Source organism: Gemmatimonadaceae bacterium (genome assembly GCA_020846935.1).
Classification (GTDB): Bacteria; Gemmatimonadota; Gemmatimonadetes; order Gemmatimonadales; family Gemmatimonadaceae; genus RBC101.
Map to the genome: position 1 here is coordinate 115,343 of JADLCY010000005.1, position 57,671 is coordinate 173,013.

The 57,671-nt window shown below is 68.8% G+C and carries 54 protein-coding genes and 2 tRNA genes (2 of these 56 running past the window's edge); 28 read left to right on the forward strand and 28 right to left on the reverse strand.

Going from position 1 to position 57,671, the window contains the following annotated elements; translation table 11 throughout:
• On the forward strand, positions 1-2,450 hold the 3' portion of the coding sequence (locus IT361_07235) for a TonB-dependent receptor (protein MCC6317475.1). It extends 28 nt beyond the left edge of the window; 2,450 of the gene's 2,478 nt are visible here — the last part of the coding sequence; its start codon lies off the left edge, out of view; its stop codon occupies positions 2,448-2,450.
• Positions 2,451-2,559: 109 nt separating this feature from the next.
• On the opposite strand, the gene IT361_07240 is transcribed toward IT361_07235, so the two are convergent.
• The 6 genes from IT361_07240 to IT361_07265 form a co-directional block, all read right to left on the reverse strand.
• Positions 2,560-2,910, reverse strand: coding sequence for a hypothetical protein (locus IT361_07240; protein ID MCC6317476.1), 351 nt, complete (start codon positions 2,908-2,910; stop codon positions 2,560-2,562).
• A gap of 2 nt (positions 2,911-2,912) precedes the next feature.
• Entirely contained in the window at positions 2,913-3,863 is a 951-nt protein-coding gene (locus IT361_07245; GenBank protein ID MCC6317477.1) for a ChaN family lipoprotein, read from the reverse strand.
• Between the two features lie 135 nt (positions 3,864-3,998).
• On the reverse strand, positions 3,999-5,444 hold the full coding sequence (locus IT361_07250) for an aldo/keto reductase (protein MCC6317478.1): 1,446 nt from the start codon (positions 5,442-5,444) through the stop codon (positions 3,999-4,001).
• A gap of 30 nt (positions 5,445-5,474) precedes the next feature.
• Positions 5,475-6,116 carry an HAD-IA family hydrolase gene (locus IT361_07255; GenBank protein ID MCC6317479.1) on the reverse strand — a complete coding sequence of 214 codons (642 nt, stop codon included), beginning with the start codon at positions 6,114-6,116 and terminating at the stop codon, positions 5,475-5,477.
• An 8-nt stretch (positions 6,117-6,124) separates the two neighbouring features.
• Positions 6,125-8,410, reverse strand: a complete 2,286-nt coding sequence (locus IT361_07260) for a DEAD/DEAH box helicase (protein MCC6317480.1) — start codon at positions 8,408-8,410, stop codon at positions 6,125-6,127.
• Positions 8,395-11,565, reverse strand: coding sequence for an N-6 DNA methylase (locus IT361_07265; protein ID MCC6317481.1), 3,171 nt, complete (start codon positions 11,563-11,565; stop codon positions 8,395-8,397). The genes IT361_07260 and IT361_07265 overlap by 16 nt, the downstream gene beginning before the upstream one ends.
• Positions 11,566-12,220: 655 nt before the next feature.
• Here IT361_07265 and IT361_07270 point away from each other — a divergent pair.
• The gene (locus tag IT361_07270; GenBank protein ID MCC6317482.1) at positions 12,221-12,787 is read left to right on the forward strand and encodes a hypothetical protein; all 567 of its coding nucleotides are present in this window, start codon (positions 12,221-12,223) and stop codon (positions 12,785-12,787) included.
• 57 nt (positions 12,788-12,844) lie between these two features.
• Here IT361_07270 and IT361_07275 read toward each other — a convergent pair whose 3' ends face one another.
• From IT361_07275 to IT361_07300, 6 genes are all read right to left on the reverse strand, one after another.
• Complete coding sequence (locus IT361_07275; GenBank protein ID MCC6317483.1) at positions 12,845-13,024, reverse strand: hypothetical protein; 180 nt, start codon at positions 13,022-13,024, stop codon at positions 12,845-12,847.
• A complete protein-coding gene (locus IT361_07280; protein MCC6317484.1) occupies positions 12,993-13,211 on the reverse strand; it encodes a BrnT family toxin in 219 nt (72 codons plus the stop codon). Before IT361_07280 ends, IT361_07275 begins: the two co-directional genes overlap by 32 nt.
• Positions 13,212-13,232: 21 nt before the next feature.
• Positions 13,233-13,769, reverse strand: a complete 537-nt coding sequence (locus IT361_07285) for a hypothetical protein (GenBank protein ID MCC6317485.1) — start codon at positions 13,767-13,769, stop codon at positions 13,233-13,235.
• Positions 13,766-14,350: a HupE/UreJ family protein gene (locus IT361_07290; GenBank protein ID MCC6317486.1), complete on the reverse strand. Its 585-nt coding sequence runs from the start codon at positions 14,348-14,350 to the stop codon at positions 13,766-13,768. The genes IT361_07285 and IT361_07290 overlap by 4 nt, the downstream gene beginning before the upstream one ends.
• Position 14,351: 1 nt before the next feature.
• Positions 14,352-15,566, reverse strand: coding sequence for a tetratricopeptide repeat protein (locus tag IT361_07295; protein ID MCC6317487.1), 1,215 nt, complete (start codon positions 15,564-15,566; stop codon positions 14,352-14,354).
• A gap of 223 nt (positions 15,567-15,789) precedes the next feature.
• A complete protein-coding gene (locus IT361_07300) occupies positions 15,790-17,052 on the reverse strand; it encodes a dicarboxylate/amino acid:cation symporter (protein ID MCC6317488.1) in 1,263 nt (420 codons plus the stop codon).
• A 69-nt stretch (positions 17,053-17,121) separates the two neighbouring features.
• Between IT361_07300 and IT361_07305 the strand changes: the two genes are divergently transcribed.
• The 7 genes from IT361_07305 to IT361_07335 all read left to right on the forward strand — a co-directional run bounded on the left by IT361_07305 (position 17,122) and on the right by IT361_07335 (position 23,419).
• Positions 17,122-17,478, forward strand: a complete 357-nt coding sequence (locus IT361_07305) for a sulfurtransferase (GenBank protein MCC6317489.1) — start codon at positions 17,122-17,124, stop codon at positions 17,476-17,478.
• Positions 17,479-17,590: 112 nt separating this feature from the next.
• The gene (locus IT361_07310) at positions 17,591-18,067 is read left to right on the forward strand and encodes a CoA pyrophosphatase (protein MCC6317490.1); all 477 of its coding nucleotides are present in this window, start codon (positions 17,591-17,593) and stop codon (positions 18,065-18,067) included.
• A 54-nt stretch (positions 18,068-18,121) separates the two neighbouring features.
• A complete protein-coding gene (locus IT361_07315; GenBank protein MCC6317491.1) occupies positions 18,122-19,624 on the forward strand; it encodes a serine hydrolase in 1,503 nt (500 codons plus the stop codon).
• A 14-nt stretch (positions 19,625-19,638) separates the two neighbouring features.
• Entirely contained in the window at positions 19,639-20,604 is a 966-nt protein-coding gene (locus tag IT361_07320) for a polysaccharide deacetylase (GenBank protein MCC6317492.1), read from the forward strand.
• A gap of 279 nt (positions 20,605-20,883) precedes the next feature.
• Complete coding sequence (locus tag IT361_07325; protein ID MCC6317493.1) at positions 20,884-22,251, forward strand: Nramp family divalent metal transporter; 1,368 nt, start codon at positions 20,884-20,886, stop codon at positions 22,249-22,251.
• Positions 22,251-22,688 (forward strand): universal stress protein, encoded by a 438-nt coding sequence (locus IT361_07330; protein MCC6317494.1) that lies wholly within the window; start codon positions 22,251-22,253, stop codon positions 22,686-22,688. The genes IT361_07325 and IT361_07330 overlap by 1 nt, the downstream gene beginning before the upstream one ends.
• A complete protein-coding gene (locus tag IT361_07335; GenBank protein MCC6317495.1) occupies positions 22,688-23,419 on the forward strand; it encodes a metal-dependent transcriptional regulator in 732 nt (243 codons plus the stop codon). Before IT361_07330 ends, IT361_07335 begins: the two co-directional genes overlap by 1 nt.
• A gap of 156 nt (positions 23,420-23,575) precedes the next feature.
• Here the strand turns inward: IT361_07335 and IT361_07340 are convergent, their stop codons facing one another.
• From IT361_07340 to IT361_07355, 4 genes are read right to left on the reverse strand one after another with little or no spacing between them, the layout of a single operon-like run.
• Positions 23,576-23,914, reverse strand: coding sequence for a hypothetical protein (locus IT361_07340; protein ID MCC6317496.1), 339 nt, complete (start codon positions 23,912-23,914; stop codon positions 23,576-23,578).
• Between the two features lie 11 nt (positions 23,915-23,925).
• Positions 23,926-25,545, reverse strand: a complete 1,620-nt coding sequence (locus IT361_07345) for an alpha/beta fold hydrolase (protein ID MCC6317497.1) — start codon at positions 25,543-25,545, stop codon at positions 23,926-23,928.
• Positions 25,546-25,549: 4 nt separating this feature from the next.
• The gene (locus IT361_07350) at positions 25,550-25,729 is read right to left on the reverse strand and encodes an Arc family DNA-binding protein (protein MCC6317498.1); all 180 of its coding nucleotides are present in this window, start codon (positions 25,727-25,729) and stop codon (positions 25,550-25,552) included.
• A gap of 6 nt (positions 25,730-25,735) precedes the next feature.
• Positions 25,736-26,605 (reverse strand): SPFH domain-containing protein, encoded by an 870-nt coding sequence (locus IT361_07355; protein ID MCC6317499.1) that lies wholly within the window; start codon positions 26,603-26,605, stop codon positions 25,736-25,738.
• Between the two features lie 325 nt (positions 26,606-26,930).
• Between IT361_07355 and IT361_07360 the strand changes: the two genes are divergently transcribed.
• Together IT361_07360 and IT361_07365 are read left to right on the forward strand one after the other, a co-directional pair.
• Positions 26,931-27,770: a DUF72 domain-containing protein gene (locus IT361_07360; protein MCC6317500.1), complete on the forward strand. Its 840-nt coding sequence runs from the start codon at positions 26,931-26,933 to the stop codon at positions 27,768-27,770.
• A 402-nt stretch (positions 27,771-28,172) separates the two neighbouring features.
• Positions 28,173-28,886 (forward strand): SURF1 family protein, encoded by a 714-nt coding sequence (locus IT361_07365; protein ID MCC6317501.1) that lies wholly within the window; start codon positions 28,173-28,175, stop codon positions 28,884-28,886.
• 103 nt (positions 28,887-28,989) lie between these two features.
• Here IT361_07365 and IT361_07370 read toward each other — a convergent pair whose 3' ends face one another.
• Entirely contained in the window at positions 28,990-29,898 is a 909-nt protein-coding gene (locus IT361_07370; GenBank protein ID MCC6317502.1) for a DMT family transporter, read from the reverse strand.
• Entirely contained in the window at positions 29,895-31,274 is a 1,380-nt protein-coding gene (gene mgtE / locus IT361_07375; GenBank protein MCC6317503.1) for a magnesium transporter, read from the reverse strand. Before mgtE ends, IT361_07370 begins: the two co-directional genes overlap by 4 nt.
• Positions 31,275-31,647: 373 nt before the next feature.
• Between mgtE and IT361_07380 the strand changes: the two genes are divergently transcribed.
• On the forward strand, positions 31,648-34,194 hold the full coding sequence (locus IT361_07380; protein ID MCC6317504.1) for a carbohydrate binding family 9 domain-containing protein: 2,547 nt from the start codon (positions 31,648-31,650) through the stop codon (positions 34,192-34,194).
• A gap of 52 nt (positions 34,195-34,246) precedes the next feature.
• On the opposite strand, the gene IT361_07385 is transcribed toward IT361_07380, so the two are convergent.
• The gene (locus tag IT361_07385) at positions 34,247-34,510 is read right to left on the reverse strand and encodes a copper chaperone (GenBank protein ID MCC6317505.1); all 264 of its coding nucleotides are present in this window, start codon (positions 34,508-34,510) and stop codon (positions 34,247-34,249) included.
• Positions 34,511-34,576: 66 nt separating this feature from the next.
• On the opposite strand from IT361_07385, the gene IT361_07390 reads away from it, so the two are divergent.
• From IT361_07390 to IT361_07415, 6 genes are all read left to right on the forward strand, one after another.
• The gene (locus IT361_07390) at positions 34,577-35,464 is read left to right on the forward strand and encodes an NAD(P)-dependent oxidoreductase (GenBank protein MCC6317506.1); all 888 of its coding nucleotides are present in this window, start codon (positions 34,577-34,579) and stop codon (positions 35,462-35,464) included.
• Positions 35,465-35,681: 217 nt separating this feature from the next.
• Positions 35,682-36,893: a cysteine desulfurase-like protein gene (locus IT361_07395; protein ID MCC6317507.1), complete on the forward strand. Its 1,212-nt coding sequence runs from the start codon at positions 35,682-35,684 to the stop codon at positions 36,891-36,893.
• Between the two features lie 43 nt (positions 36,894-36,936).
• On the forward strand, positions 36,937-38,139 hold the full coding sequence (locus tag IT361_07400; GenBank protein MCC6317508.1) for a hypothetical protein: 1,203 nt from the start codon (positions 36,937-36,939) through the stop codon (positions 38,137-38,139).
• Complete coding sequence (locus IT361_07405; GenBank protein MCC6317509.1) at positions 38,091-38,561, forward strand: acyl-CoA thioesterase; 471 nt, start codon at positions 38,091-38,093, stop codon at positions 38,559-38,561. The genes IT361_07400 and IT361_07405 overlap by 49 nt, the downstream gene beginning before the upstream one ends.
• A 94-nt stretch (positions 38,562-38,655) precedes the next feature.
• Positions 38,656-39,072, forward strand: coding sequence for a DUF2203 domain-containing protein (locus IT361_07410; protein MCC6317510.1), 417 nt, complete (start codon positions 38,656-38,658; stop codon positions 39,070-39,072).
• Between the two features lie 5 nt (positions 39,073-39,077).
• On the forward strand, positions 39,078-39,365 hold the full coding sequence (locus tag IT361_07415; protein MCC6317511.1) for a hypothetical protein: 288 nt from the start codon (positions 39,078-39,080) through the stop codon (positions 39,363-39,365).
• Here the strand turns inward: IT361_07415 and rnz are convergent.
• Positions 39,362-40,306, reverse strand: coding sequence for a ribonuclease Z (gene rnz, locus IT361_07420; GenBank protein ID MCC6317512.1), 945 nt, complete (start codon positions 40,304-40,306; stop codon positions 39,362-39,364). The genes IT361_07415 and rnz overlap by 4 nt on opposite strands.
• Before the next feature lie 364 nt (positions 40,307-40,670).
• Here rnz and IT361_07425 point away from each other — a divergent pair, with 364 nt between their 5' ends.
• The gene (locus IT361_07425; protein MCC6317513.1) at positions 40,671-41,039 is read left to right on the forward strand and encodes a stress-induced protein; all 369 of its coding nucleotides are present in this window, start codon (positions 40,671-40,673) and stop codon (positions 41,037-41,039) included.
• A gap of 454 nt (positions 41,040-41,493) precedes the next feature.
• Positions 41,494-41,566, forward strand: a tRNA-Ala gene (locus tag IT361_07430).
• A 161-nt stretch (positions 41,567-41,727) separates the two neighbouring features.
• On the opposite strand, the gene IT361_07435 is transcribed toward IT361_07430, so the two are convergent.
• Positions 41,728-43,026 (reverse strand): hypothetical protein, encoded by a 1,299-nt coding sequence (locus IT361_07435; protein ID MCC6317514.1) that lies wholly within the window; start codon positions 43,024-43,026, stop codon positions 41,728-41,730.
• 110 nt (positions 43,027-43,136) lie between these two features.
• Here IT361_07435 and IT361_07440 point away from each other — a divergent pair.
• Positions 43,137-43,209: transfer RNA gene (locus IT361_07440), tRNA-Gln, on the forward strand.
• A gap of 206 nt (positions 43,210-43,415) precedes the next feature.
• On the forward strand, positions 43,416-45,794 hold the full coding sequence (locus IT361_07445; GenBank protein ID MCC6317515.1) for an EAL domain-containing protein: 2,379 nt from the start codon (positions 43,416-43,418) through the stop codon (positions 45,792-45,794).
• 121 nt (positions 45,795-45,915) lie between these two features.
• Here the strand turns inward: IT361_07445 and asd are convergent, their stop codons facing one another.
• Positions 45,916-47,079, reverse strand: a complete 1,164-nt coding sequence (asd, locus tag IT361_07450; protein MCC6317516.1) for an aspartate-semialdehyde dehydrogenase — start codon at positions 47,077-47,079, stop codon at positions 45,916-45,918.
• A gap of 105 nt (positions 47,080-47,184) precedes the next feature.
• Between asd and IT361_07455 the strand changes: the two genes are divergently transcribed.
• Entirely contained in the window at positions 47,185-47,733 is a 549-nt protein-coding gene (locus IT361_07455; protein ID MCC6317517.1) for a hypothetical protein, read from the forward strand.
• A gap of 95 nt (positions 47,734-47,828) precedes the next feature.
• On the opposite strand, the gene IT361_07460 is transcribed toward IT361_07455, so the two are convergent.
• Both IT361_07460 and IT361_07465 read right to left on the reverse strand, forming a co-directional pair.
• The gene (locus tag IT361_07460; protein ID MCC6317518.1) at positions 47,829-48,104 is read right to left on the reverse strand and encodes a DUF2277 domain-containing protein; all 276 of its coding nucleotides are present in this window, start codon (positions 48,102-48,104) and stop codon (positions 47,829-47,831) included.
• On the reverse strand, positions 48,070-48,246 hold the full coding sequence (locus tag IT361_07465) for a hypothetical protein (GenBank protein MCC6317519.1): 177 nt from the start codon (positions 48,244-48,246) through the stop codon (positions 48,070-48,072). The genes IT361_07460 and IT361_07465 overlap by 35 nt, the downstream gene beginning before the upstream one ends.
• Positions 48,247-48,283: 37 nt before the next feature.
• Here IT361_07465 and IT361_07470 point away from each other — a divergent pair, with 37 nt between their 5' ends.
• On the forward strand, positions 48,284-49,237 hold the full coding sequence (locus IT361_07470; GenBank protein MCC6317520.1) for an extracellular solute-binding protein: 954 nt from the start codon (positions 48,284-48,286) through the stop codon (positions 49,235-49,237).
• Here the strand turns inward: IT361_07470 and solA are convergent.
• Positions 49,227-50,330 (reverse strand): N-methyl-L-tryptophan oxidase, encoded by a 1,104-nt coding sequence (solA, locus tag IT361_07475; GenBank protein MCC6317521.1) that lies wholly within the window; start codon positions 50,328-50,330, stop codon positions 49,227-49,229. The genes IT361_07470 and solA overlap by 11 nt on opposite strands.
• 309 nt (positions 50,331-50,639) lie before the next feature.
• Here solA and IT361_07480 point away from each other — a divergent pair, with 309 nt between their 5' ends.
• Positions 50,640-52,499 (forward strand): EAL domain-containing protein, encoded by a 1,860-nt coding sequence (locus IT361_07480; GenBank protein ID MCC6317522.1) that lies wholly within the window; start codon positions 50,640-50,642, stop codon positions 52,497-52,499.
• Positions 52,500-52,617: 118 nt separating this feature from the next.
• Here IT361_07480 and IT361_07485 read toward each other — a convergent pair whose 3' ends face one another.
• From IT361_07485 to IT361_07495, 3 genes are all read right to left on the reverse strand, one after another.
• A complete protein-coding gene (locus IT361_07485; GenBank protein ID MCC6317523.1) occupies positions 52,618-52,914 on the reverse strand; it encodes a type II toxin-antitoxin system RelE/ParE family toxin in 297 nt (98 codons plus the stop codon).
• The gene (locus tag IT361_07490; GenBank protein ID MCC6317524.1) at positions 52,911-53,126 is read right to left on the reverse strand and encodes an addiction module protein; all 216 of its coding nucleotides are present in this window, start codon (positions 53,124-53,126) and stop codon (positions 52,911-52,913) included. The genes IT361_07485 and IT361_07490 overlap by 4 nt, the downstream gene beginning before the upstream one ends.
• Positions 53,127-53,304: 178 nt before the next feature.
• Positions 53,305-55,020, reverse strand: coding sequence for a hypothetical protein (locus IT361_07495; protein MCC6317525.1), 1,716 nt, complete (start codon positions 55,018-55,020; stop codon positions 53,305-53,307).
• A 124-nt stretch (positions 55,021-55,144) separates the two neighbouring features.
• On the opposite strand from IT361_07495, the gene IT361_07500 reads away from it, so the two are divergent.
• The 3 genes from IT361_07500 to IT361_07510 all read left to right on the forward strand — a co-directional run.
• Positions 55,145-56,815, forward strand: a complete 1,671-nt coding sequence (locus IT361_07500; protein ID MCC6317526.1) for an amidase — start codon at positions 55,145-55,147, stop codon at positions 56,813-56,815.
• A 100-nt stretch (positions 56,816-56,915) separates the two neighbouring features.
• Complete coding sequence (locus IT361_07505; protein ID MCC6317527.1) at positions 56,916-57,344, forward strand: hypothetical protein; 429 nt, start codon at positions 56,916-56,918, stop codon at positions 57,342-57,344.
• A 33-nt stretch (positions 57,345-57,377) separates the two neighbouring features.
• Positions 57,378-57,671, forward strand: partial view of an SDR family oxidoreductase gene (locus IT361_07510; protein MCC6317528.1) — the start only. It continues 681 nt past the right edge of the window; the window shows 294 of its 975 coding nt (coding positions 1-294); the start codon lies at positions 57,378-57,380; its stop codon lies beyond the right edge, outside the window.

Consider the following 57,671-nt stretch of genomic DNA (forward strand, 5'->3'; position numbering starts at 1 on the left):
CGTTGCTGTCTGCGCCCCTTGTTTCTGCGGGGGCGCAGTCGTCGTGCCTGAGGGTTCCGTCGTCGTCGTCCGCCAGCTGGCCATCGCCGCTCGACCGGCAGGTGGTAGTTGGTGACGGCCCGGTCAGCATACAGGTGGCCATCGAGCGCGCGGGCGCAGCCGCTCGTGTGCACTTCACCTACCAGGCCGACCTCCTTCCGCGCGATCGCACCGTGTGCGCGGGAACGGCGCGGGTTCAGCTTGGCGACGCGCTGACGCAGTGGCTCGACGGCAGTCGACTCAAACCCGTCATTGCCGGTACGGATCGCGTGGTGCTCGCCCTGGTGCGGCCGGCAATGACCGCGGAACCGGCAGCGGCCGCGCTGGCGACGGCGCAGCTGGCGCCGGTCGTCGTTGTGGAGCAGCCAGTCAGCGGCGCGCCCACCGAAAACGCGACGATTTCTCGATCGGTCGTGGTGAGCGATCAACTCGAGGCCACGGGATCGCCCACGGTGGCGCAGGCGCTGAGTGGCGCCGTCCCCGGTCTGTGGATGTGGAGCACGACGCCCACGGCGATCGGCGGCGGGATGGCCTCGTTGCGCGGCGCGAGCTCGTTCGGCGCGAACTATCCCAAGGTCTACGTCGACGGGATCGAGGTGGCGAACCCGGTCTTTCTTGCGCAGCTCGCGACCGATCAGGTCGCGCACGTCGAGGTGATTCGCGGGCCACAGGGCGCCGCGCTCTACGGCGCGGGTGCGATCGGTGGCGTCATCAACATCACCACGCGCGTCGCGGCCGGCCTGCGCGACGGCCGCCGTGTGTGGCTCCGCAGCACGGCGGGTATTGCCGAGAGCCGCTATTCACCCCTCGGCGCGTTCGTGCAGGACCACGCGCTCGGGGCGCAGTTCGGCGACGCCGCGCGCTCGCTGGGACTTGGACTTTCGACGTCCACCATTGGCGCGTTCATTCCCGGCGCCTTTTCGCGTCAGGTGCAGGCCTCGCTTGGGGCCGCGTTCACCGGGTCCACAAGTCGGCTGCAGCTTACCGCCCGGGTCGTCGGCCAGCGGGCCGGCAATGCCGCGAGCCCGCTCCTCCCGGACATCCTGCCCGTCATGAGCGTGGCGCCGGGGTCGAACGGAAACGGCAACGGGAGCACCACCTCAACGGGGCCCACGGCGTCGGCTCCGCCCGTCGCTGACTCGGCGGCGGCGCAGGACGTGACGCAATACACCGTGGGCGGCACGTGGACGGTGCAGGCGGAGCGATGGACGCACGCGCTCGTGGCCGGTGTCGACGGCTATCGCCTCGACAACGTCGCGCTCGTACCCGGCATGCTGCGCACCCCCGGAGACTCGGCGCTCCTCGCGGCGTCAGGCGGCGCGGATCGGCTCAGTGCTCGCTGGTCCGCCGTGACCCAACTCGGCGATGAGCGCCGGATCGCGTCACGCGTGGCCATCGGAGCCGATCACTCGGCGCTGCGCGATGCGTCGTTAGGCAGTGCAGGCGATCGATCGCTGGGAGCGCTGGCGCCGGTGTGGCGCAGTACCTCCGGAGCGAGTGCACACGCCGATGTTTCGCTGGGCCGCGTCGTGACCCTCGCCGGCGGGCTGCGCCTCGAACGCAATGCGGGCTTCACCATCCTGAGTGGCGTCGCGGCGCTTCCGTCACTCGGCGCGGCCGTCCGGCGACAGGTCGGACCGGCGGCCATCACGCTCCGCACCGCGTACGGCAAGGCGATATCACCGGCGCGTGCCGCGCTCCGGCCCACGCCCTGGGGCGGTCGCGCGCCGGCCATCCTCTCGCTCGAGCCTGAAGAACAAGCGGGCATCGAATACGGCGCCGATGTGAGCGTCGGTTCACGCGTCTCAGCGCACATTACACGCTATGACCAGCGTGCGACCAACCTGGTGCAGCCGGTGGCCGCCATGAGTTCGGCGAGCGGGCGCCTGGTCTATCAGTGGCAGAACGTCGGCGCGATCACCAACACCGGATGGGAGGTCGAGAGCCGAGTGACGCTTGGAGCGCTCGCGCTCGACGGCGCCCTCGGGCTCACCGACAGTCGTGTGCAGCGCGTCGCCAGCGGCTATTCCGGCGACCTGCGTGCTGGCGATCGCGTCCTGCAGGTGCCGACACGCACCGTCAGCCTCACCGCGTCGTGGCTCGGGCGCGGGTGGTCGGGGTCCGGTGCCATCGCGCGCGCGTCAGACTGGGTGAACTACGACTGGCTCGCGCTTTCGGGTGATCTCTCTCGAACGCCTTCCTCCATGCCCGGCGGCGATGCGCTGCGTTCGTACTGGCGGCGCTACCGCGGCGTGACGCGCCTGCGCGCCGCGTTCACGCGCGAGATCACGGCATCGCTCGGCGCCGTCTTTGCCGGGGAGAACCTGCTCAACGTGCAGACCGGGGAACCCGACAACGTGACGATCGTCCCCGGGCGCACACTCAGGGCCGGACTTCGGGCGAGATTCTAGCCGCGGGCGTCGTGCCGAATCGCGATGGCCTGAGCGCTTCGCGAACAGCTGCCGATTGTTGGTCAGCACGGACGGCGACGCGATCGTCAGGATCGACAGGTTCGTCGGACTAGGATATCCAGATGCCCAGCATCGGCGTGAGGAGCGAGAGCGCGATCGCGAACACGCTGCCCGTGCCCGCGACGATCGCCATGCCCTGCACGACCCGGCGCCATGCTCGCTCACTCCCACTGCGTTCGAGGACGATCCACGCCCCGAATGACGCGATCGCCACGCCGCCGAGCGCGACGCGCCACCACGAGGGTGCAAACGTGAGGACTGCCGCCGCGATGACCGCTCCGGCCCCGCACGCGATCGCCGCCTGCGCGTCGGAAAGCAGGAGCGACAAGCGGTGCAACTGCGCGCCGAGTGTGGGTTCTTCGGTCGGCAGAATGGGTCCGGCATGTCCCTGTTGGACCATCGCTACCTCCCGGTGGCCGGAGCCGCCAGTCGCCGCGTGAACACGATGTAGTCGCCGCGCCGGCGATGCGCGGCGAGATCCACCTGGTCGAGCGATGCGACGGGGATGGCGCTCACCACCACCGTCCGCGCCGCGGGCGCGCGACGGCGTAGCCGCGCGGCGGTACCGAGACCATAGTCCGAGTGGAACGCGCCGTCGTAATGCACCACGATAGCGCCGCGGCCGGCGCGCGCCAGTGCGTCCGCCACCGCTTCACCCATCGCTTCGTCCTTCACGCACTGCGCTTCATAGAAGCGCACCGTCATGGCGCGCATGGCCTCGGTGTCGGGCGCGTCGGCCGGGCCACCGCTGCCGTGGCCACGCATCTGCTCGGCAAACCGCGTGAAATACTCGTCGTCACGCGGGCACTGGTGGTCGCGCGCGATCCAGCGACGATCGGCGGTGGGGATGGTGTCAAGCGCGGTGAGTCCCGCCCGGCTCACCACGGCCGCGATCCGGCGCGGCACGTTCGACGCCACGACAGGCCAGCCGCGCACCCGGGCCAGCTCAACCATGCCGCGATAGTCGGTCGCGTATCGCTCCCAGGGGCGCGCGATGCTCAGGAACGCCGATTCGTCCGTGCGGCCGGCGAGGTAGTCGTCGAGCGGGCCCTGCACGTCGCGCTCGAACATCTCGAGCGACAACACCAGGTTGGGTCGCACCGCGCCAATGGCTGCGAGCAGCGCAAGTTCGGCCGCGTGCGTGACCGGGTCGTCGTGCTGTTCGCCAAAGAACACGACGTCGGCGGCGGCCACCTCACGGGCAAAGGCATCGAACGCCATCGGCCGGCCGGTTGCCGAACTGTAGACCCTCAGCACGGGCGACGGGTCGCTGGCGGAAGACGGCTGCGCCAGCGGGCGACAACCGATGGCGAGCAGGACGGCAGCGAGGAGGGCAAATCGGTGGTGTATCATCGAGAGTCGGGAACCGGAGCGAGACACCAGATCCACCTCGACTTCTCCTGGATACAGGCGGCCGATCGGAGGGTTCGAGGCACGGAACGCGGGTGTGCTGCAAGGTCGCCCCCGGCGCGGCCGCGTGCCAGTCGGCTACGATCCGACGATCGCCTCGGCTTCCATTTCCACGAGGTATTCGTCTCCCACGAGGTCGGCCCGCACGAGCGTGTTGGCCGGCTGGATCGTGCGAAAGCGCTCGCCGTGTGCGCGGGCGACCGCTTCCCAGTCCTCCAGACGCCGCACGTATACGCGCGTGCGCACCACGTCGGCGAGCCGTCCGCCAAGCGACTGGATGGCGCCCTCGATCCGGTCGATGATCGCATGCGCCTGGGCCGCGGGGTCGGTGCCGCCGACCACACCGTCGCGGTGCGTAGCGGTCGTGCCGGAGACCCGAATCGTCGACCCGGTGCGCACCGCGCGACTGAATCCGGCCAGGGCTTCCCATGACGTGCCGCTAAGCGCGATCTGCCGGTCGTCGCGCCGCTGCACGGGATACGGGGGCGGGAACGCATCGAGGTGGTGACTCAGATCCCCGCTGGCGGTGAGGTAAGGTGGCTTGCGATACTCATCGCCGCAGTCGCCGGGGATCGTGCGGAGGTCCGCGAGCACCCTGGCGATCTCGCACCGCGCCTCGGCGTCGATCTCGAAGGCGAACAGGCGCGCGTTGTCGCGGATGTGCTCGGCCTCACCCAGTCGCGCGCCCACGATGATGCCGCCGACTGCCGGCTGGTCGAGCATGTACCGGCAGGCGAGGTTGGCGATGGATACACCGAGTCGTGTCGCGTGGGCGTGGAGCACGCCGAGGAGCCGCTGCAGCGCGTCCCAGCCGCCGGCTTCGCCCACGTAGCGGCGGTACTTCATTTGGGACCACGTGTCGAGCACGTCCGGGTCCGGCTTGCCGAGCCATCGATCGCTCAGCAGCCCGCCGGCGACGGTGCCAAAGGCGAGGAGCTTCACCCCACGTTCCAGGCAGAGCGCGGTCATCCGTCCCGCGGCGCGCTGATCGAGCAGCGAGTAGCACAGCTGGTTGCTCACGACCGGGATGCCGCTCGCGAGCACGATGCGCAGGTGTGCAGTGTCGAAGTTGGTGAGGCCCAGGTGCCTGACGAGTCCTTCGGTGCGCAGTTCGTCGAGCCAGAAGAGGCAGTCGAGCCACGACGGGTCGGCGTAGTTCCACGCGTGGAACTGCATGAGGTCGATGCGGTCGCGGCGCAGTCGCGTGAGCGCTCGCTCGACCGCTGCGCGGACGTCGTCGCGGGTGACAGGGCCGGGTCGCGGGACCCACTTGGTGCACAGTTCGATTGGGCCGGTCCCGGCGCGTGACGCGAAGCGCCCTGCCACGTCTTCTGCGGACCCGTAGTGGTCGGCCATGTCGAACGTGGTGAACCCGGCGGCCGCGAAGGGCGCCATCGCCGTCGCGGTCGCCTCGAGGTCGATGGCTCGACCGTCGCGCTCCATGTCGGCGACCTGCCAAAGTCCGGTGACGACGCGGGAGATGGTGAATCCGGGGGCGAGCTCGATGCGGTCGACGTGGGTCATGCGGTGCGACGTTGACTGGGAAGTGTGCGGCTACTGCAACAACGTTCGCAGATCAGACGCCGAGTGCGCCACGTGCGTGGGGCGGTGAGCGCGGAGGTCGGCTTCACCAAAGGCGCCCCACGTGACGCCAATGGACGCGACGCCTGCGGCGTTGGCCGCGTCGAGGTCGAAGGGTGAGTCGCCCACATACACCGTCTCGGCGGCCGCCGCACCGAGGCGCTGCATGGCGAACAGCACCGGCTCCGGGCCAGGCTTGTGGGTGGCCGTCGACTCCAGGCCCACCACGATCTCGAAGCACGCATCGATCCCGATGCAGGTGAGGGCCCGGTGGGCCAGCGTTTCGATCTTGCTGGTAACCACGCCGAGCGGCCGGCCGTCGTCGCGCAGCCAGTGCACGACGTCGTTGACTCCGGCGTAGGGACGCGTGAGGCGGTCGTGGTTGGCCATCTGGAAGCTGCGGTACGCGGCGATGATGGCGTCGAGCTGCTGCGCCGAGCTGGCGTAGTCACCCAGGTGGGACGCGAGCGGCCGGCCGAGTCCGCGGAGGATCTCCTCGCGGGAGGGTGACCAGCCCAGGACGGTGGTGAAGGCGTGCTGGCCGGAGCGGACGATCAGTTCGATGGTATCGGCGAGGGTGCCATCGAGGTCGAACAGGACGACGCGGTAGGGCATTCGCCAATCTATCGCCCGCGGGTGGCGACCCGCCTCGGGAGGAGCAGGAGGAGGCATCGCACGCCTGGGGTGCTGCGCGTTGCGCTCGGCCTTGCGCGGGCGGCCAGCGTGGCGTGCAGCTCGGCGATCGCATGCACGCCGGGCGCCGCCCGACGGGTCCACGCGTCGAGCCAACGCTCGACGCCGACGCCGCTGGCCTCCTGCACCAGTCGGGTTGCCGCGACGATGTGCGGGGCAAGGGCGCGACGGGTGCGGCGGTCGACACGCGCTCCGAGTTGTGCGAGTCGGCGCACGGCCCTTCGCTGCACGGGTCCCAGTCCGTCGCCGAGGAGTTCGTGATGTCGGGCGCGCCGTCGGCACCACGCGTCGAGTGCCGCGACGTGGCGGCCCGCCTCACGCCGAACGGCATCGTTGATCTGCGGCTCGCGGTCATCGGGTGGCACACAACCGGCGAGCCGTGCGAGCACGTCGCCGGGGTCGCTGGAGATCGTGCCGTGGCTGCGCACCACGAGGTGCGGACCCTCGCCGGCGTCGACGAGCGCCACGCTTGCCGTGGTGGTGTGGTCGCCGTCCAGCGCGGCGACGATCGGGACGGGCGCTGTCAGAGCGTCGGCCGGCCGATCTGCGCTGACGGTCCAGTGGCGGAGCACCTCGCGCAATCGCGCCGCGGCATCGGAAGGTGAGGCTGCCGCCGCGCATCCAACGCGGGAATGCAGGAGTGCGGCGATGGGATCGGCCCCGACGAGGCGGGCCGCCACGCCCGCCTTGCGCGCGAGCCGCTGCGACAGACGAAGGAACCGCGCCGCGCCGCCGGGAGGTGCAAACGCGGGCTGACGGATGCGATCGTGTGTGGCGCCCAGCCTCCGCAGCCGTCCGACGCGCTGCTCCAGGCGCGCCATGGTCCAGGGGAGGTCGAGGTGCACGAGCACGCCGGCGTCGTGCAGATCCACGCCTTCGCTCATCACGTCGGTGCTGATGAGGACATCGACGCGCATGGCCTCGGGCGCCGACAAGGGGCAGTTGGCCGTGAACTGGGCGAGGATCTCCCTGCGGTCCGCGCGTCCCGAGGCGATGCGCGTCTCTGTGCCGGCGATGACCGCGCAGCGGACGGTTTGGGCGAGCGCGCGAAAGGCGGCGCGCGCGGTATCGCGACTGTGGGTGAAGCAGACGACGCGCACCGGCGCGGCTTGCGCGACGATCGTGGCGAGGCGCTGCCAGCGCCAGCGATCTGCCGAGCCGTGGGTGCGCACGCGATCGCGGAGCGCGCGCACGGCATCGAGGTGACCGCGCAGCTGTTCGAGCATGCCCAGCGCCGATCCGGGCGTGGCGAGGTCGTCGAGCGTGCCCGGGTCTCGTCCGGGCGTGGCGAGGTCGAGCGGGAAGCCGAGCTGGATCGTGCTGGTGTCGATGACCCAGCGCCGGAGGTCAGCCCGGGTGAGGGTTCCGCCCTGCATGAGGCGGCTCTCCATCGCGAGCCCGATGGCGAGCCGACGTTGAAGCGCGGCACAGAGCGCGGCCTCGCTCGAGGCCCACTGCCTGACGAGTCCGAGCGTGGCCAGGGCGTTCGCGGAGCCGCCGTCGGCGGGAGGCACGGGCGGTGGCAGCCGATGAATCGCGCGGAGCGTGTCGGCGTCGTCCTCCGGGGTGCACCAGTCCGGGGGATCCACCACCGGCTGGTGCGTGGGCGCGGCATCGAGGCGGCGGCACACGATGCGCGAGAGGAGCTCCGCCGACGCGTGTTGGGCGCGGGCTCCGAGAAAGAGTGAGCAGAGCGCGTGGAGGTCGGCGGCGCGATTGTGAATCGGCGTGGCGGTGAGCAGCAGGAGATCGCGCCCCCAGGCGAGCGTGGCCAGCGCGTCGAAGCGTCGCGTGGCCGGATTGCGCGCGTGATGCGCCTCGTCGACGACGATCAGGGCGTCACGGGGTGGGCCCGCGGGGCGTCGCCAGGCGTCATCAAACGACTGAACGGTTGCCGAGCGTTGCGCGGCCGTGAGGGCGGAGCGCCAGTGGGTGCGCAGCGCCGCCGGGGCGATGATGTGGACGTGCGCATACGACGCGGCGATCCCGAGCGCGACCCAGGTCTTGCCGGTGCCCACGGGATCGGCGAGGAGGGCGCCGCCCCAGCGGGCGATGGCGGCGCGGCACACGCGGACCGCTTCGCGCTGGTGCGGCAGCAGCGTGATCGTGCCGACGGTGACGGGGGCGTCGTGGGGCGGCCCCACGCCGTTCGCCAGTCGGGCGCCGGCGATCGACGCCTCGACCCATCGGAGCGCGCTGCCTAACGCTTGTGCCACGAGACCAGGGGTGCGAGGCTGCGCGGGCTCACGCCGTACGCCGCACAGGTGGCCTCGAGCAATTCGGCGTCACCGACGACCTCGCCCTCCACGCCCCTGGCGCCGAGCGGTGCGAGCACGGTGCGCGCGCGCGCCCAGGGGGTGGGCACGGGCAGGCACGCGATCGTCCACGCCAGGTATCGGCGATACCCGCCGCGCGCGGGCTCGGCGATGGCATCGAGCCACGCCGCGGCCAGCGGCGAGTTGAGCAACGCCACGAACGCGGCCGCGTCGGTGTCGTCCCGGCAGGGCAGCACATAACACGTATTCAGCGGGACCACGGGCGATCCGGCCGGCAGCACGGTGGCGCGTGGACCGCGCGACAGGTCCGCCCACACCACGCGCGGCCGATCATTGCGCGCGCCGTCGATGCGGAAGAGCGCCCACCATGGCTGCGACGGCCTGGCATCGGCGCGTGAGGAGAGTTCGCGTCGCCAGCGCGCGAACCATCGTGTCGTTGCCGGGGGCAGCGATGCGAGTGGGCGCCCGTCGCGGCCGTGGGTCCAGACGATGCACTCGCGGCCGGCAGCCGAATGCCAGCGGCGCACGTGTTCGCCGCGCAGCACGGGGCGCAGCATCGCCGCATCGACACGCACGTTGCCGCGGGCCGACGACACCACGGCTTCGTCATTGTCGCCAGCGCCCGCTTCCACGAGGAACGCTTCGTTGCACCCGCACTTCACGCCGAGCAGTGGCGCACCGAGTGATGACGCCTCGAGCGGCGTGCCGGCGGCGGCGAGGCGCGAGAACGATCGGCGGGCATCGGGAGGGAGCACGATCCAGGGCGCGCCGGTGGTGCCATCGAACGCCAGGTGGTCGTACGGGGCCTGCCACGAAATGGCGATCCGCCGCCGGTGGACGGTGACGCGCACCTCGCGGTTGTCGCGGAGCGCGCGGCGCACGACCACCAGCGACGGGTACACTGCGGCATCGAACGCCGCCGGTGCGTCGGACCAGTCCTCGAGCACGCGCAACTCGTGTTCACCTCGCAACAGGTGACGCACGCCGCCGCCGGCCAGCGATCGCCAGAGTTTCATCGGCAGCAACAACGCCACCACGCCGTCGCGACGCACCAGGCGCGTCGACTGCTCGGCGAAGAGCGCGGCAAGGTCCACCTGCGCGGCGAAGCCGGCGGGCGCCGGGCCTGTGTCCCGCTGCCACGCGGCCTCGCGGAAGACGCGGAAGCTGCGGCGGAACTCCTCGCGCCGCTCCACCGGGATGCGGTGGATGCGCACCCACGGCGGGTTGCCGATGACGAGGTCGAACCCGCCGGCCTGCAGGGCATCGGCAAAGTGCGAGGCAAATCGAAAGGGCAGGGCGCCGCCCGCGGTCACGGAGCGACGGTGGGCGCGCAACGCGCGTGCCGAGGCCTGGAGCGCGGCCCGTCGCTCGCGTTCGGAGCCAACGGAACCGCGCCGGCCACCAAACAGGTCGCGCCCGCGGGAGGCCGAGAGCAGGCCGCGGCGCTCTTCGGCGATCGCCGAGAGTCTGCGGTCGAGCACTGTGAGCGCGGCGCGTCGTTCCGCGGCGTCGAGCGATCGCGCGAGCAGCGCCTTGCGGCGTCCGGTGGCGCGCGCGTAGCGCTCGCGCAGCTGACGCACGGCCGGGAGGTCACGCCGCACGTCGATCCAGTCGCCGCCGTCCAATGCGTCGCCGGTGCGAATGTTCCGGTCGAGGTTGGGGAGCGGGGGCACCGCGAGGGGATCGTCGATGCGAAGGTCGATCACGGTGGCGAGCCAGAGGCGAAGTTCGCACAGCCACACCGCCATCGGGTTGATGTCCACGCCAAAGATCGACTGCGTGAGCACCCGTCGGGTGATCGTCGCCCGATCGCCGTCCTCCACGCGTTGGCGCAGGGTGGTGACGCGGTCGAGCAGGTGGACCAGGAAGGCGCCTGACCCACAGGCCGGGTCGAGGATGCGGAGCGGCGTGAGCGCGCGCCGCAGCGCCGCGGTCTCGTCATCGGCGAGGGGCTCGCCGGACGTCACGCGCGCGAGCAGTTCCGGGGGAACGCCGCGGTCGCCGAGGAGTTCGCCGAGCGCTGCCTCCACGGTGCGTTCGACGAGGTCATGCGGCGTGTAGAAGGCCCCGCTGTCGCGGCGGTCGCGCGACGCCATGAGGCTCTCGAAGGCGCGACCGAGCATTTCGGGATCGATCGCGGCCTCGGAGGAGTCGGACCGGTCTTCGTGCGGCGTGAAGCGGTAGCGCGTGAGCACGTCGTCGAAGAGTGTGGCCAGCTCTTCATCGCGAAAGCGGACGTGGCGGTAACGTGCTTCCAGCGGGGTGCGCGCAAAGAGGCCACCATTGAGAAACGGTACGGCGCCCAGTCGGCGCGCCGCCGCGGCTCGGCGCTCGACGCGCGTGTTGAGCGTGCCGAAGAACAGCGGGTCGAGCAGCCGACGGTGGACCTGTCCGCCGCGGTCGTGAGCGGCGTCCATGTGCCGGACGAGGAAGTCGGGATCGCGGTCCAGCCAACCTCGCGACTGCAGGAACGAGAGGAAGAGCAGGCGTGACGCGGTAGTGAGTGCGAGTTCGCGACGCGCGGCCGAGGGCGCGGCGCCCGTGGCGCCTTCGCCGAGCGAGACCACTGCGGCCTCGAGCGCGCGATAGAAGCGGGCCGACAGCGCCTGGCGGCCGAGGATTTCGTGGATGCGCAGGTGGACGAGGGGATCGTCGCCGCCGGCCGCCCCGGCGAGGGCGCTCAGCGTTTCGGCATCGCTCTCGCGCACTCGGCGCGGTTCCCAGCGGAGCAGGGCGCGGCGCACGCGGGTGCCGTCGTCGAGCCATGTGGCGAGTGTGGCTTCGGCGCCGTCGGTGCGGACGACGAGCACGAGCCACGCGAACTCCGGGGCGCGGCGTGCGAGGCGCGGGGCGAGGGTGGCGACCGTGTCGCGCGTGGCGCACGGGGGCGGCACGTGCAGCACGAGGGCGCGGAGCGTGCCGTCGCGCCGGGCTGCGCCTGTGCGCTCGACCGGGTCGCCAACCCCGAGGGCGGCGGCGCTGGCGCGATCGAGGAGGGTGGGCGCGCCGAACCCGAGGGCGGCGAGGAGACTGGAGGGGCCGCGCGGCGTGGCGACGGCAGCGAGGAGCGTGGAGGCAGCGCGAGGCGTGAGCACTGGCGCACGTTAGGTGCGCATGTTCCAGTCTCCTTCATCATTGCATTGCCGGGTGAATCGAAACCGCGCGCGTGGTGGACGTGCGTGGCGCGTGGCTCGACTCGCGGCCTGAGCGCGATTACCCCTCGAGGGTTGCTGTTCCGGGCACCTGCGCCGGAGCACCTACGGCATTGAGAGCCGACAGGAGAATCGGCGTTACTGTCGCCCCGTTCGCACTGTCTGTCGTACACGTGTTCACGACATGGCCGATCGGACGTAGCCTGGAGGAGCGTGGTGCGCGAGCTGTCTGGCCCGGTGCGGAAGGCTTCCGGCGTAAGCGTACGGGTCGAACGTAGTTATTCGCTCCACTCGCCGATTCCGCCACACCACGGCATGCTGTCCCAGCCGCCGCTTGCGCTCCGGTGCATCGGATACCGCTTGGCGCAAGGACTCCAGCGCTTCTCTTGCCCGAGCGGACACGGTGGTCATGCGCGCGCCTCTCGCGAGTTATCGTAGACAGCGGGCTGCAATCTGGACGCTGCCGAGGCTCCTGGGTGAAGACAAATGGGGTTGCCGTCGCTATGGCTCCTTGGCGGACACATACTGGCGTGGGCAGGTAGCGTGCGACATCTTCGCCCGTCCAACGGCCGGGGTTGCTCGGGATGACCAGACCTGCATGGCACTTCAGGAAGAAGAGAGCAGGAGATGTAGCGCGCGATCCCATCTCCTCAGAGTTCTTCAGCTCCGAGGCAGTAGAGGATGCGGCGCGTTCCGTCATACGAGAGGCCATCCAGAACTCGCTGGATGCCCGCCCGCGCCCGTTCACGATGCCCGCCTGAGCCTCCAGAACCACTTCGCGGCGCTGCTGAAGCGAGAACAGATCCCGTTCGATGAACAGTGCCGGACGGAGCATGGCGAGCGGCCCGATTTCCTGGTGCCCGGATGCGCTGCCTACAACGACGCGATGTATCCCTCTGACCGCATGCGCATGGTCGCCTGCAAGTCAGTCCTGCGCGAGCGATGGGATCAGATGCTGAACGAGGCGGAGCGGATCGCGGAGAAGTATCTCCTGACGCTCGACCTTGCGCTGACGGATGCAACCATCGAGGACATCCGGCGCAACAATGTGAGGATATTCATCCCCTCCATGCTTGCTGATGCAGCATATCGTAACCACGTGCGACGGTCAGAGATCGAATCTGTGTCGGAGCTGATCAAGAGGCTTCAGGCGTCCTGGACTTGACCCCAGTACCGTTTTACGAAGCCGTGAGACCTGTATTGGTTCAGCCAAAATCGCACTTTAGGACGGTTTGACGAGGCGACACTTTCCCTCACCCGGCAAGCGCACCGGGCGTGCGGTCGTCCAGTCGACGTACTCCGCCGAATCGCGCGTAGCCCAGAACTCCCGCTCTGCCGCCTCAGAGCGAAACGTCGGGACCGCACGGTGCTTACTGGTTGTCGGCTTCTTGCGCGCGCTCATAGTGCCCTCGCTCCCGTCGGGTCATGTCCCGTGCCGATATCACGCGGATGCGCTGGCCGCGCGGCGTGAAGACCACAAAGAGTCCACGATCGGCGGCGGTAAGTCCGAGGCCATGGAAGCGCTCCTTGGTCTGTGAGTGTCGCACGTCGTGGGCGACCAGCAAGAGCGAGCGAAGAAGACCGATCAAACGTGACGCCGTGGGCCCCGCTCAGAGCCTGAGCGCCCTCGGCCCGTCCCCGCGCGAGAACAAGGTGGTAAACGCGCTCGTGGGCGTGCTCGCCTTCACGATGTTCACCTGATCGGCATGCACGTCGAACAGCATCGCATTGTACACGCTCGCCGCATGGAGCGAACGCGCACTCCCGCACAACTCCAGCCACACCACGTCGCCCGTCCGTCGCTGTGAAACAAACGCCAGCGGCAACGGACGCCCGGCAATCGCGAGCACGAACGTCTTCGCCAGGTAGCGCGCAACCGCGGAATCGCTCACCACGTGATCGGGCCGCGGCGCCGAACCGGCGAACCGGCTCACCGCCGCACTGAAATCGTCGGCAAAGGTCCGCACGCGAATCGTGAGTGTCCCGCCGCCGGCAAGCACCACCTCGGTCAGGGTGGTATGAATGGGGTGCGCTCGTGCGGCCGCGGGATGCGCAACGATCAGCAGCGCGCCAAGCGTCAGGTGCATCGCACCCCAACCGTTCAGCAGCAGGCGCCGACCGGTGCGTGCGCGACAGCAGGTGCTCACCACGGCGCGCGCTCCACGGCCCAGCGGAGCGCCACCACCGCCACGACGCCCGAAACCGCCAGGGTGCGCAGCCGCGGCACGATGCCACGCTCCGCCGCGAGCGCGCGATCGACGAGCGCGAATGCCGCAAACGCGAGCCCAAGCACGAGCAACTGGCCCAGCTCGATGCCGACGTTGAAACCGAACAGCGGCACCGCAAGGCGCTCCACGAACAGGCTCCTGAGGTAGTTCGCGAAACCCGCCCCATGCACGAGCCCGAAGACGCCGGCCAGCACCGGGCGGTACCGCAGGCCCCGGCCCGCCCCCTCCCTGACGAACACGTTCTCCACCGCGGTCAGCACGATCGTGACCGGAATCAGGAACTCGATGAGCGACGCCGGCAACCGCAGCCAGCCGGTCACCGCCAACGCAAGCGTCAGTGAATGGCCGATCGTGAACGCGGTCACCACCCACACCACCCGTCGCCAGTCGCGCACGCCGTAGATGGCCGCCAGCGCCAGCAGAAACAGGATGTGGTCCGCCCCGTTGGGGTCGGTGATGTGCCGAAAGCCCAGGTCGATATAGGTCAGCAGCTCGGACATCTCAGCGTCCTCGGGTCCACGAGGGATTCACCTCGCGCGCGCGGGCCTCCAGACGGTCGGCCTCGGCGTCGGCGCCGACCGCGCGCGCAATGACGGCCGCGTGCGCGAGCAGTGGCGCGTCCTCCGTGCCTAACGCGATGGCTCGCTGCGCGGCGCGCCACGCGGCGCGGTCGTCGCCCGAGGCGTGCAGCGCCCAGGCGAGCAGGTCGTACCCGTACACGTCGCGGCGGCTCCGCTGTTCATCGCGCACGCGGGCGAGCACGTCCGCCACTGGGCCACCGTGGTCCAGCAGGTAGAGCCCCCACGCCCGGTGGATCGCGCCGGGCTGGGACAGGGCGCTCACGGTCATCGCACGCGCGTAGCTCTCCGCCTGCGACGTGTCGCCGAGCGCTCGCCAGGCGTCGGCGAGGAGACCGAGCGTGGCCGGATCGAGCTGCAGCGCCACGGCGCGTTCGCCGCGATCGATCACGGTCCGCCAGTCGCGGCGCGCCGCGGCCAGGCGGGCCTGCGCCGCCAGCAGCCGGTGATCGTCAGGCGCAATGCGGAGGCCAAACGCGTACGCCGCGTCCGCTTCGGCGAAAGCGCCACGCTTGAGCGCAAGATCGCCCACGCGCATCTGGAACCACGCCACCTGTTCGCGCGAGAGTCCACCGTCCAGACGCGCCACCTTCGCGGCGTACCGCGCCACGGCCTGCGCGTGGCTCAGGCGCCCGGTGATCTCGTACCAGCGCGCAAGTCGGGCGGCGATGGTCGGCTGACGGGTGTGCGCCTCGAGGGAATCGAACAACGGACGCGCTTCGTCGTACCCGCCGGTCTCGAGCAGCACCTCACCCAACATCGCGCGTGCCTGCGGCGATTCGGGGTCGCTGGCCAGGTAGCGGCGCGCGGCGTCGAGCGCACCGGTGAAGTCGTGGCCGGACAAACGTGCCGAAGCCAGCAACGCCCACGTCCCACCATTGTGCGCCTCCCGCGTGGCCAGCGACTGCATCGCCAGCGACTCGGCGCGCTCTGCGTCAGCGAACGCGCCGTTGCCGCGTGAGCGGGCGAGATAGAGGCCGCCCAGGCGCGCACGATCGGCAGCGCTGGCAGGATCCTCCGTGAGCCGCTTCTCGAAGAACGCGATGTCCGCGTCCCGCGTGGCCGGATCGGTGCCCGGTGCAATGACGAAGGCATCAGGGCCGGGGCGCCGGGCGCCTGCGGAGCAGGCGGTGAGCATCCCGAAGGCGATCAGGAGAATGCGTCGCGGAAACAGGGGGACTCCTTGGCAGGGCGGCCGCGCCGCCGGATACCCCTGCTACGTCCCTCGCCGGCTACCGGATCGGTCCCGCCGCGTATCCGCCGCGTGGACGCGTGGGCTCTGAAGCTCGGCGCTCCGCTGGTTCGCCGTTGGCCCGTAGGGTGCGGGCGATCTGGCGCTCGAGCATCGAGCGCTCCGGCCGTTAGTCCGCCACGGCGGCGGGCACCCTATCCTCGCCGCGCCCCAACACCGCCGCGGCCGCCATGTCCCCGGTCACGTTGGACGTGGTCCGAAACATGTCCGGAATCGTGTCGACGCCGAGGAGCACGCCCATGCCTTCCACCGGCACGCCGGCCGCGAGCAACACTGGCACCATCGCCACGATCGAGCCTGCGGGGATGCCCGGAATGGAGAAGGTCGTCACGACCACGGTGAGCACGATGCTCGACAGCTGCGCGGGTCCAAGATCGACACCGTACAGCCGCGCCACGAACAGCACCCCGCAGGTGATGCCGATGGTGCCGCCAAAACGGAACGTCGACGCCGCCAGGGGGAGAAAGAACGACACCACCTGCTCCGGCAGCCCGAGCCGCGCGCGTGCACTCTCCATCATGGCCGGCAGCGACGCCAGAGACGACCGCGCGCTGAACGCCACGGCCTGGGCAGGAAAGACCCCGCGGGTGAACGCGCCCAGCCGCTGTCGTCCGCCCACGACCGCGAGGGGATACAGGATCAACAACGAGAGCACGGTCGCGAGCGCCGACGTCACGACGATATAGCCGGCGAGCGCTCCGACCGCCGAGAGTCCGAGTCGCGCGGCAAGCGGCACCGCGAGGGCAAAGACGCCGAGCGGCGCCGCGGCGAGCACCCAGCGCACGAGCGTGAGCGCCGTGTCGGCGATGCCCTTGAAGAATCGCTCCAGCAACGCGCGTCCCTCGCCGGCGAGCCGCGTGATCGCGAGCCCGAACACGACGGAGAACACGATCAGCGGCAGCATGGCGCCGTCGGCCGCGGCTTTCACGGGATTCGTCGGAACGAGGTCCACGAGCCACTGCGCAAGCGTGGGGATGCGCTTGACGCTCTCGCCGGCCGCCTGTGATGCCGTGGTCGCCGTGTTGCGCAGGGTCGCGATGGCCTCCGGGTCCAGCGGGAGCATGCGGAAGAGCGGTGGGGCGACGATCGCCGTGGCAACGGCGCCGGCGAGGAGGAGCAGGACAAAGAGCACCAGCGCGCGCCCGCCGATCCTGCCAATGGTGCGGGCGTCCGGCGCCGATGTCACGCCGACGATGATGCTGCCCACGACGAGCGGGATCACCGTCATGCGGATCGCATTGATCCAGAGCGTGCCCACGGGCTCGATGACGGGGACGAGTGCCGCGAGCGTCGCGCTCCCGGACACGGAGATGCCCATGCCGAGGGCGAGCCCCAGTGTCAGTGCGATGAGGACTTTCGTCGTGAGTGTCACGCGGCGAAACTACCTCGGGGCCCAGGGCGCCGCGACCGTCGCGCGCCGGCCCCGTTCATTGGAGCCGAGATGAAGACCGCGACCGAACTGATCACCGAAGCGAAGGGCCGCATCCGCGAGGTCACCGTGGACGAGGCCATCCGGCGCCGGGCCGATGACCCGGGCGTGCTCGTGCTCGACGTGCGAGAGCCTAACGAATGGAACCTCGGCCACGTGCAGGGGGCCCAGCTCATTCCGCGCGGCCTGCTGGAGTCGAACATCGAGGCCGCGGCGCCGCGTGAGCGGTCGGTGATCATCTACTGCGCCAGCGGGAACCGCTCGGCGCTCGCCGCCGATACCATGCAGCAGATGGGGTACCGCGACGTGGTTTCGCTGCGCGGCGGGTTCCGCGCGTGGGCCGAAGCCGGGGGACCGATCGACGACTGAGTCGCTGCATCCGGTCCTCGCGCGCATCGATTCGGCGCTGCGCGCGCGCCCGGGGCGGGCCGCGGCCATCGACGGCGATCCGGCACGCGCCGCCGTCGCCCTCGCCTTTCGCGTGGATCGCGACGAGCCCGAACTCCTCTTCATTCGACGCGCCGAGCGCGGGAGCGACCCCTGGAGCGGCCAGGTGGCGCTGCCGGGCGGGCGATGGTCGGCAGGTGACGCGGACCTCGAAGCCACGGCGTTCCGCGAGACGCTGGAGGAAACCGGGCTCGATGTGCGCAGCCTCGGCCGCGTGATCGGGCGGCTCGACGAACTGCGACCGCGGACCGCCGTGTTGCCACCGATCATCGTGACGCCGTACGTCGCGGTGCTCCGCGCGGCCCCCACGGCGCTGGTGTTGAGCGACGAGGTCGCGCACGCCTTCTGGGCGCCGTGGTCGGTGCTCACCGATCCGGCGAACGACGTCGAGAGCGACGTCGCGGTGCGGGGCACGAGTCTTCGCGTCCCGAGCCTCGTGATCGGCGAGCAGGTGATCTGGGGGATGACCGAGCGGATTCTGCGTCAGCTGTTCTTCCGCCTCCGGCGGTAGTGAGCGCGCGGCGACGGGGCTAAGATCCGGCCGACTCCGCCTCCCCAACGCGCCATGTATCGCCGCCTGATCGGATCGCTCACGTTCGCCCTTGCCCTGCCACTCCACGCGCAGGCGCGTCCGGACTGGCGCGCCTTTGATACCTGGGTTGCGCGGGGCGTGCGCACGTGGGAGGTGCCCGGCCTCGCGGTCGCCGTCGTGAAAGACGATTCGGTGGTGTTCGCCAAGGGCTACGGCGTGCGGCAACTCGGCACGAGCGATCCCGTCGACGCACACACGCTGTTCGCGATCGGATCGACGACCAAGGCGATGACCGCGCTGTCGATCCTGATGCTCGCTGACGAGGACAAGGTGCGGCTCGAGGATCCGGTGTTGCGCTTCCTGCCCACGCTGCAGCTCTACGATCCGCAGATGACGCGCGAACTGATGGTGCGCGACCTCCTGACCCATCACACCGGCCTCCCCGGCTCCGATCTCCTCTGGACGGGCGGCGACTACTCGACCGCCGAAGTCATCCGGCGCATGCGATGGCTGCAGCCGGTGGGTTCGTTCCGGTCGGTCTACAACTATCAGAACGTGCAATACGCGATGGCCGGCGAGGTGGTTCGCGTCGCGGCGGGCATGCCGTGGGAGGCCTTCGTGACCAAGCGCATCTTTGAGCCGTTAGGTATGCGGGAGACCGTGCCCCTGCTGTCGGGCACGCGCGGTCGACCGAACGTGGCCGTGCCGCACCTGCGCATCGGTGACACGATTCGGGTGATCGAGAACCGTTCCGTGGACCCGGTGGCCGCGGCAGGCTCGGTGTGGTCGAGCGTGACCGACATGGCCACGTGGATGCGCTTCGTCCTCGATTCGGGGCGCGTGGGCGGGCGCCAGCTGGTGAGCACCGCGCGCTTCGAAGATTGGTTGTCCCCGCAGGCGGTGGTGCCCGTGGCCTCGTTCTACCCCACCTCGCGCCTGACGAGGCCGCACCAGGTGAACTACGGCCTCGGCTGGTTCCTCGAGGACTATCGCGGCATGTCGGTGGCCATGCACACCGGCAGCATCGACGGCATGGTCGCGATCATCGGTCTCGTCCCCGACCAGCGGCTCGGCGTGTACGTCCTGGCCAACCTCGACCACGCCGAGCTGCGCCACGCGCTGATGCATCGCGTGTTTGACCTGTACGCCGGTCCACCGCTGCGGGACTGGTCCGCCGAGTTCAAGGAACTGTACGATGACCTGGATGCGGCGGGGCGGGCCGCTGAGGCGCAGCAGCGCGCGTCACGCGTCAGCGGAACGCGGCCGGCGCTCCCGCTCGACCGCTACGCCGGCACGTACGTGGACTCGCTGTATGGCACCCTGATCGTTTCGCACGAAAACGGGCGGCTGCGCGCCCGATTCGGCAAGGGCTATGTTGGACCGCTCGATCACTGGCACTACGAGACCTTCGTTGCCACGTGGGACGACCGCCGTCTCGGCTCGAGCCCCCTCACGTTCGTCCTCGGCGCCGACGGCGCGCCAGCACGCATCGAACTGGTCGCCGGCGCGCCGGTCACGTTCCATCGCAAGCCCTGAACCCGGAGGCGATCATGCTCCCCTCGCGTCGGATCGCAGCATTCGTGTTGTCCGTCATGCCCGCGGCAATGGGTGCACAGACGAACCCGGTAAAGCCCGGGTGGCAGTGGTCCACCGACACCGTGTTCAAGGTCGTGAATGCGGTTCGCGCCGGCCGCAGTCTCGCGCCGAAGAAGTGGCCGGGCAACGCCCGCGTCGCCGTGCTGCTCTCCTTCGACGTGGACAACGAAACCGTCTCGCTGCGGTTCGGCGAGCCGACCATCGGCGCCCTCTCGCAGGGCCAATACGGCTCGCGCGTCGCCTTGCCACGCATCGTGAACCTGCTCGACAAGTATCGCATCCCCGCGTCGTTTTTCATCCCGGCCATGAGCCTGGTCATCGCGCCGCAGCAGGTGGCGGTCATCCAGCGGTCGGGCCGTCACGAGTTCGCCGTGCATGGGTGGATCCACGAGATGAACACGACGCTCCCGCTCGCCGTCGAACGCGACCTCGTGAAGCGCGCGATCGACACGCTGACCAGTATGACGGGCACCCGCCCGGTCGGGTATCGAGCGCCCTCCTGGAACTTCTCGCCCAACACGCTCACGATCCTCCGCGAACTCGGCTTCGAATACGAGAGTTCGCTGATGGCCGACGACAGCCCGTACGAGATCCTGCAGGACGGCCAGCCGACCGGCCTCGTTGAGCTGCCGGTCGAATGGATCCTCGATGACGCGCCGCTGTTCAACCCGCAAGGCAACGCCTACGCCAATCCCCGGGACGTCGCACAGGTGTGGATCGACGAGTTCGAGCGCGCGTACGAGGAGGGCACGATGTTCCTGCTCACCATGCACCCGCACATCACGGGGCATCGATCCAGGATCGTTGCGCTCGATCAGCTCATCACGCACATCCGCACGCGGCCCGGGGTCTGGTGGGCGACACATCGCGCGGCGGCGGAATACGTGCGTGCGGAGGCGGCAAAGGACGGCCGGGACTGAGGCGGCCCTGCGGTCAACGGTGCGCTGTTGGCTGCACCCGACGGTGCGTGCCCAGGCAGGGCGCGTTTCGGCTAGCAGACCTCGAGAGGGACCATCGCCGAGCGCTGATCCGGGAGGGGGCGCCACCAACTGTGAGTTCACCCCGGGCGTGGGCGAGCCGCGTTTGTTGAAGTGTCCGCGCCAGCCCTGAGTTGCGCGGGGGCTCGAACGAGAGTTAGTTACCACTAAATCCTCGCGCTCCTCCCCGAGCGCGGTCGTTCGTCGTCCACCGGCCCCACCATGACGTCACCGTCGCCCACTCCTGTTGCCGCCCCGGAAGCAGCCGACGCCGGGTGGCGACGGGCGCGCGAGGCGCCATCGCTCGCCGAGGTGCACCGAAGCGTCACGGTGCACGGATTGTCCAAATGGCGAAAGCTTCTGGCATTTGCGGGACCGGGCTATCTGGTGGCCGTGGGATACATGGATCCCGGCAACTGGGCCACCGACCTCGCCGGAGGATCGCGCTTCGGGTACACGCTCCTCAGCGTCATCCTCATCTCCAACCTCATGGCGGTGCTCCTGCAGGGGCTCGCCTCGAAGCTCGGGATCGTTACGGGTCGCGACCTCGCGCAGGCCTGCCGGGATCACTACTCGCGGCCGGTGAACTTTGCGCTCTGGGTGCTGTGTGAAATAGCGATCGCCGCCTGCGACCTCGCCGAGGTCATCGGGACCGCGATCGCGCTCAACCTGCTGTTCGGGATTCCGCTCGCGTGGGGCGTTGGCATCACGGCGTTCGACGTGATGATCGTGCTGTACCTGCAGAACAAGGGCTTTCGGCTGCTCGAGGCGCTGGTGATCTCGCTGATTGCGGTCGTGGGCGCGTGTTTTCTCTTTGAGCTGTTCGTCTCCCGGCCAGACCTGGGCGCCGTCGCGCGCGGGTTCGTCCCTTCGCCGGAGATCCTGCGCAACCGCGAGATGCTTTACATCGCGATCGGCATCCTCGGCGCCACGGTGATGCCGCACAACCTCTATCTGCATTCGTCGATCGTGCAGACGCGCAAGTACGAGGAGAGCACCGAGGGCAAGCGCGAGGCGGTGCGGTACGCGTTCCTCGATTCCACGATCGCGCTCTCGTTTGCGCTGTTCATCAACGCCGCGATCCTCATCGTGGCGGCGGCGACGTTCTTCCGCACCGGCAACACCCAGGTCGCCGAGATCCAGGATGCGTATCAGCTGCTCTCGCCGCTCCTCGGTGTCACGGCGGCGAGCGGCGTGTTTGCGCTCGCGTTGCTGGCGTCCGGCCAGAACTCGACGATCACCGGGACACTCGCCGGGCAGATCGTGATGGAGGGGTTCCTCAACATCCGCCTTCGGCCCTGGTTGCGTCGGCTGATCACGAGGGCCATCGCCATTGTGCCCGCGGCGATCACGGCCATCTTGTACGGCGAGGCGGGGACCGCGCGGCTCCTCATTCTCAGTCAGGTCATCCTCAGCCTGCAACTCTCGTTCGCCGTGTTTCCCCTCGTGATGTTCACGTCCGACAAGGTGAAGATGGGGCCGTTCGTGAACCCCACGTGGCTCAAGGTGTCCGCCTGGACGGTCGCGACGGTCATCGCGTCGCTCAACGCCTGGCTGCTCGTGCAGACGATCGGGGAGTGGATGGCCTGATGTATCGTCGCATCCTGGTGCCGCTCGAGAACTCGGCCACCGACGTGCACATCATCCAACACGTCCGCAGCCTGGCCCGCCACTGCGGCGCATCGGTCATCTTCATCCACGTGGCTGACGGCTGGGCCGCGCGCAATCTGGGCCACCTCAAGTTACGGGACTCCGAAGAGATGCTCGGCGATCGCGAGTACATCGAACGCATTGCCGGGGAAAGCACGGGCACCGGACTGCAGGCCGAGGCCGTGCTGGCCACCGGCGATCCGGCGCGGGAGATCGTGGCGGCGGCACAGCGCGAGGGCTGCGACCTCATCGCCATGGCGACCCACGGTCACCGGCTGATCGGTGACGTGGTCTACGGGAGCGTGGCCAACGCCGTGCGGCACGCGACCACGGTACCGGTGCTGCTCGTGCGCGCTCCGGCGCGGGGCGACGCGTAGTGGGGGCGCGTCGGCCAAAGGCGGCCGCTGCGTCGCGCCGCGCCGCCGCGAGTTCAGCCGCGCAGGACCTCCCGCTGACCGCGCCGGTCGAGGACTATCTCAAGGCGATCTACGCGATCGAACAGTCGGGCGCCGCCGCGGGCACCAACGAGGTGGCGGCGCGGCTCGCCATCGCGGCGGCGTCGGTGAGCGGCATGGTGCGACGACTCGCTGACCAGGGGCTCGTGTCCTACGAGCGCTACCGAGGCGTTCGGCTCACCGAAGCCGGTCGCCGCGCGGCGCTACGCACCATTCGGCGTCATCGGGTCATCGAGGCCTACCTTGCGAAAGCATTGGGCTACGCGTGGGATCGCGTGCACGAAGAGGCCGAGCGGCTGGAGCACGCCGCGAGCGATGAACTGATCGATCGAATGGCCGAAGCGATCGGCGCGCCGCTGACCGACCCGCACGGTCACCCGATTCCCACGCGCGACGGCACGATCGACGAAACGCCGCACCGCACGCTGTCGGACCTCGTCGCCGGTCAGCGCTCGCGCGTGATGCACGTGAGCGATGAGGACGCCGAACTGCTGCGCTACCTCGCGCGCATCGGCATTCGGCCCGGCGTGCAGGTCACGCTCACCGAACGTGCCCCGTTCGACGGCCCGCTCACGCTGCGCGTGGGGAAGGGGAACGTGCAGGTCGGGCACGCGCTGGCGTCACGCGTCATGGTAGAGGTGTTGCCGGACTGAACGCGCGCCGCGCTGGATGCTGCAAGTGATCGTTGGTGCGAAGCGCGGTGATTGCCGCCTCGCGCGCGCGAGGCGGCGGAGGCGTCGCCACATGGCCCCGACGTTGGCCATGGGTTCGCTCATCGGTGCTCGGGCGGCCACGCGAACCGGCAATCGTCAGTCGTCGAGCGTCCGCTTCCAGAGCACGCCCAACAGGGCGAGCGCGGGTACGAGAATCGCGCCGAGCACGAGCCAGGGTACCGCGCGTCCGCGTTGGGCGCCCTGGATCGATGCGACCACCATGAAGACCACGCCGATCGCCACGAGGATCGTCGCCGCGATCGCGGTTCCCGTGCGCGCGGCGTTGGCGGACGGTGAGACCAGGGTCTGCACGGCGGCGTGTACCTCAAGATCAGTCGCCTTCGGCTGACTGGCGCGATACTCGGCGATCGTGGCTTGCAGCCGATCAGCCAGCGCCTTCGTGTGCGTGGACGGGTGTTGTGGCGGGATGATCATATCGATCGCGCCTAACGCCGAGTGTGCGCGACGATCCAGTCCAGCACCGGACCAACCACGTCGGCGCCGATGTGCCCGCTGGTGAGCGTCGTGTAGTTCGCCGGATTGCCGGTAACGTCGGGGAGGAAGAGGTGGTTGCGCTCGGGAAACACGCGCACGGTGACGTCGGTGTTGCCTGCAGCGCGGATCGCCGCGGCCAGCTCTCCGGCCTGATCGGCGGTCACTTGCTGATCGGAACCACCCTGCGCGATGAGCACCGGAACCTTGACGCGCCTCGCGGTGGCGAGCGGATCATAGGAAAAGAAGAACTGCATCCACTTGTCTGTGCGCGCCATCCGATCGAGTTCGCGCGCGGCTGCGGCGATCGCCGAGTCGCGTCGTGCAGGCGTGGACAGCGACGTGTCGTGTGTGATCGCGTACCGCTGCTGGAACCTGACGATCTCGAGTCCGTTGCGTGATGGCCCGGCGAGGAGGACGATCCCGGCGAGCGTGGGATCGTCGGCCGCGATCATCGGCGCGATGAGTCCGCCTTCGCTGTGGCCAAGGAGGACGACCCGGCGACCATCCACGTCGGGCCGCGCGCGGAGCCAGCGGATCGCGTCGCGGATGTCGTTGGCAAAGTCGGCCGACGTGGAGCCCCGGAACGAACCCCCGGATTCACCTGTGCCGCGGTCGTCCATGCGCAGCACGCCAATCCCGTGGCGCCCAAGCGTGTCCGCGAACTGGCGAAACGGGCGAAAGCCCGGGACCAACGGAATGTATTCGTCGCGGTCCTGCGGTCCGGAGCCGCTGATGGTGACGACGACCGGCACCGGGAAGCGCGCATCACGCGGCATGGTGAGCGTACCCACTAGCGTGAACCCGCCGCGTGATGCAATCGCCACGCGCTCGGCGCTGTACGGAGCACCTGCAGGTGCGTTGTAGTCCGGTGCACCCAGCGTGAGCGTGTTGAGCGCGCGACCCTCAACGCGCGTCATGCGGAGGTTCTGTTGCGCGAGGTACACCTCCTGCACGTGCCCGCTGCGCACCGACATCACCGTGACCTGCCCCGCCACGTCCCACGAGGCGCTGTCGCCCCAGGTGCGGAATACCGACGGCACCGTTTGCCCACCCGACGTCAGGAACACGGGAAACGTGTCAACCGGCGACGGTGTGGCGAGGGCGCGCGCCAGCGCGAGGTTCACCATCGCGCCCGAGGCGTTCACGAGCAGGAACGCGTGGGGTCCCGATCGGAAACGTTGCGTCGTGGTGGCGCCGGCGGGGTTGGTCATCTCCGCGCGCACCGAGTCGCCCACCAGAGTGATCTCGGCGCGCTGCAGCAGCGGCGCGTCGGCGGAGGCATCGCGCCAGGCGCGTATCGCGATCGAGGTGACCGCGCCCGTGGCGCCGGGCGTGGTGCGCCACTCCATGCGCGGCAAGCCTCGGAGGACGATATCGCCCGTCAGCGTGGCCCCCTGCATGGTCACCCGTTCCACACCGATGGTGTCTGCACCACGTCGGTAGACCATGGCGAACGGCGTGCCCTGGGCGGCGACACCGCTGGTCAGACCGCTCCCTGCCAGGACGAGCAGTCCCATCGCGGGCCGACGAATGCGTTCGAGGATCCGACCGTGCAGCTGGGCGATCAACATGGAGTCATTCTGTGGAAGAAGGGTCCGCGGGCGGCCGCTTGAGCCGGCCCGCCTGCTGCAGCGAGCGACGCAAGAGGAATTCGATCTGGGCATTGAGGCTGCGCAGGTCGTCGTTCGCCCAGCGCTGGACCGCGTCGAGCAGGTCGCGGTCCACGCGCAGGAGGAAAGGCTTGCGCTCAGCCACAACGCCTCACTGATATAGCGTACCCGTGTTCACCACGGGCTGCGCATCCTTGTCGGAGCAGAGCACCACCAGGAGATTGGACACCATCGTGGCGCGTCGCTCGTCATCGAGCGTGACGATGCCTTTGTCCGAGATGAGCGTGAGCGCGTTCTCCACCATGCTCACCGCACCTTCGACGATGCGCTGACGCGCGGCGATGATGGCATTGGCCTGCTGGCGACGCAGCATGGCCGCCGCGATCTCCGGTGCATAGGCGAGGTGGCTCAGCCGCGCCTCCACCACCTCGACGCCGGCCTTCTGCAACCGCTCCTGGATCGCGACCTGCAGCGCCTGCGAGACTTCGGCCGGATGCGCGCTGAGCGACACTTCGCCGACCGTGTGGGCGTCGTACGGATACGACTGCGCCAGCGCGCGCACCGCCGCTTCGGACTGCATTACGACATAGTGTGTGTAGTCATCGACCTCGAACATCGCTTCAGCCGTATCGACGACCTTCCATACCACCACGGCGCCGATCTCGATCGGATTCGAGTGGTTGTCGTTCACCTTGAGCTTCGCCGTCTCGAAGTTCCGCACGCGGAGCGAGATCCGCTTCTTGGCGAAAAACGGGTTGGCCCACCAGAGCCCCTGTTCGCGGACCGTACCGGTGTACTTGCCAAAGAGGGTCAGCACCTTGCCGTCGTTTGGCTGGACGGTAAAGAGCCCGCTCAGCCCGATGATGACCAGGGTGAGAACCGTGCCCCATAGGATGGCGGCGAAGGGGTCATCGGCGCGTGCGCCCTCGACAATGCGCCACATGGCGAGGCCGCCCAGTACGGCAAAGACCGTAAGGATCAGCAGGCCAGGCGTGCCCTTGCGGGTGACTTCTCTGAACATGGTGGTACTCGGTTCGAGTGGTAGCAAGATGATATCATAGCGATAGCGATATTGCAAGGCCTGAGGGCAAGTGGTGCTCAGCGGCCCCGAGCGCCGCACATGTGTCCATCGGACCCCTCGACTCCCCCGGGGAGCGCCACGGGCCGCATCGGAGGCCGGATTGGGGCGGGTTCCTGACGCTCTGGCCGCGGCAGGCTCGCCGGGCCGGCGCCAGCGCTACCAGTTTCCGTGGGTCCTGCTGGTGCGTCGCCGCCCGCTCCGCGCTCGCCCCTGCGCTTTCTCTCACGCACACGCACTCTCTCTCCCTCGCTCTCCTCTTGCCTCCGTGCTCTCGTTAGGTGCCCAGGGCTGGAACTACGACGCGTGGGTCGGGCCCTTCTATCCGACCGGCACACGCGCGGCCGACTTTCTGCGCGTGTACGGCCGGGCGTTCGACACGGTCGAAGTCGACGCGACGTTCTACGCCATTCCGCCGTCGGCGACCGTGGCCGGCTGGGCGGCGCGCGTGCCGCCGACGTTCACCTTCGCGCTCAAGCTCCCGCAGGAAATCACGCACGAACGCCGCTTGCGCCGCGCGGACGATGTGCTGCAGTCGTTCACCGAGCGCGCCCGCGAACTGGGGCCGCGACTCGGCCCCGTCCTCATCCAGCTCGGCCCCGCCTTCGCGCCAGACGAGCTGCCAGCCCTCGCCGCGTTCCTCCCGACGCTGCCGCGCGACCTGCGCTTTGCGGTCGAGTTCCGACACCGCGGCTGGATCTACGATGGCGTCATCGCGCTGCTGCAGGAGCACAACGTGGCCCTGGCCCTCACCGATGCGCGGTGGATTCCCCGGCGGACCATGCTGGCGCTCGCGGCCCGGCCCACTGCGGACTTTGCGTACGTGAGGTGGATGGGCCCCGATCGCGACATCGTCGACTATTCACGCATCCAGGTCGACCGCACGCGAGAGCTCGACGCCTGGGCCGACGCGATCCAGGGCCTCACCACGCGCGTCGATGCGGTGTACGGCTACGTGAACAACCACTTTGCCGGCCACGGCCCGGCAACGCTCCGGGACCTGCAGCAACGACTCGGTCTCCCGACCGTGGACCCGGATTCGTTAGGGGAGCAGATGTCGTTGTTCGGCAGCAGCGGCCGGGAAGGCAGCGCAAAGCACGCACGATAGATCGGTGCGTGACCATCGATGAGGGAAGAGCGTGGGGCGCGACGGGTGGGTCGACCCCGCCTCCTTCGAAGGTCCGCTACTTGAGCCCGCCCTTCGATGCGCGAGGACGCTCCGCCCTTCCTCCGGCTGCGCATCCGACCACCGGTCCATGTGTCTGTCCCGTCTCCTCCCGGTGTTCGTGCACCTGTCCATCCGCGCTTCCTCCACCTGCCCATCCGACCACCCGCCCATGCGGCGGTCCGTGCATCCGCCACGAACTCCCCGCCCAGGTGCTCGAAGGCCGCGGCGACGTCGGCCGCGGAGCGTGCATGGGTACCCTCACCCAGCGCCTGGGCCGCTCCTCTTGGTATTCGTGCACCTGGCCATCCGCCCGCTAAGATGAGATGTGCCGTCTGACGCCTCGTGATCCTGCCTCGCCGCTATTCCTGGTTCGTCGTCGTCGCCAGCCTCGCCGTCATCGCGTTCCTCCTGCTCGGTCGCTGGCAGCTCGGCCGGCTGTCTGAACGTCGGGTCGCGAACGCGTCGCTCCTCGCGCGTCGGAGCCTTCCGACAGAAGCAGCCGAACGACTCGCCCGCGACACGGCCGTCGCGCGCTTTCGTGCGCTGCGCGTGCACGGGCGGTTTGACTACGAGCATCAGTTCATCTGGACGGCCCGGTCGCGCGAGGGTGCGCCGGGCGTCGTCTTCCTCACGCCCATGATCGTGAGCGACAGCGGGCCGGCGGTGTTGGTGAATCGCGGGTGGGCCTATTCCGCCGACGGCATGGCGATCGACGAGCCGCTCTGGCGCGAAGCCGTGGAGGATTCGGTGGTCGGGTACGCGGATGCCTTCACCTCGGGCGTCGGGCCTGTCTTCATCGGTCGCGAGCCGCGCCGCATTCGGCGCCTCGCGTTCGATTCGCTCCAGGCTCGGCTGCCCTATCGACTGCTCCCGATCATCGCCGTGCAGCAGCTCGGCGCCGGGCCGCAGGTGGAAGTCCGGCATCCGTTTCGTGCCACGCCACCGCCACTCGATGAAGGGCCGCATCGGGGGTACGCCCTGCAGTGGTTTGCATTCGCCGCGATCACCATCGTGGGCACCGTGGCCGTGGTGCAGCGTGGGCGTCGTCCGGAGTGACGTCAGCGCGTCGTGCGGCGGAGCGAGCGAAGCCAAGGGCCTACTGAGAGAGCCTGACGAGAACGCGCAGGCCCGTGGTGTATCGAGGGCGCGGCTGCTGCGGTCAGGGTCCTCGTGATGCTGCGCCGAGTTGGAGCCCGACGACGGCCGAGAGAATGAGGGCCCCGCCCGCCACGATCGGCAGGGTCACGGGCTGGTCGAGCAGGATCGCGGCAAACGCGGCGGCAAAGAGCGGCTCCACGGTACTGACGATCGAGGTGCGCACCGGGCCGAGTGCCGCGAGCCCGACGAAAAACAGCCGGAACGCAATGACGGTGGAGATGAGGCCAAGCCCGGCGATCGCGCCCCAGCTCGCGCCATGGTTTGGCCACGCCAGTTCGCTACGGAGCATCGCCGCGACCACAAAGATCAGGACCGCGCCGAGCGCGATGACCAGCGTGGTCAGCGAGGCGTCAATGCCGCGTTGCAGGTGCCCCATCACCGGGACGTACGCCGCGTAGCCCACGGCGGCAGCGAGCGCGAGGCCCACGCCGATCGGATGCACGCCCGCCGTGCCGGGCCAGCCCACCAGCAGCGCAAGCCCGGCGAACGACATGGCCAGCGCCACGAGCCGACGTCGATCCAGCGGCTCGAGCCCGCGGACTGCGCTGATCAGCGTGACCCACGCGGGAAAGGTGTAGAACAGGAAGACGAGCGTGGCGGCCGGAATCCACGCGAGCGCGGAGAGCGACAGCGCGGCAACCAGTGCCTGACCGCTCGCGCCGATCACGACGAGGGGAACGAGTCGGCCCTTGGGCAGAGGATTGCGTCGTAGCCACCCGATGGCGGGAAGCAGCGCGAGCGCGGCGACGGCGTATCGGCCGGCGAGGATGATCGTGAGCGGCGTGCCGCGTTGCGTGGCGATGACGGTGAAGATGGGAATGAGCGAGAAGCCAAGCGCGGCGAGCACGACCTGCCGGATCGCGCGCCCTTCGGCACGCGGCGCCGCCGCGCCGAGGTCGACCGCGGTCATGCGATGTGCAGGATCTGGCGTGCGATCGTGAAATACGCGACGAGGCCGGTCACATCGACCAGCGACGCGACAAAGGGCGAAGACGCGATGGCCGGGTCGAAGTTGAGCCGCTTGAACAGCAGGGGCAGCATCGCGCCGACGACGGCTCCCACCATCACCACCGCGATCAGCGTGAGCGCCACGACGAGCGCCACGTCCGAGGCGGTGCCCCACATCAGTGCGCGCACATACCCGATCACCCCGAGCCCGGCGCCGAGCACCATGCCCTGACCCAGTTCGCGCCACAACACACGCAGCGCATCCGTGATCTCCACGTCACCCACGGCCAGCGCGCGCGTGATCAGCGTCGCCGACTGCGAGCCCGAGTTGCCGCCCGACGAGATGATGAGCGGGATGAACAGCGTCAGGGCCAGCACCGCGGCGAGCGTGTCTTCGTAGTGACGCATCGCGGTGCCGGTGAACATCTCGCCGATGAAAAGAAAGACGAGCCATCCGACCCGTTTGCGCGCCACGCTCCAGAAGCTCGCCTGGAAGTACGGCGCCTCCAGCGGCTGCACGGCGCCGAGGCGCTGCACGTCTTCGGTCTGGACGTCGTGGATGGCGTCGATGACGTCGTCGACCGTGATGACGCCGATGATGCGATCGAACGCGTCGACCACGGGTACGGCCACCAGGTCATACTCCGAGGTGATGCGCGTGACCTCCTCGCGATCGGCGGTGGCGGGGAGCTTGACGACCTCGGTCCATGCGATGTCGGCGAGCCGGGATCCCTCCGGGGCGGCCAGCAGCTCGCGCAGCGAGAGCACGCCCACGAGCGTGCCGCGCTCATCGGTCACGTACAGCGCGTGCATTGCTTCCTTGCGTCCGCTGCGCGCCGCGACCCGCACCTGTGCCAGCGCCTGTTCCACCGTGAGCTCCCTCGCGATCCCGACGAACTCGGTCGTCATCAGGCCGCCGGCGGTGTCCGGGTCGAACTGGAGCAGCCGCTCTGTTTCCTGGCGGGCTTCCTTCGGGAGGTCCTGCAGGATCTCGTCGGCGGTCGCCTCTTCGAGATCCTCGAGCACGTCGGCGCGATCGTCGGGCGTCATCGCGCCGACGAGTTGCGCCGCCTGCTCGGTGGTCATGTGCTCGAGCAGTTCGGTGCGGAGCTGCTCGTCGAGATAGCCGACCACGTCGGCGGCCCGCGCGGCGCCGAGCACGCGCAGAAAGTCGCCAAGCCGCTCGCGAGGCAACAGCTCGGCAACATCCGCGAGGTCCTTGGGGTGGATCTCCTCGGTCTCGACCGCAAGGTCGGCCGGCGACTCCTCGAGCAACGCGAGGATGTCGGGCGCGAGCAGCGCAGCGAGTGGCTTGTCGGATCCGTGTGAAAGACTCATGTGCCGCCAGCTGAAGGCGCCGCCGCGCGGCGCTTGGACGTCCTGCGGTCGTCAGGGCGCGCCGGCTGTTCGCAGGCTCGCCAGGACCGGTCGCGCCTCACCCGCTCACCACCGCGCACCGCGTCGAATCTGAAGTTCGCGCCGCGACGCCGCGCCTCCCACCTGCGGGCTCATCCTCGGTGCGGACGGCAACCTACCCATGTCGTCGAGCACGAACAAGCGCGCGACCCAGGGCCGACCAACCCTTTGCCTCCCGTCGCTGTCGAAGTCTGCGTTCCGCGCCCCGCGGCGGTTGGAGATCGCTCCGTCACCGCGATCGCGACGTGCCGAGCGTGCACCGGGCAGCTTGTCCCTGCCGACATCCCGATCCCATATGCGCCCTTTCGTCTGCGTTCCGCTTCTCATCGCCGCGGCTCCGCTTGGCGCCCAGCAACTGGCGCCACGCAATGACCCGGTGCGCGCGCCGTCGGCGTTCACCACCAGTGCCATCCGCGCCGACGCCGCGCCTGTCATCGATGGACGCGACCGCGACGCCGTATGGCGGAGCGCCCAGGTGATCCAGGGGTTTCGCCAGTTCGATCCCGTCGAGGACGCCGAACCGACGTTCAACACGGAAGCGCGGATCGCCTACGACGATCGGAACCTCTACATCCTGGTGCGCGCGTTCGATCCGCACCCGGATTCGATCATGGCGCTGCTGAGCCGGCGCGACGAGCGCACGCAGTCGGACTACATCCGTGTAACGATCGACTCGTACCACGACAAGCGCACGGGCTACCAGTTCATGGTCAACCCAGCCGGCGTGCAGCGCGACATCTACCTCTTCAACGACTCCGAGGAGGATCTGACCTGGAACGCGGTGTGGGAGTCGAAGACGGCGATCGACTCACTCGGCTGGACGGCCGAGTTCCGCATTCCATTGAGTCAGCTCCGGTTCAGTGACCGGGACGATCACACCTTCGGCATCGGCATCTTCCGCGAGGTGGCGCGGCTCAATGAGCGCACGAGCTGGCCTTTGTTCCGTCGGACGCAGTTCGGCATCGCGTCGCAGCTGGGCGAGATCCACGGTATCCGCGGCATCGGCAACAACCGGCGGCTCGAAGTCATGCCCTATTCGGTGCAATCCAACGAGTCCCGGCAGCGCGGCGCCGCGTTCGGCCGCACGCAGCGCTCCTCGTTTGGCGCCGACATGAAGGTCGGCCTGTCGTCCAACCTCACGCTCGACGCCACGATCAACCCCGACTTCGGTCAGGTGGAAGCCGATCCCGCGGTGCTCAACCTTGGTGCGTTCGAGCAGTTCTTCGAGGAGCGGCGTCCGTTCTTTCTCGAGGGCACTGGCATTTTCTCGTTTGCCATCGACTGCAATGACGGACAGTGCACCGGGCCGTTCTACTCGCGCCGCATCGGGCGTCCGCCACAGACCGGATTCCTCAGCCGCGACGGACTCGCCGTGCCCACGTCCTCCACGATCCTCGGCGCGGCCAAACTCACCGGTCGCCTCTCCAGCGGCCTCTCGATCGGCGTGATGAACGCCGTGACGGCGCGCGAGGACGTCGCCGACACGCTCACCGTCGAGCCGCGGACCAACTATTTCGTGGGGCGCCTGCAGCAGGATCTGCGCGGAGGACGCAGCGGCATCGGCCTCATCATGAGCGCGGTCAACCGCGACCTCGACGACCAGACGTTGCCCTGGCTGCGCCGCGCGGCCTACACGGGAGGACTGGACCTGCGCCATCGCTTTGGCCCCGGTGGCAACCTCCAGTTCTCCGGGCACCTGCTCGGCAGCACCGTCCAGGGCTCGACCGATGCCATCGCGCGCACACAGCGCAACGGCGTGCATTTCTACCAGCGACCCGACGACGATATCCAGTTCGACTCGACGCGCACGAGCCTCAGCGGTGTGAGCGGAGGGCTCAACCTGCAAAAGAGCGGTGGCGGCATCACGCGCTTTCACACCGGCGTCTGGTACAAGTCGCCGGGTCTCGAGGTCAACGACGTCGGGTACATGCAAAGCGTGAACAACATGGGCCAGTCGAACTGGTTTGCCCTGTCGTTCCAGGAACCGCGGGCGTTCTATCGCCGGTTGCAGATCAACTTCAACCAGTGGAACAGCTGGCTTTCCGATGGCACCAACACTGGGCACGGCGGCAACGTCAACATGAACGGCCAGCTCAAGAACATGTGGTTCTTCTTCGGCGGTGTGGGCGGCGAGATGGGCGCCCTGTGTGCCGCCTGCCTGCGGGGCGGCCCGACCTATCGCGAGATGGCGAGGATGTTCTCGTTCTTCGGGTTCACTGGCGACCAGCGACGGGTGGCTGTGCCCGAGATGTTCGTGAACTTCAGCCGGGGCGATGCCGGGCGGTCGCACAGCCTGAACCTCAACCCCAGCGTCGCATTCCGCCTGGCCTCGCAGTTCTCGGCGCGCGTCGGCGTGAGCTATTCGCGCAACGTCGATGACCGCCAGTTTCTCGGCAACTACGGCGTCATCGGCAGCGACACCGCGCACTACACCGTGGCGCACCTCGACCAGAAGACCGTCGCGGTCACCACGCGCGTCAACTGGACTGCCTCGCCCACGCTCTCGCTGCAGGTGTACGCGCAGCCCTTTGCCACCGGGGGCGAGTACTCCGACTGGCGCCGTGTGCGCGATCCGCGAAACCGCTCGTATGACTCGCAGTTCGAGCCCTTCACGCAGCGCGGTGAGCCGGGCGGCTTCAATTTCAAGCAGTTCCGCTCCAACAGCGTGCTGCGTTGGGAGTACCGGCCCGGGTCGACGCTGTTCTTCGTCTGGCAGCAGGGCCGCACCCAGGACGGGCTCGATGCCGGCTCCTTCCGACTCGGCCGCGACTACCGCAACCTGTTCGGCGCACACCCGGAGAACACCTTCCTCGTGAAGGCGAGTTACTGGTTCAGCCTCTGAGCCGTCGGCAGTCGCATGAGAGCGCCCGTCCCGGCGACGGGCGCTCCGGCGTTCAGGGGGCGTCGTGCATCGGGAGGACTCGACGCGCAGTCCTCCGGGTGGTGAGCCGGTAGCCCACGACATCCAGGGCCGCCTGGATCCGCGCATCCGGGACATCGCGATCGCACTCGATCTCAGCGCGCCCCAGGGCGACGTCGGCGCGACGAATGCCGTCGACTCCGGCCAACGCCTGAAAGACGGCGCGCACGCAGTGGACGGTGGTCATGCCGTCGATCTCGAGCGCGATGTGCAGCGTGGGACGGCGAGGAACTTCCATAGGTCGCGACGAAAGGTAGCTTCGTGACTGGCCGCCCGGGCCGATCTTCCCGTTTCGCCTCATCGCATGTCCGTCTCCTTCCTCGGTCTCGGCGCCATCGGCACGCCGATGGCCTCTCACCTGGCCGCGCGCGAACCGCTCGTCGTCTGGAATCGCACCACGGCCCGCGCCATTGCATTTGCCGCCGAGCACCGCGCGACCGTTGCCGCCACGCCGCGCGAAGCGGCGGTTGGGCGCGACGTCGTGATCACGTGCCTGCCCACCTCGGCGGAGGTCGCGGGCCTGTTGGACGGCGACAACGGTCTCATCGCCGGCCTCAAGGCGGGAAGCCTGCTGATCGACTGCACGTCGGGTGACCCGGCGTCATCGCAACGCATTTCGGCCCGTCTCGCCGAGCACGGCGTGGGATTTCTCGATGCGCCGGTGAGCGGTGGAACCAGCGGCGCGGTGAACGGCACGCTGACGGTGATGTGCGGCGGTGACGAGGCCACGTTTGCCCGCGCCCGACCCGTGCTCGAGGCATTCGGACGCAAGATCGTGCTCGTGGGGCCGGTCGGGGCGGGGCACGCGCTCAAGGCCGTCAACAATGCCTGGCTGGCGGTCCATATCTGGTCGGCCGCGGAGGGACTGGCCGCGCTGACTAAAGCCGGGGTGAAGCCGAGCGCTGCGCTCGAGGTGATCAACGCCTCGAGCGGGCGATCGAATGCGTCGGAGAACCTGATCCCGCAGCGCGTGTTGACGCGCGCGTTTCCGCGGACGTTCAAGCTGGCGTTGCTGGAGAAGGACGTGGCGATCGCCGCCGACTTCCTGCGAGAGCAGCGCGTGCCGTCGTCGCTGACACAGCACGTCGCGGAGTTGTTCCGGGTCGCGCGCACCGAGCTTGGCGAAGATGCCGATCATGTCGAAGCCGTGCGCCTGATCGAGCGTTGGAGCGCGGTGGACATTGCCGACTGACTTCTGCCCTTACGGCCGGACAAAGCGCCAGCGCACGGCAGGGAAGGATGGAAGGCGACGTACGCCGGCACCACGTTGGGCTGGCACATGAAGCCTGGGAGCGGGAACGGCGCCCATGTGGCTGCGCGAAGCAGGCGGTCCGGCTACCGTGCCGCCCATCTAAAGAATGGTGCATACGGTCTTCAACCTTTGGCGTGCAGGTTCCACCACGTCCCTCATGAAATCGCCTGACGAGATCCGCGCCCTCTTTCCGGCGCTGGCCCGCGTGCATCGCGGACATCGCGTGGCCTACTTCGACGGACCCGGCGGCACGCAGGTGCCGTCACCCGTGGTGGCGGCCATGACCGACTACCTGCTCAATCACAACGCGAACACCCACTGGCTCTATCCGTCGAGCGTGGAGACGGACGCGATGTTGTGGGCCGCACGTGAGTCGGTGGCGGACTTCCTCAACTCGAGCCCGCACGACGTCTCGTTCGGCAACAACATGACCACGATCACGTTTCACCTGGCGCGGGCCCTCGGTCGTGCGTGGGGACCGGGCGACGAAGTGATCGTGACGGAGCTCGACCACCACGCGAACGTCGCGCCCTGGCGTGCGCTGGCTGCGGAGCGCGGGATCACGGTCCACACCGCGCGGATGCGGCCCGAACAGGGAGTGCTGGACTGGGCGCACCTCGAGTCGCTGGTCTCGGCAAAGACGCGCCTGCTCGCGATTGGTGCGGCGTCCAATGCGCTCGGGACGGTGAACGACATACCGCGCGCCGCCGCGCTCGCGCGTGCCGTCGGGGCGCTGCTCTTCGTCGACGCCGTGCATTACGCGGCGCACGGCGTCATCGATGTCAAGGCGTGGGACTGCGATTTTCTGGCCTGCTCGTCGTACAAGTTCTACGGTCCGCACGCCGGCGTGTTGTACGCGCGACTGGCCCTGCTCGACGCGCTCGACGTGCCCAAACTCGATCCCGCGCCCGCCGAAGCCCCCGAGCGTATCGAAACCGGAACGCAGAATCATGAGGGTATCGTCGGCATGGGCGCGGCGGTGGAGTTTCTCGCGTCGCTCTCCGAGGGTCCAACGCGTCGCGATCGGCTCGTGGCGACGATGCATGCCCTGCACGAGCGTGGGGAACTGCTCCTCGCCCAGCTCTGGCAAGGCCTCTCGGCGATCCCCGGCGTGACGATGTACGGCACGCCGCCCGGCGCAACGCGCACGCCCACGGTGTCCTTCTCGGTGCAGGGGCGGCGCTGCGACGACGTGGCACGCGGGCTCGCCGAGTCCGGCGTGTTTGCGTCCAATGGGGACTTCTACGCCACGACCACCATCGAGCGGATCGGGCGCGCGGCCGACGGTGTGGTGCGGGCGGGGTGCGCCTGCTACACCACGGCCGATGAAGTCACTCGACTCGTCGACGGCGTGCGTCGCCTCGCCTGACGAGACGCGCACCTCGCGCCCGGGGTGCGATAGCTTTCCGCCCATGTTTCGGGCTCGCGGTCTTTCGCTCGTCCTGCTCACCGCCGTCGCCTGCGGCGAGCCGGCCACCTTCGTTCCGGCGTCGTTCCTCATCGTCGCCGGCGACTCCACGTTCTGGGTGGAGTCCGCGGCGTCCGGTGTGGTCACTCGTCGGTCGCCGATGATGCTCGCGAACGTCGATGGGCGGTTTCATGAGCTGTACGTCGTCGATGAAGACCTCTCGTATCGCGATGCCCTCATGGTCGGGCAGCGCGTCTTTCGACGCGACATCCTGTCCGGGGACTCCGCCCTGGTCCGCTACGACACGACGATCGCCGGCATCGCGATGACGTGGGCGGCACGCAATCCTGACGATCGCCCCCTCGATCCCGACGAGGAGGTGAGCGATGACCCCGTGGTGCAGGCCACGACCGACACGGAATTGCTGGACGTCACCGGGCCGTTCCTCAGCTACGAGTTTCACCTCGACGTCGACATTCACGGCGAGCGCGACCAGCACCTGACCCAGCGAGGCGTGGTCGATGTGCGCGACGGCTCGCCCGTCGGTCTCGAGCGCCTGACGAGTGAGGCAGCGGCCGCGCGCACGCGAGACGAGGGGCGCGCGCGCTTCAGCGCTGCGCTGGATTCCGTCCGACGCGCCACGGACGCACGCGCCGGACGCGCGCGCCAGGCGATTGACGGCTTCGCGTTCGACGCCGCATCGTTCGAACTCCTCGTCACCGGCGACGGGCCGGCCATCGCTTTCCTCGTGCCCGGGCGCGGCGCACGCGCCGGCGGTTTCTCCCTCCCACTCGGCGAGATCCCGATTGACCGCGGCCCCTGGTGGAGTGACGTGGCGCCAACGCTGCCAACATCGGCGTCGCCCTCCACGGTGACCTGGAGCGATACCGCCTACGACGTGGTGGCGACGGTGGACAGCGCGGGAACGTCCGCGTCCCTCGAACTCCATCGCGATGGCCGCTCGCAGCTGGTGGCGTCACTTCCGCTGCCCGTGCTGCGCCTTTTTCGGTTAGGCACCGCGCCAAGGGACGTGCCGATGCGCCGCGCCCTGTCCCGCGCCTTTGACGAGGCCGCCGCGTATGGTGGTCTCACCAACCCGACGTCAGGTCCCGCGCGCCGCCCATGGCGCCGCCTCGCGTCCCAACGAGTCCGACGCACATGGAACCCCGTACTCCCCGCGACAGCGAAGCCACGGTTGCCGACCTGATGATGCCGCACCAGGCCAACGGCCTGAAGCAGCCCTCCGTCTTTGGCGGCGTGATCATGAGCATGGTCGACCGATGCGCAGCCCTTGCCGCCATGCGACACAGCGGCGGGCAGGTCACCACGCTTTCCATCGACCGCATCCTCTTCAAGGAGCCGATTCGCGTCGGGGAACTCGTTGAGGTGCGGTCGCGTGTCGTGTTCGTCGGTACGACCTCGCTCGCCGTGGTCGCTGACGTGTACGCGGAGAACGTGAGCGCCGGATCCAAGCGACACACGAACGAATGCTGGCTCACGTTCGTGCATTTGGGCGAAGACGGAGCGCCCGCGCCGGTGCCGCGCTTGCAGCTCGAGACCGCCGCCGACCACGAGTTGCATGCCCAGGCGGCGCGACGTCGGGCGCACTCGCTGAGCGAGGCGCGCTGAGCACACGCGACAAGCGAACCGTCGGCGACCGGACGGTGCGTCTCGCCGCTCCGGGCGCTTGACTCTGACGGGCACACCGCGTCACCCTTCCTTCATGCCGCATTGCTTCACGCTCGAGATGGCGAATCGGATGCTCCCGCTCGTGAGCCGGATCGTCCGCGACATCCTCGACCACTACCGCACGTGGCAGCAGACGGTCGAGCAGTTCGAGATGGCGACGGCCCTGAGCCGATCCGATCGTCCGACCGCGGAAGCCGAGGCGCTGCAGCACCGCGCTCAGGAGCTTGCGCACGAGATCCAGGGCTTTCTCGCCGAGCTCACGAGCCTGGGCGTCGAGTTCAAGGGATTCGAACTCGGTCTCGTCGACTTTCCGGGCGACGTCGACGGACAACCCGTGCTGTGGTGCTGGAAGTTCGGTGAGCCTTCCGTGCAGTATTGGCACGACGCCGCCTCGGGTTATGCCGGCCGCCAGCCGGTGGAGACCCTGCTCGCCGCACCGCGACACGCCTGACCCCTATGAGCAAGATGACGCCCTATCGCGCACCGGACGGGACCCTGTGGGGCGCTCAGGTCCGCATGCCATCCCACAGCAGCGCCATGGTGATCTTTCATCACCCCACGGGCGAGACCGCGCGGCTCAACCGCTACGCATGGTTGAACGTGCGGTCGGCGACTGCGCAGGACCCGAGTGCGCACCTCGACGCCCATACGCTGGCGGGCGGGCTCAATGAGGCCGAACTCGCGCGCCTCTTTCGCCGTTCGCTCCCCATGAACACGGAACGGCCGGGCTGGATCGTTTCCTAGCCGCTGGCGCCCGACGCGCCGTCAGTCTCGAACGGCACATCGATTTCCATCCCGTCGCGCGCGACGGTTGTCGCCGCAAAGACGCTCCGCGCTTCGGTCTCGAGATCCCGAGGGTCGCGCGTGTAGCGTGCTGACAGGTGCGTGAGTACCAGCCGCTTCACCTCGGCGTCGCGTGCCACTCCGGCGGCCTCGCGCGCCGTGGAGTGACCCGTGTCCACCGAGCGCTCGGCCTCTTCGTCGCCAAACGTCGCTTCGTGGATCAGCAGGTCCGCGCGATGCGCGGCCTCGATCGTGGCATCGCAGGGCCGCGTGTCCCCGGTGATGACGATGCGTCGCCCGCGTCGCGTGGGGCCCACGAGCGTGGCGGGATCGATGGTGCGACCATCGGGGAGCGTGATGGACTCGCCGCGATGCACGCGACCCCACAGCGGCCCTTCGGGGATACCTAACGAGCGCGCGTGGTCGGGGTCAAAGCGGCCTCGGCGTTCGTGTTCGATGAGCGCCCAGCTCAGGGCGGGCCCACCGCGGTGCACCGCGTTCACGGCGCGGATGTCGTAGTCCTTGCGCGGTACCGCTTCGCCGGGCTCCAGCTCGGTGATCTGCACCGGAAACGTGAGCCGATCGCCGCCAAGCGTTTCGCAGCGGCGCAGGAGTCGCTCGGCGCCTCTCGGTCCCCAGCAGCGCAACGGTTCCGTTCGCCCCTGCAATGCGAGCGTACGCATCAGCCCGACGATCCCGAGAAAGTGATCCAGGTGGAAATGCGAGAAGAACACATCATCGAGCGCGAACGAGACGCCGTATCGCATCATCTGTCGCTGCGTGCCTTCTCCGCAGTCGAACAGCAGCGTTTCCCCTTCACGGATGAGGGCGATCGAAGGGGCGCTCCGCTCGACCGTTGGGCGGGAAGCGGACGTGCCGAGGAAGCGGATGGTGAGGGGCATGACGGCGGGAATATAGCGGCTGAGTTCGGTTCTATCTCGCGAGAGATATTGACGGTAAGTCGTGTTGCTTCATTGTGATGTACATCGCTGAGCCTGCTCCAATCCGGTAGCAATTTGCCATCGAGCAAGGGAAACGAGCAGCACGCTGGTGGGTAGTTGAGGTCGACGCGCCTTGTCGCGTCACGCAGGGGTTGTCGAGCACGGAATCGTGGATGAGGCCGCATCGATCCCACTGATGATCGATTGCAGGCCCGGCCGTTTGGTCGCCCACCGATGCTCAGCCCCGTGAGGCAGAACGCGCACTGCGTGCAGGGAAGAGGATCCCTTCCAGGTCTACATTCGCATTGGCAGGAGGAGTCACGTCATGACAGGAAAGAGCAAGCGAGGATTCGCCTCGATGGATCCCGAGCGGCAGAAGGAGATCGCGAGCAAGGGTGGTCGCGCCGCGCACGCCAAGGGCACGGCCCATGAGTGGTCGCGGGATGAGGCGCGCGCCGCGGGTCGCAAGGGCGGCGTGATCGTGAGCCGCGATCGCGAGCACATGTCGGCGATCGGACGCGAGGGCGGTGAAGCGCGTGGCCGTGCCAACGCGATCGCGCGCGCTGCCGAACATGGTGGTCGCCGGTTTGTGGAGCGTGAATCCCGCGTGGTCACGGGCCGCGACCTCGAGGCATCGTCAGACCGGCCCTCGGCGCTCGACACGACGTCGCTGCAGGGCGACCTCCGCCGGTAGGCCCCGCACCGGCTCAGTCCGCGGTGCGGCCCTGGCGCCCGCCGCGGCCGCACGGGGGAGTGGCGCATCGCGTTGGTCGCGCCCGCATCCGGCTTTGGGGCCACGGCTTCCGGTCGCTCGGGAGGGCGGACGGGGGACCGGGGCGGTGCCGGTCGCCGGGCCGCGAAGGCGGCGCCGTCCAGGGAGCGCTCAGCCGTGACCGTCAAGACAAGCCACACCGCACCACGCGCGATTTGGCGGTTCTTTTCTCGATTCCGGCCGTTCCTTCGGGAACCTTCTCGCCAGCGCGCGGTATGTGAGTGCAAGTGATTGCGACTACGGCGCTTGCCGCGCGTGTTGTTGACTTTCCAGACAGTCGGACTACCTTTCGCCGCAACCCGGTACGGCTATTGCCCGTAGGGTTGTTACGATTGGAGTGCGACCGTCGTATAACAAGCGGAGCGTTCTCCTCGTCGGGGCTGTAGCTCAGTTGGGAGAGCGCTGCAATCGCACTGCAGAGGTCAGGGGTTCGACTCCCCTCAGCTCCATAGATGTGTCGGTTTCGCGATTCGGGTTGGTTGATTTGGCCAGCCGTCGTTCGGTAGGACGCAGAGTTCCAATGACGACGTGCTTGGCACCTCCCCCGCGAATCCGCACTCCCGCAGAAACGGCCGCCCCAGGGCGGCCGTTCGATTTTCCGGCGTTCTCGCTACGGCCTGAAGTCGCCCACGTCGCGTCGCAAGGACTCGAACACCGCGGCGAGGAAGCGATTCTCCTCGATCTCCGTCGCGCCCTCGAAGTCCCCGAACGCGGTGGCACCGAGCCCGTTGAGCCAGCGCATGATGGCGCTTTCGTTCACCACCGTTCGGATGTGACGGAGGCTCATCGTCTGGGTGCCCAGGTCATCGCGGACGCTCAGGCGCATCTCGGTGCCGCGTCCCTCGAAGGGGCGCCGCAGCGGTGTCCTGATGAGGTGGCGAATGGCCAGCGGAAAGTGCCACTCGGGCTCGTCCCGGAACCGCAGCATGAGGCCGCGCTCGTGGACGCTCCGTTCGATGATCACGTCGCCGACCAGCCTCTCGAAGCCGACGCGAAAGATCCTGAACTTCGCTGACACTTCGGCCGTCATGCGGAGCGAATCGGGGAGCGGGCGCGGCGCGCCGTTCAGGGCAACGAGCCCTCCTGCGCGTGCCCGCGCATGAATGGTGATGGCTCCCGGTCCGCCGATCACGTCGAGGTAGCGCACGCCACCGTGGTCGTGGACCTGGAGGCGCCACGTCGTGGGCATCACGTAGCGGTCGACCCACGCCGCAAACGCCGGACTGCCGCGGCGCATGGAATCGGGTTGCCATCGAATCGAGAGCGCAAGCCCGGTGGATCCGTCGGCGAGTTGCATCGTGCGAAGGGAGTCCACGCGAAACAGTCGCCCGAGCTGTCTCGCCGCACGGGGGAACGTGCCGCGCATGTCGGCGAGTGTTTCCACGCCGCTCCGGCCTTCGAACGCCGTGACGAATGCGCCTAACGCATCGCCCACCCGCGCGGCCGGCACCGGCCCGATCCCGTGATCGACGATCGTGATCCACTCGTAGTCGCCTGTGCCGAGTTTGGCGAGCCGGATGTAGTGGCGTTCGTCACCGAGGCGGCGCGGGTAGGGCGCGCTGGCCCGGGCGCTGAAGAGGTAGCGGCCCTGATCGAACGTGGCGTCGAGGTAGAGCCCCTGGGAGGAGTCCGGTGCGTGGTGGATGGTCCAGAGACTTGTGTCCCGATACAGGCGGGCCGGCGTGAGCGCGTAGCGCCCCATGATCGGTCGAGCCGCGGCGAACTTCGCGTCACGCTGGACGTTGGTGAAGCGGACGGCGAAGCCCGCGAACGCGTTGTTCGCGTTGAGTCGAGCTTCGGCCAGGGTGGGTCCCCACGCGGGAATCGCGTCCCGGCAGGCCCCGAGCGCGGCGGCGCAGAGGATGGGAAGCGCACCCGCGCGCACCGAGCGTAAGCGGTTCAGGGGCAATGGTATAGGTCGTGGTCGCCGCGCGCGGCCGATGATGCGGCGGGGTTGCCGGGAGGCGAAAGCCCGGGTTATTGTGCTACGCCGGAACGCGCAGGAAAGTTCGGGCCTTCTGCCCCTTGGTGTAACTGGCAACACGTCTGACTCTGGATCAGAAGAGTCCTGGTTCGAGCCCAGGAGGGGCAATCGAGAAGGGCCGCCGAAAGGCGGCTCTTTGCGTTTCCTACGCCACGCTCCCGTGGGCCACTGAGCCGCTGGCTCCCCCGGAATCCCGGCCGCCGCCCAGTGGCGCGCCTGGCCAGCGCGCCCCGGTGACGGCACTCCCCACTCGCCCGTCTCATACGTAATCGACCCCTCTCAGCAGGGGACGCGCTGTCCTTTCGCCGCCCGCTGTGCACACTCCCCGCGCCACCAGCCTCCACGAGTTCGACGAGAGCACTTCACAGGTGCTCCAGGCGCAGTTTGCGCTGGCCGAGCGATCGGTGAATGGGGTGCGCATCCTGGTCATTGGCGTGCTGGCGATCGCGGCGATCGCGTACGGCCCGTATCTCGACGCCCGACTCAACCTCGCCAACCTGTTCGCACTGGCCCCGATGCTCGCCTGGGCCGTGGGACAGCACTTCTGGTGGCACGCTCGCGGCGCGCAGTCCCGCACGCTCTCCACGGTCAACGCCCTGCTCGACGTCTCGGCCGTTTCGATCCTGGCCACGTGCTATGGGCTGTTCGGTGATCCGAACTTCGCGGTGAAGTCACCGATCCTGAGCGCGTATTTCGTGATCCTCGCGGCGCGGCCGTTCACGGGTTCGCCGCGCCTCGCGCTCAGCACCGCGCTCACGGCAACGCTGCAGTACGCGGCCATCGTCGTCTTCTTCACGGCCACGGGTCGCCTGGCGCTCAACGACGATCCGACGGCGACGGTGACCACCCGCGGCACGTCCCTCCTCGACGAAGGCGCCAAGACGCTGCTCCTGCTCATCGCTGGCGTCGTGGCCACCTACGCCACGGCGTGGAACGAACGCACACTGCGCCAGGCCGTCTCGCTGCGCCGGAACTTCGAAGCGCGCTTTCGCGCGGTGTTCGAACACTCCGCGGTCGGTGTGGCGCTGCTGAACGAGCAGGGCGCGGTCCTCGAGGCCAACGGCGCGATGACGTCCATTGTGGGCGCGTCGAACATGCAGCTTGTCGGCCGCCGCATCTCCGACTTTGCCACGCCAGAACACGAACAGACGAGCGAGCGCCTGATCCGCGATCTCGTGGATGGCGAACAGGCGAGCGCCACAGCCGAGGTACTGTTTGCGCGGAGCGATGGCGCCGAGGTCTGGGGCTCGGTCACGGTGTCGCACGCCCAGGGCGCCCGCGACGTGCGGCTGATCGCCATCGTCGAAGACGTCACCAGCCGCAAGGCGCTCGAGGCCAAGCTGCTGCAGCAGGCGTTCTACGACGGCCTGACCGGACTCGCCAACCGCTCGCTCTTTCGCGATCGCGCCGAGCACGCGCTCACGCGCGCGATGCGCGATCGGTCCGAGGTGGCGGTGCTCTTCCTCGACCTCGACAACTTCAAAAACGTCAACGACACGCTCGGCCATGGCGCGGGCGACTGCCTGCTCCAGGTGGTGGCCAACCGCCTGCTCAACGCGACACGCGGCTGCGATACCGTCGCCCGGCTGGGCGGGGACGAGTTCGCGGTGCTGCTCGAAAACGTACGAACCGAGGCCGACGCGAGCGTGGTCGCGGAACGCATCACGCACGCGCTGCGCTCCCCGATCGAGCTGAACTCGGGGAACACGGTGCGAGTCTCGTCGAGCATCGGCATCGCGCGCGCCGAAGACTCGTCGACCGTGGACGACCTGATGCGCAACGCGGACGTGGCGATGTATGCGGCCAAGTCGGCATCACGCGGCACCTTCGTGTTCTTCGACCGCTCGATGCACACCGCGCTGGTCGATCGCGTCATGCTCGAAGTCGACATGCGCACGGCGATCGAGGGTCGCGATTTCTGGGTGGCCTACCAGCCGATTGTCGACCTGGAGACCCGCGAACTCACGGGCATGGAGGCGCTGGCGCGCTGGCGTCATCCGCTCAAGGGCCTGATCCCGCCGGCGTCGTTCATCCCGGTGGCCGAGGAAACGGGGCTGATCCTCGCGATCGGTCGGCTGGTGCTGGCCGACGCGTGCCAGCAGGCCGCGTACTGGAATCGGCTCCCCGGGCGCACACGGCCGCTCTCGATCACGGTGAACCTGTCGGGAAAACAGCTGCAAGCCCCCGACCTCCACCAGGACGTGCGGGAGGCCCTCGCGAGCAGCGGGCTCGACCCGTCGCACCTGATCCTCGAGATCACCGAGTCGGTGATCATGGAGAGCGGACGGAGCGTGCTCGAACGTCTGCGCGACCTGAAGGAACTCGGCGTTCGACTCGCGATCGATGACTTCGGTACCGGCTACTCCTCGCTGTCGTACCTGCAGCAGTTTCCGGTGGACATCCTCAAGATCGATCGCTCGTTCACCACGGGACTCGCCCGCGGGCCTAACGAAGATGCGCTGGCGCGGACGATCATTGCGCTGGGCGACCTGCTCACGCTCCGGACGATCGCCGAAGGCGTCGAGCACGAAGGTCAGCACGAGCGACTCCGGGACCTGGGCTGTGACTACGGCCAGGGCTACCTGTTCGGCAAACCGATCTCCGCGCGCGACATGACGGCGCTGCTGCGCACGGGACAGCTACCCGAGCTGGTCGAGGAAGAGGAGCAACGCTCGGTCCCGAGCCAGGGCTGAGCGACCCCGCCGGCTTCGAACCACGATCAGTCCGCGGCGACGGGAGAGAGTTGCCGGGCGGCCCCCGATTCGACCAGGAATCGCAGCAGGCGTCGCAACGGTTCCGCGGCGCCCACCGCAGTCAGTCGGCGGCGACGGGCGAGAGTCGCTGCGCGGCCCCCGATTCGACCAGGATTCGGAGCATGCGCCGCAACGGTTCCGCGGCGCCCCACAGCAGCTGATCGCCGATCGTGAAGGCCCCGAGGTACTCCGGGCCCATCGCCAACTTGCGAATGCGCCCAACCGGGACCGTGAGCGTTCCGGTGACCGCGACCGGCGTGAGTTCCCTGAGCGTCGCTTCCTTCGTGTTGGGCACCACTTTCACCCACGAATGGTCGGTCGCGATCATCGCCTCGATGTCGGGCAGAGGCACATCGCGCGTGAGCTTGATGGTGAGCGCCTGACTGTGGCAGCGCATGGCGCCGATGCGTACGCAGAACCCGTCGACCGGAATGGCCGGCGTCCCGAACCCGTCGCCGCGGCCGAGGATGCGATTGGTCTCGGCCATGCCTTTCCACTCCTCGCGGCTCACGCCGTCGCCGAGGTCGCGATCGATCCAGGGGATGAGCGAGCCGCCGAGCGGGACTCCGAAGTGTGCCACCTCGGCGGCCTTCGCGCCCTGCTGCCGCGCGAGTACGCGCCGGTCGATCTCGAGGATCGCGCTCTGCGGGTCGTCGAGCAGATCCTTCACCGAGGCGTGGAGCGCGCCGAACTGCGTGAGCAGCTCGCGCATGTTCTGCGCGCCTGCGCCCGATGCCGCCTGGTAGGTCTGCGTCGACATCCACTCGACCAGCCCCGCCTTGTAAAGCGCCCCCACGCCCATGAGCATGCAGCTCACGGTGCAGTTGCCCCCGATCCAGTCCCGACCACCGCGGGCGAGCGAGGCCTCGATGACCGGCAGGTTGACCGGGTCGAGGATTATGACACTGTCGCCGTTCATGCGCAGCGTCGACGCGGCATCGATCCAATGCCCGCGCCAGCCAGCGGCGCGCAGTTGCGGATACACCTTCGAGGTGTAGTCGCCGCCCTGGGCGGTGATGATGACTTCACACCGCCGGAGTGCGGACAGGTCGTACGCGTCGAGGAGGCGCGTCTCGTTCCGGGCGTCGGCCGGGGCCGGACCTCCGGCGTTGCTGGTCGAGAAGAACAGCGGCTCGATGTGCGCAAAGTCGTCCTCGGCGCGCATGCGATCCATGAGCACGGAACCAACCATGCCGCGCCAGCCTACCAATCCTGTAACAACCACGTGCCGTGTCCTCGGGGTCCGGGGCCTCTGTCGGAAAGTCGCGGATCGGGGTTGATGGCGGCAAGTGGGTGTCGCGTGTTCAGTTCAGGTACTCGAGGAGGAAGCATGCAACACAGCGCCGAGCCGATGGGCTTTCTGGTCCGCGGGATTCCCGTGGTGGTGGAAAATACGCGGCCCGACATTGCCACCGCGGACGTCATCGCCAGGCTCGACGAAGCGCTCGGCCTGATCGAGGCGGTCCAGCCGTGGCGGCTACGGCACCTGCGCCGTGACCTGCGGTGCATCCGGGTCGTGCGGTTCGCCTGCCGCGGCGCCTACGTCCCCGACGAGCGCGTGTGCATCACGGAGCTGACGTTCCTGAATCGACGCGACATCTCGGCGGCGCCGGTGGCTTCATCGATCATCCACGAGGGCATGCACGCCAGGGTCGACGTGATGGGTGTTCGACGCGATGGGCGCGACCGGGCGCGCGAGGAGCGACTGTGCCGTCGCGCGGAGCTGGCGTTTGGCCGGGCGTTACCGCCCGGGCTGGGCGCTCCGGTGGTGGAGCGCGCACTGGCGTCACTCGATCTGTCGGACCACGACGTGGCGCCGGTGGTGGACTGGTCCGAAGCGCAGCGACGCATCGACGCGGTGGACGGATCTGGCCGCTGAACACGCCGTCGATCCGAACTCGTTCTTGAGCACCGTTCGTGGCGAACCGCAATGCGGACAAGCCACGGTGTGCTGCCAACGCAACGCTACGATATTCAGGCCGAGCGCGGGAACCGCTTGAGGGAGCGCTCGCGCCCTTTGCGCGCTTCGACCTCGCGATCGCGTGGAGGCGCGGTAGTCACGAGTGAATCGATCAGACGTCGGGCCGCCGCGCTGACCTCAGCCACCGCGATATTGAATGCCTCCTCGTTCGCTCGGGATGGCTTGGTGGTTCCGCTGAGCTTTCGCACGAACTGCAGCGCCGAGGCATGGACTTCGTCTGTGGTCGCCGGTGGTTCAAAATTGGCGAGCGTCTTGATGTTGCGGCACATCGTCGGGGAGGTTGGACGGTGGTGTGGCGAGCTTGTGCTCCGCCTCCTTCACGGCCTCGTAGCCAAAGTAGCCTACGAGCCCACCGCGGGAGCGCGGCAGGTGCGGAACGGGGCCACGGTGGTGGCGGGAGCCTCGACCAATCTACCGAACCTTCGTGGCGTGGCTTAGGTCTCTCCTCATGACGAGAGCCGTGCACTGCTGGATCGGGACGATACTCTTCGCGGCTGGATGCCTGTCGGCGTGTGACCGCCAACGGACCGCGGAACCTCAGGCCCTGAGCGTCTTCAACGCGGCGGCGCTGGGCCCGCCCTTTCGCGACCTGATCGCCGCCTTCGCCGCGCAGAACCCTGGGCTCGTTCACGACCAGCTCAACGCGCCGAGTCTGGAGGCGGTGCGCATGATGACCGAGCTCGGCCGCGTTCCGGACGTGTTGGCCGTGGCCGATCGCGCGTTGCTCGATTCGCTCGTGTTGCCGAAATACGCAACGTGGTACGTGGCCTTTGGCACCAACGCCCTCGTACTCGCCTATGGTCCAAAGGCGCGGTTCAGGGACGAGATCACGACGGAGAACTGGTGGCAGGTGCTGCTGCGTCCCGGCGTGGAAACGGGTCGTTCCGACATGCGCGTGGACCCCAGCGGCTATCGAGCAGACATGGCGATGCAACTGGCTGAGCGCCACTACGGCGTGCCCGGCCTCACGGCAAAGCTGCGCGCCGCGATCCCCGAGCGGAACGTGCGTCGTGCCGAAGCAGACCTTTCGGCACACCTCGAGCTGGGCGAACTGGACTACGGGTGGACATATGAGTCGCTGGCCAGGGCGCACGGTCTGGCCTATGTCAAACTCCCGGCAGCGGTGGACCTCAGTGACCCGGCTCTGGCGTCGACCTATGCCTCGGCACACGTCGAACTACCCGAGCCCGGGGGACGCGCGCCGATCGTGTTGCGCGGTGCTCCGATCGTCTTTGCGGTGACCGTGCCGACCCAGGCGCCGCACGGCGATGTGGCGCGCCGCTTCGTCACCTTCCTCCTGTCGGCCGAAGGGCGCGAGATTCTTGGCCGATCGGGTTTCAGCGCGCTGGCAACACCGGATGTGGTCGGGACATTGCCGAGCGACGTGATCGTCAGGCGCTGAGCTGCGGGAAGCGCGCGAGCGCGTGGCGCGCGATGTCGTGCGTGGTGCTCCCGCGCGCGATGAGGTCGGCCACGATCTCGCCAACGACCGCGGCGAACTTGAAGCCGTGTCCTGAGCAGGCGGACGCGATGAGGACTTCGGGGGACCCGGGGAGCCGGTCGATGATGAAGTCTTCGTCGGGCGTGTTGGTGAAGATGCAGACCTTGGCCTGCAGCACTTCATCCTGGGCACCCGCGAAGCACGCACGCACCAGGGGGCGCAGGAGCGCGAGATCGTCGTCGTCCACATGCGCACGGTCCAGCCGCTCGGGGTCGACGGCTTCACGCCGGTGATGGTAGCAGCCGACCTTGAAGCCAGGGGCGCTGAACTCGGGAAAGCCGTACCAGTGTTCGCCTTCCCACTCGAGGTTGAATACCGGAAATCGCTCGGGCGCAAAGGCATCGCGATCCGCCACGTCGAACCAGGCCACGACCTGACGTTCAGGCGTGAGCAGCGGACCTAACGACGGCACGAGCGCCGGTGCCCAGGCGCCGGCGGCAACGACCAGTTGGCCCGCCTCGTAGGTGCCGCGCGCGGTGTCGACGGTCACCGCGCCACGCTTCGCCTCCCAGCGGACCACGCCCTCGGCGGGGCGAACGTCCGCTCCGGCCACTCGCGCGAGCTCGAGGCTCGCGGCGATGCAGCGCTCTGGCACGAGGAAGCCCCCGTCGGGCTGGAACACGCCGACGTGGCCCGCCGGCAAACGGTACGCGGGAAAGCGCGCCGCGAGGTCGCCGGGCGTCAGGACGTCGTACGGCAGGTCGTGCTCCCGGCACGAGCGGATGGAACCGCTGACGGTTCGCGAGTCGACGGGACCGGCGTCCAGCGAGCCGGTGACGTGGAGGATCGGTTCTCCTGCCTGCCGCTCGAGGTCGCGCCACAACTCGAACGCACGGCGCAGGAGCGGTACGTAGGACGGATGCTCGAAGTAGGCGAGCCGGATGATGCGCGTGAGGCCGTGGGACGACCCGCGGTCGTGCGCCACGCCGAACCGCTCGAGGACGAGGGTACGCTGGCCCTGCCGAGCGAGATGAAGGGCAGCGGCGCTCCCCATGGCGCCGGCGCCGAGCACGATGACGTCGTAGGGCTTCACGTGTGGACGAGTCCGCCGGGTGGTGGTGGGTCGAGCGCGACTCCGCGTTGACGACGGCACGCGCTCGTGCGTCCGTGATAGCAGCGGCCGGAGGCCTCGTCAGGCGCGTGCCGTCGGTCAAAGTGTCGCATCGAAAATGTGTGACGCAGGTCGCAAGGCCATGGGCCATGCTGGCTCTACAATTGTCCGCCTCGTGTGCCGAGACAAGAAGGGGTGGGGTCGTGAAGACATCGCCATTGATGGTTCGTCCCCCATGCAGCCCCTCTTGCCTTGACTGTCCCGTCCGAGCTTCCGCTCTCAGGTCAGACCGACGCACGTGATCCCGTTTTGTTGGCGGGCACGCTGGCGGCGTCGATGGAGCAACTGGCGCGCGTGTGCGTCGCGGCCACGGGAGCCGATGGCGCCGTGGTAGCGCTGCTCGGCGCCGATCGGCGCAGCTTTTCGGCTGGGGCCGTCGCGCCGTCGTGGATGGCGCACGATAGCGGCATCCTCATTCGCACGGGTCTCGTCGCCGCCGCCATCGAACAGGGGGGCACGCTGGCGCTCGACACGTCGATGGGCGAGGACCGCGATCACGGTCATCGCGTGTTGCGCGAGCTGGGCGTTGGCGGCCTGCTCGTGTCGGTGCTGCTGCGCGACGACGGGACGGTGCTGGGCGCGGTCGTTGCCGTGTCGCGGGCGTCGCGGGCATGGAGCGACGATCGCATCAGTGCGCTGCGCGACCTTGCTGCGATCGGTACGTCCAAACTCACGCTGCGCCTGGCGCTCGCCGAGCGCGAGGTGCGCGAGCAGCGACTGCGTCACGATTCGCAGCATGACCCGCTCACGGGCCTCCCGAACCGCGCGATGTTCCTCAAGCGCCTCGCCGACGCCTCGCTGCGCGCGCGACGCGGCGTCGACGGGATCTTTGCGGTGCTGTTCCTCGACGTCGACGACTTCAAGCTGGTGAACGACAGCATGGGTCACCACGTCGGCGATGAAGTACTCGTCGAGATTGCGCGTCGGCTGGAAACGTGCATTCGGGGCGGCGATCTGGTGGCGCGGCTGGGCGGCGACGAGTTCGCGATTCTGCTGGAGCGCGTGACCGATGCGCGCGAGACGGCCATCGTTGCCGAACGCGTGCACGAGGCCGTGCGTGTCCCGATGACGATCAGTGGGTACGAATGGACGTCGACGGCCAGCATCGGGGTGGCGCTCTCGTCCCCCGGCAACGAGGCGCCCGACTACCTGCTGCGCAGCGCGGACATGGCCATGTACCGGGCCAAGCATCAGGGGCGAGGCCGCTTCGAGCTGTACGATCGTGGGCAGCACGCGCAGGCGCTCACGCGACTGCAGACGGAGACGGAGCTGCGCCGCGCGATCGATCGCGAGGAGTTCGAGCTGCACTACCAGCCCATCGTCGCGATGGGGGACGGACGCACGGTCGGCGTCGAGGCGCTCATCCGGTGGCGTCACGCCGAGCGTGGTCTGGTGGCGCCTAACCATTTCATCCCGGTGGCGGAGGAGACCGGACTCATCGTGCAGATCGGGCGCTGGGTGTTGCGCCGGGCGATCAGCGACCTTGCCCGATGGGACCGCGACCTCGCGGGTCTCGCCGAGCTGACGATGGCCGTCAATCTCTCGGCGCGCGAGTTCGCCCAGCTCGACCTGGTGAAGGTCGTCGCCGACGCGCTCACGGAGAGTGAGCTGGCGCCATCCCGCCTCAACCTGGAGATCACCGAGAGCACGATCTTCAGTCAGCAGAATGTGGCGCTGGACACGGTGAGCGAGCTCAAGGCGCTGGGCGTGCAGATCCACATCGACGATTTCGGCACGGGGTACTCGTCGCTGTCGTACCTCCAGCGGTTGCCGGTGGATGCCATCAAGATCGATCGTTCGTTCGTGCGGGCGATCGAAGTCGAGGCGCGCTCGCGTCATGTGGTGCAGAGCCTCGTGTCCCTGGCGCGTGGCATCGGCCTCGACACGATCGCCGAGGGGGTCGGGAGCGACGGTCAGGTGGACCTGCTGCGCGGGATGCAGTGCACCTTTGGCCAGGGATTCCACCTCGGTCGACCGGTCCCGGGCCGGGAGATCGTGCAGGGGTTGCTGCGCAGGGCCGAGCCGGTGGCGCTGCGCCGGCGGAACGACTGACGGCGCACCGCTCGCGGGCGCCTAACGTCACGACTGCCCTGCCGCTGGCGTATCCTGTACGCGCGAAGCCGCCTACCGCGAGACCTGCCAGTGGTCGGCTATCGTCTCACGTTGGGCATCACTTCCGCGACGTCCAGCGGCGGGGGTGCCGCCTCGCATGATGAATGGCGAACACCGAGACTCCGGCCGGCAGTACGACGAAGTACACCACATACGGGAACCGCCGCAGCGGCGCCTTCCGAATGTCGTCGAGAGCCACCGGGAAGTGCTCGGGCGCGCGCTCGATCGCTGCCAGGACCACGCGCACCGTTCGCAGGAACTCGAAGCCCAACCCAATCCGCCGCTCCTCATACCAGTCGAACGCCTGCCGCAACTCGTCCTTCGCCTCGCTGCGAAGGAACAACGCTCGACTCACGCGCCGCCGCGCTCCAGCTCATCCAAAGCCTGGCGCCACGGTTCGCCCAACGTTTCACCACCTGCCAGTGCAGCTCGGCGGCGGCGCAACTCGGTCGCCTCCTCCGCTGTTAGCCCCACCGCGCGCACGTCGAGGGAATCCCACAGTTGCTCCGCGAGCTCGATGCGCTCCTCGGGCGTCAGGTGGCTGAAATCGAAAATCGGCGCGCTCATGCTCCAATCTTGAAATGGCCTCGACGCCGCGCAAGGCGTGGAACCTCCCCGAGCGCGGCAGCGGGGGCGCCGCAGGGGTACTGCCAGCCACGCTCCGCGCAACACGTTCGCGACGCCCAACCACGGCCGGGCACAGCCATGAACTCGAGTCCCTGCAGGACGCCTCGACCGCTGGCGCCTAACGCTTCTTCGTCGGCCGTTTCGCGCTCGGGCGCTTCCTGCTCGGGCGCTTCGTGCTCGACCGCGCGGGGCGCTTTCGGGCGCCGCCGCCCGGCTTGTGCCGACCGGAGGCGCCGGCCGCGGCGCCGCGGCTCCGGGTGCGTGACCGCGGCCCGCCAACGACGAGAGGGCGCCCAAGCAACCACTCGCTCAGCTGCGCGATCACGTCCGGATCGCGGAAATACGTCGTGTGGATCGTGCGACCGTTGGGCGGCAGCGCGCGCACCTGTGCGGCGGGCAGTGCTCCGAGGCCCACGTAGTTCATCGACGACGTGTTCACCACCAGGTCGTTGGCGCCCTTCATCTGCGCGTCCATGATCGCGTTCGCCGCGCGCAGCTTGAAGGGTGCCGGCAGCACCACACCGTCAGGGGCCGCGATGCCCGGCTCGTAGTCGTTGGTGAGGGCACGATACGACGCCGAACCGGCCACGGCTCGCGCGTTGAACTGCTGCACGACGCTCTTGTCAGGGTCCATCGCCGTGAGGCCCGGGACGCCTCCCTTGTCGAGCAGCGCCGACGCAAGAAAGCGCACCAGCACCGATAGCCCGCGCGAGATGGTTTCCACCCACACCGCGGTGACCGCCGCCGGTGGCACGGCGGCACTCACGCCGCGGCAGGCGGCAATGGTGATGTTCGTGTAGATGTCGACAAAGTTCTTCCACTGCTTCTCCTGCGCGAGTCGCGTGCCGTTGAGCGTGCAACCCACGAACACGGCGCGGCGCACGCGACCGTCCCACGGGGTGCCCGGCATGACCTGCTCGAGCAGCGAGCGGAGCACCAGGCCGCCGCGGCTGTACCCCACCGCGTCGATCGACGCGCCGCCGGGACCAAACAGTCGGTCGAGCCCTTCCAGGATCTGCTCGGCGTTAGGCCTCGGCTCCTCGCTGAGCGTGCGGTGGTCCCAGCCAATCACGTGGTCGTACTCGCCGAGGCAGGCAGTGAGCAACGCGACGCCCTGGTCGCTGAACGACAGCCCACCGTAGCTGCCGACCGTCGAGCTGAACGTGCCATGGATCAGCAGGAGCACGCGCGGGATGGCACCGGACTTCGGTGCGGCTTTCGGCAGCTTTCCCTTGGTGCCGAGCCGAGGCCACTGGGCCGACAGCGTACCGTTCACCTGCACGAGGCCGGGTGTCACACTGCGCTCGAGGTGGTCGATGAGCCGCTTGGTGACCCGACCACGCACGAACTTGAAAACGAAGCCAAGGACGCCGGCGGCCACCTTCTCCGCCAGACCGCGCTTGCGGCCGCGCGCCGGAGCGGTGCGGGCCGCGATCGTGAACGTCACGCGTCGCGCGCCGCCCCGCGCCGCCGAGCGTCGACGGGCAATCGACTCGCCCGATGGCAACACCCAGTCGACGTCGTCGTTCGCGTCCACGGTGAGCACCACGGCGTCTTCGTTGGCGCCAAGATCGACGCCGACCGTGCTCGGGCCGCCCTCGCCCGCCGCGGCGCGTCGGCGCTTCTGCGGCTGCGGTTCGAGCGAAAAGCGCCCGGCGAGCGTGAGGCCCTGCTGCGCAAGCGCACGCACGAGCGGTTCGAGATCCAGCGACGGTGCGGGAGCGCCCGTCGCCACCGCGGCGCGTGAACGTGTGCGCCGGACGGCTCCGGCCGTGGCCTTCACGTCATCAGGATGCGAGATGGTCAGGCCGTTCGTCAGCGTCGTATCGAGCATGGGGCCTCCAGTCGGGAAAACTTCGCGTCGCTCTGGCCGGGACGACGTGGTGCGCCTAGGCTATGGCGCCCCGACTGCGCGCGCCAGCTTGTCGCGCTCGCCCCACACCAAACGGCCACGTCGCATGTCCACCTCCGAGTTCCGCGCCACCGACCGTCGCACCTTCATCAGGCAGGGCATCGCCTCCGGTGCGGCGATCGCTGCCGCGGGGTGCGCGCCATCTAGTGACGGACAGCAAGACACCCGCCCCGCCGCAACGGCTGGTACCACGACCGCCGTGCCGGCCTTCGAGCTGTCTGAGCTTGGAGTGGGCGACCTGCAGGCGGCGATGGGCAGCGGGAAGTACACCTCCGGGCGACTCGTCGAGCTCTACCTCGAGCGCATCGAACAGGTCGACCGGACGGGCCCCGCGATCAACAGCGTCATCGAGCGGAACCCGGAAGCCGCGGCCATCGCCGAGGGGCTGGATCGCGAACGCAAGGACGGGAATGTGCGCGGTCCGCTGCACGGGATTCCGGTTCTCCTCAAGGACAACATCGACACGGCCGATCGCATGCGCACCTCGGCGGGGTCGCTTGCGCTCGCCGAGTCGATCGCGCCCAGGGATGCCGGCCTCGTGCGGCGACTGAGGGAGGCGGGGGCGGTGATCCTCGGCAAGGTGAACCTGTCGGAGTGGGCCAACATCCGATCGTCGCGCTCGACCAGCGGCTGGAGCGGCCGCGGAGGCCTCACGAAGAACCCGTACGCGCTCGATCGAAACGCCTGCGGCTCGAGCGCGGGGACGGGCGCGGCCATCGCGGCGTCCCTGGCGACTCTGGGCGTGGGCACCGAGACCGATGGATCGATCGTGTGTCCCTCCAACGCCAACGGCCTCGTCGGTATCAAGCCCACCGTTGGACTGGTAAGTCGTTCGGGCATCATTCCCATCTCGCACACGCAGGACACGGCTGGCCCGATGTGCCGCAACGTGCGGGATGCGGCGGCCCTGCTGTCGGTGATGGCGGGCGCCGATCCGGACGACCAGGCCACGGCGACGAGTGCGGGTCACGTGGAGTCCGACTACACCTCGTTCTGCGTCCCTGACGGCCTGCGCGGCGCAAAGGTCGGCGTGGTGCGCGCCTGGTTCAACGCCGGGCCGCACGTGGAGCGCGTCATGCGCGGTGCGCTCGAGGCGATCGTGAGTGCGGGGGCGACCCTGGTCGATCCGATCGCGATCCCGAGCATCGCCGAGCTTGGCGATGACGAGTTCACGGTGCTGCTGCACGAACTCAAGGCGGACATGAGCACCTACCTCGCGACGCTCGGTCCGTCGATCCCCTACCGCACCCTTGCCGACCTGATCCGGTTCAACGAAACGAATGCTTCGACGGAGATGCCCTACTTTGGCCAGGAGACGTTCATTGCCGCCGAGGAGAAGGGGCCTCTGACGTCGCCTGCGTATCTGCGTGCCCTGGAGCGGTGCCGGCGGCTTTCCCGCACACAGGGCCTCGATCGCGCGTTCGCGGGCGGCGCCGTGGACGTCCTGGTGGCGCCCACCGGTGGGCCGGCCTGGGTGACCGATCTCGTGAACGGAGACCACTTTGGCGGAGGGAGTTCGACGGCGTGCGCGGTGTCGGGGTATCCGGCGATCACCGTACCCGCGGGTCAGGTGTTCGGGTTGCCGGTCGGGCTCACGTTCATGGGGCCGGCGTGGAGCGAAGGGCGGCTCGTTAGGTACGCGTTCGCGTTCGAGCAGGCCACGAACGCGCGCCGTGCCCCGACGTTCCGGCCGCACGCCGAGGTCCCGGCCACCTGAGCGTTTCCCACATTGCCGCCGGGCATGATCGCGGTAAGTTGGCACCAGCCGCGGTCGTTCCTTCGGCCGATTGCGCGAACCACTCCCTGACCCGACCCTCGTGGCCACTGACCGATTCTCGTGGAGCAGCATCGGCATCCGCCTCCTGGCGGCGTTGCTGCTCGTGTTCGGCACCTACAACGCCGAGGGGTGGTCGTACTACCACTGGGCGCTCGAACCCCTGCGCCAGGGGGTAGGGTCGTTCAACGCGCTCAAGTTTCTCGTGGGCGTGTTGTTGATCGTCGGCTGGGTGGTCGTCCTGCAGGCGGCCCGCCGTTCGATCGGTGTGGTCGGTGCGGTGCTCGTCATGGCCGTGTGTGGCGGCGTGATCTGGCTGCTCATCGATTCGCACCTCGTGAGTGCCAACAGCGCGACCGGCATCACGAGGGTGGTTCTCATCGCGGTGGCCGTGGTGCTGGCGGTCGGCATGTCGTGGTCGCACCTCAATCGTCGGATCACCGGACAGACGGACACCGACATCGTCGGCTGACGTATTCTGCGCCTGCATGCGGAGGCATCGCCCATGCCTGACGAGGTCAGTCCCGCGCGTGTGATCGCCATCGTTGGCGGGAGCGGCTACCTCGGTCAGGTGCTGACGAGGGCGTTGCTGGCTGATCGGCGCGGGATCGAACGCATCCTGTTGCTCGATTTGAGGCCGCCGCCGCAGGAGGTGGCCGGTCAGGTGGTGTTCGACGAACTGGACGTGCGGTCGGCGCGTCTGGGTGAGGTGCTCGCCGAACATGCGGTGGATACCGTGGTGCATCTTGCGGCCGTGGTCACGCCGCGACCCGGAATGACGCGCAACGAGCACTACGCG

Bases quoted from the DNA above. Each gene is read 5' to 3' on its own strand.
- IT361_07240 (MCC6317476.1), bottom strand. From the start codon at position 2,910: ATGGTCCAACAGGGACATGCCGGACCCATTCTGCCGACCGAAGAACCC.
- IT361_07245 (MCC6317477.1), bottom strand. From the start codon at position 3,863: ATGATACACCACCGATTTGCCCTCCTCGCTGCCGTCCTGCTCGCCATC.
- IT361_07250 (MCC6317478.1), bottom strand. From the start codon at position 5,444: ATGACCCACGTCGACCGCATCGAGCTCGCCCCCGGATTCACCATCTCC.
- IT361_07255 (MCC6317479.1), bottom strand. From the start codon at position 6,116: ATGCCCTACCGCGTCGTCCTGTTCGACCTCGATGGCACCCTCGCCGAT.
- IT361_07270 (MCC6317482.1), top strand. From the start codon at position 12,221: ATGGCACTTCAGGAAGAAGAGAGCAGGAGATGTAGCGCGCGATCCCAT.
- IT361_07275 (MCC6317483.1), bottom strand. From the start codon at position 13,024: ATGAGCGCGCGCAAGAAGCCGACAACCAGTAAGCACCGTGCGGTCCCG.
- IT361_07290 (MCC6317486.1), bottom strand. From the start codon at position 14,350: ATGTCCGAGCTGCTGACCTATATCGACCTGGGCTTTCGGCACATCACC.
- IT361_07295 (MCC6317487.1), bottom strand. From the start codon at position 15,566: ATGCTCACCGCCTGCTCCGCAGGCGCCCGGCGCCCCGGCCCTGATGCC.
- IT361_07305 (MCC6317489.1), top strand. From the start codon at position 17,122: ATGAAGACCGCGACCGAACTGATCACCGAAGCGAAGGGCCGCATCCGC.
- IT361_07315 (MCC6317491.1), top strand. From the start codon at position 18,122: ATGTATCGCCGCCTGATCGGATCGCTCACGTTCGCCCTTGCCCTGCCA.
- IT361_07320 (MCC6317492.1), top strand. From the start codon at position 19,639: ATGCTCCCCTCGCGTCGGATCGCAGCATTCGTGTTGTCCGTCATGCCC.
- IT361_07325 (MCC6317493.1), top strand. From the start codon at position 20,884: ATGACGTCACCGTCGCCCACTCCTGTTGCCGCCCCGGAAGCAGCCGAC.
- IT361_07330 (MCC6317494.1), top strand. From the start codon at position 22,251: ATGTATCGTCGCATCCTGGTGCCGCTCGAGAACTCGGCCACCGACGTG.
- IT361_07340 (MCC6317496.1), bottom strand. From the start codon at position 23,914: ATGATCATCCCGCCACAACACCCGTCCACGCACACGAAGGCGCTGGCT.
- IT361_07345 (MCC6317497.1), bottom strand. From the start codon at position 25,545: ATGTTGATCGCCCAGCTGCACGGTCGGATCCTCGAACGCATTCGTCGG.
- IT361_07355 (MCC6317499.1), bottom strand. From the start codon at position 26,605: ATGTTCAGAGAAGTCACCCGCAAGGGCACGCCTGGCCTGCTGATCCTT.
- IT361_07370 (MCC6317502.1), bottom strand. From the start codon at position 29,898: ATGACCGCGGTCGACCTCGGCGCGGCGGCGCCGCGTGCCGAAGGGCGC.
- mgtE (MCC6317503.1), bottom strand. From the start codon at position 31,274: ATGAGTCTTTCACACGGATCCGACAAGCCACTCGCTGCGCTGCTCGCG.
- IT361_07380 (MCC6317504.1), top strand. From the start codon at position 31,648: ATGCGCCCTTTCGTCTGCGTTCCGCTTCTCATCGCCGCGGCTCCGCTT.
- IT361_07385 (MCC6317505.1), bottom strand. From the start codon at position 34,510: ATGGAAGTTCCTCGCCGTCCCACGCTGCACATCGCGCTCGAGATCGAC.
- IT361_07390 (MCC6317506.1), top strand. From the start codon at position 34,577: ATGTCCGTCTCCTTCCTCGGTCTCGGCGCCATCGGCACGCCGATGGCC.
- IT361_07395 (MCC6317507.1), top strand. From the start codon at position 35,682: ATGAAATCGCCTGACGAGATCCGCGCCCTCTTTCCGGCGCTGGCCCGC.
- IT361_07400 (MCC6317508.1), top strand. From the start codon at position 36,937: ATGTTTCGGGCTCGCGGTCTTTCGCTCGTCCTGCTCACCGCCGTCGCC.
- IT361_07405 (MCC6317509.1), top strand. From the start codon at position 38,091: ATGGAACCCCGTACTCCCCGCGACAGCGAAGCCACGGTTGCCGACCTG.
- IT361_07410 (MCC6317510.1), top strand. From the start codon at position 38,656: ATGCCGCATTGCTTCACGCTCGAGATGGCGAATCGGATGCTCCCGCTC.
- IT361_07415 (MCC6317511.1), top strand. From the start codon at position 39,078: ATGAGCAAGATGACGCCCTATCGCGCACCGGACGGGACCCTGTGGGGC.
- rnz (MCC6317512.1), bottom strand. From the start codon at position 40,306: ATGCCCCTCACCATCCGCTTCCTCGGCACGTCCGCTTCCCGCCCAACG.
- IT361_07425 (MCC6317513.1), top strand. From the start codon at position 40,671: ATGACAGGAAAGAGCAAGCGAGGATTCGCCTCGATGGATCCCGAGCGG.
- IT361_07455 (MCC6317517.1), top strand. From the start codon at position 47,185: ATGCAACACAGCGCCGAGCCGATGGGCTTTCTGGTCCGCGGGATTCCC.
- IT361_07460 (MCC6317518.1), bottom strand. From the start codon at position 48,104: ATGTGCCGCAACATCAAGACGCTCGCCAATTTTGAACCACCGGCGACC.
- IT361_07470 (MCC6317520.1), top strand. From the start codon at position 48,284: ATGACGAGAGCCGTGCACTGCTGGATCGGGACGATACTCTTCGCGGCT.
- solA (MCC6317521.1), bottom strand. From the start codon at position 50,330: ATGGGGAGCGCCGCTGCCCTTCATCTCGCTCGGCAGGGCCAGCGTACC.
- IT361_07490 (MCC6317524.1), bottom strand. From the start codon at position 53,126: ATGAGCGCGCCGATTTTCGATTTCAGCCACCTGACGCCCGAGGAGCGC.
- IT361_07495 (MCC6317525.1), bottom strand. From the start codon at position 55,020: ATGCTCGATACGACGCTGACGAACGGCCTGACCATCTCGCATCCTGAT.
- IT361_07500 (MCC6317526.1), top strand. From the start codon at position 55,145: ATGTCCACCTCCGAGTTCCGCGCCACCGACCGTCGCACCTTCATCAGG.